Origin of the sequence: Variovorax saccharolyticus (genome assembly GCF_030316765.1) — a bacterium.
Lineage (GTDB): Bacteria > Pseudomonadota > Gammaproteobacteria > Burkholderiales > Burkholderiaceae_C > Variovorax > Variovorax saccharolyticus.
In genome coordinates this window covers 1-56425 of sequence record NZ_JASZYT010000007.1, presented here as the reverse complement: position 1 = coordinate 56425, position 56425 = coordinate 1, and the positions used below count along the sequence as shown (strand labels likewise).

Below are 56425 nucleotides of genomic sequence, written 5' to 3'. Positions count from 1 at the left end.
AGCGGATGGATCGCCGAGGAGATCGCCCCGGGTCCGTCGATCGACGGCGACGAAGCCCTGGCCGGCTACGTGCGCGATACCGCCTGGGGGCACCACGCCTCGTGCTCGTGCGCGATCGGCGCGCCGGACCAGGGCGGCGTGCTCGACAGCGCCTTCGCGGTGCACGGCGTCAAGCGGCTGCGCGTGGTGGACGCTTCGGTGTTCCCGCAGATCCCGGGCTTCTTCGTCGCCGCGGCGATCTACATGATCGCGGAGAAAGCGGCCGATGCGTTGCTCGACGAGGCGCGGCGCACACCTCTTTCGGCAAGTTGACGCAGCCCTCCGAAGAGCTGAGACTTTGTGAACGACGGGGCTTCCCCGGAGGAGAGAGACCATGGCCTATGACGTGCAGCAGCTGCTCGACATGTCGCAGCAGCAACTCGACGACCTGTTCCGCGCCAGCCCGCCCGGAGAGATCCCCCACGGCGAGGCCGAGGGCACCGCGATCATCGCGCCCGGAACGCACTACACCGAGTCGATCGCGAAGATCATCAACTTCTTCGGCTGGCAGGGGAAGGTGTTCGATGCCGAGAAGGGCGTGCTGAAGAACAAGGTCAGCATCCTCGGCGTGCAGGCCATCGTCGCCAAGGTCTACCAGGGCGAGAGCTGGCTCGACCACAAGCCCTGCATCGTGCTCGACTACTCCGACACCTCCTTCGTCGCGCAATGGATCCGCGACGAGATCCGGCTCATCGGACCCGGCTTCTACCTTGGCAAGGTCTATTGGGGCAAGGAACGGCTGATCGACTTCTGCCTCAAGTTCTGATGCGGTGACTCCCCAATCGCACTTCATGGTGATCGCGGCGGTTGCCGACGGCCGCGAGGCCAGCCTGCGCAAGCTGCTGGACACCATGAACCTGCAACCCGGCATGGCCGATCCCGACAACGCGCTGGTTCCGTTCGGCCGCTTCGAACGCTTGCATTTCGCCCGCCTGGCGCTGCTGCCCGACACCACGCTCGGAGACCTCGAGGCCTTCGACCTGCCGCGGCCCCGCGTGCCGCCGCTGTACCTCGTCTTCCTCGGCGAATGCGACGGGCCGGGCGCCATCCAGCTGGCCGAGTTCGCGCAGACCGCGGGCGACGGTCTGCGGCGCATCTTCTCGCACTGCGAGGGCTTCGATGCCGACCTCGATCTGCGCGCCTGGCTGAAGTCGCATTCGGTGCCCGCCACCGCGGGCTACGTCAACCGCATCGGCCGCACCGTGCGCCAGGTGCGCGAGGACAGTGCGCTGCAGCGCGCGCTGGCCTCGCAGGTGCCGCGCGACATCGCGGCCGAAGCCGAAGACCCGCAGGCGCTGCGGCGCCTCCTGCTGGCCTTCGTGCAGGCCGAGCAGCTCGAGGGCCGGCTGCTGCTGAGTTCGCCCGAGCGCACGCCCTCGGGCTGGATGCTGCGCAACTTCCTGCATGCGATCGCGCCGCTGATCGCGCTGCTGGTGCTGGTGCTGCTCGTGCTGCGCTGGCCGCTCCTGCTGCCCTTGCTGCTGCTGGCCGCCGCCTACCTGGTCTGGACACTGCGCCGCCACGAGAAGAGCGACCCGGAGTTCTGTCCGCGGCCGGACCGCCCGGCGCTGCTCGAGATGCAGCGGCTCGAGGACCACGACCTCACCAACAGCTTCACGGCGCTGGGTGCGGTCAAGCCGGGGCTGTTCAGGCGCTGGCTCACGCAGCTCATCCTCTATGCGATCGACTACGCCTGCCGCCATGTCTTCGGCCGCGGCCACCTGGCGCGGGTGCAGACCATCCATTTCGCGCGCTGGGTGTTCATCGACGGCAAGGCGCGCGTGCTGTTCGCGAGCAACTACGACGGCAGCCACGAGAGCTACATGGACGACTTCATCAACAAGGCCGCCTGGGGCCTGAACCTGGCCTTCAGCAACGGCTTCGGCTGGCCGCGCACCGACTGGTTGCTGAAGGGCGGGGCGCGGCACGAGCTGCGCTTCAAGTACTACCAGCGCCGGCACCAGCTTCCGACCCAGGTCTGGTACAGGGCCTACCCCGGCCTCACGCTGACCGACCTCGAGCGCAACCGGCGCATTCGCGAGGGCTTCGACATGCACCAGATGAGCGACGCCCAGGCGCTGGCCTGGCTGAGGCTGCTATGAGCGCGGTCGAGTACGACGATATCCAGGGCCTGGTGCGCTTCGGCTACAAGCGCCTGACCCAGGCCTGCTTCCTCCTGCTGCGCGTGACCGATCCCGCCGCCGCGCGCGGCTGGCTGGCGCAGGCGCCGGTCAGCAGCGCGACGACGCAGCAGCCGCCGCCGGCCACGGCGCTGCAGGTCGCCTTCACCAGCAGCGGGCTGCAGGCGCTGGGCCTGCGCCCGGACGTCGTCGAGTTCTTTTCGCACGAGTTCATCGTCGGCATGGCGAGCGATGCCAGCCGGGCGCGGCGGCTCGGCGACCTCGGGCCGAACGATCCGGCTGCCTGGCAATGGGGCGGCACGCCGGAGCAGCTGCCGCACGTGCTGCTGATGCTCTATGCGGTGCCCGGCGGGCTCGAGGACTGGCAGCGCACCGTGCTCGCGCAGTGCGAGCTGGGTTTCGAGCTGATGGCCTGTCTGGACACCTCCGACATGGACGGCACCGAGCCCTTCGGCTTCGCCGACGGCATCTCGGAGCCGACGGTCGACTGGCAGCGCCAGCGCGCGGTGCGCGACGAGGAGCGCGGCGACTACAGCAATGTCTCGTGCCTGGGCGAATACCTCCTCGGCTATCCGAACGAGTACGGCGCCTACACCGACCGGCCCCTGCTCGACACCGACCGCGATCCCGGCGCGGTGCTGCCGCGCGCCGAGGACGCGCCCGACAAGGTCGACCTGGGACGCAATGGCAGCTACCTGGTGCTGCGCCAGCTGCAGCAGGACGTCGCCGGTTTCTGGCGCTTCATCGATGCCCAGGTCGACGGCGATCCCGCATTGCGCAAGCAGCTGGCCGAGACGCTGGTGGGTCGGACGATGGAAGGCGAGGCACTGGTCGGCGACACCGGCGAGCGCATCCCCGGCGAGGACGATCCGCGCAACAGCTTCACCTATGCGAGCGATCGCGAGGGCCTGCGCTGCCCGATCGGGGCCCACATCCGGCGCAGCAATCCGCGCAACGCCGACCTGCCGCCGGGGCGCCCGGGCCTGGTCTCTTGGGCCCGGCGGACGCTGGGCTTCGATGCCGAGGCGCTGGCGGTGGACAAGGTCTCGTCGACCCGTTTCCACCGGCTGCTGCGGCGTGGCCGCGAGTACGGACCCGGCATGTCGATCGAGCAGGCGCTGTCGTTCGCACCCGGCGGCGATGCCACCGGCCTGCATTTCATCTGCCTGGGCGCCAACATCGCGCGCCAGTTCGAGTTCGTGCAATCGGCCTGGCTCGCGGGCCTGCGCTTCGACGGCATGGCCGACGAGAGCGATCCGCTGACGGCCACCCACCTGCCGCGCGACGACGGCACGCCGACCGACGGCTTCTCGATCCCGCTCGAGTCGGGCCCCGACCGCCGCGTCTGCGGCCTGCCGCAGTTCGTCACGGTGCGCGGCGGCGCGTACTTCTTCCTGCCCGGCCTGCGGGCCCTGCGCTACCTGTCGAAGGTGCAGCCATGAACTCGAATGCCAGCCGTCCGACGCCGCGGGCCAACACCGGCTCCGCCTGGCGCAACTTCGTGAGCGATTCGGGCATGGCGCTGATCCGGCTGGAACGCCGCTTCGATCCCCTGCTGCGTCCGGCCTTCGATGCCTTCCTGCGCGATCCGCTGGCGCGCCTCACGACCGCGCTGATCAACAGCCGCCGCAGCGACGAAGGCCTCGCGATCGCCGAAGAGCGGCCCTTGCCCGACGAGGAGAGCTTCACCGACTCGATCGTCAAGAGCTTCACGCGCCAGATGACCGACCTCTGGAAGCCCGGCGGCTTCGAGCGCGGCGGCAACACCAAGACGCAAGGACTCGTGCGTGGCGAGTTCACGGTGCACGAGAACATTCCCGCGCACATGAAGCGCGGCATCTACGCGACGCCGCAGACCTTCCGCTGCTGGGTCCGCTTCTCGGGGCCCGGGCCCTACGTCACGCCGGACATCGACGACGTCGGCTTCATGAGCATCAGCATCAAGCTCCTGGGCGTGCCGGGGCCTAAGCTGATGGAGGAGGAGCAGCACACGCTGGACATGTTCGCCGTGTCGACGCCGACCTTCGTCACGCCCGACACCAAGTGCAACGCGGCGCTGCAGCGCGAGAGCGTGAAGAACGCGCAGATCTTCTACTTCGTGAACCTGCACGATCCGCATGTGCTCGACCTGGTGATGCAGTCGCTCTTCATCAAGACCCAGAGCAGCCCCTTCGAGGCGCCGTACTTCAGCTGCGTGCCGTACCTGATGGGGGAGGGCCAGGCGATGCAGTATTCGGTCTGGCCGAAGTCGAACAAGCGCACGCCGATCCCGCGGCTGCCGCTGCGTCCGCCCGACGAGTACCTGCGCCAGGCGATGGTGTCGGCGCTGGCCAACGACGACGTCGAGCTCGACTTCCGGGTGCAGATGCAGACCGACCCGCACCTGATGCCGATCGAGAACGCCGGCGTGCTGTGGCCGGAGAAGCTGTCGCCGCGGGTGAGCGTGGCGACGCTGCGGCTGCCGCGGCAGCGCTTCGATTCGCCGTCGCAGATGGAGTTCGCCAAGCGGCTTTCCTTCAACCCGTGGCATACGATCGCCGAACATCGCCCGCTCGGCAACCAGAGCCGCGCGCGCAGGCGGATGTACTGGGAGCTCGCGAAGCTGCGGCACACGATGAACGCGGTGCCGCATTACGAGCCGACGGGGGATGAGGTGTTCGAGTAGGCGGGGAGTGCTTGCATCCAATGATCGTCCATGCCTTCGGCCCCGCCTGGAACACCATCGACCTCAGTCCCTTCGTCGTCAAGCTCCTGACCTGGCTGCGGATGGCGCAGCTGCCGTGCACCACGCAGGTCGCCAACGTGCGGAAGATGAGCAACGCCAAGCTGCCGGCCATGACGCTGGACGATGGCCAGCTCGTCAACGACTCGCAGCAGATCATCGACCTGCTGCGCGAGTTGCACCAGGACCCTCTGGACGAGCAGCGCTGGAGCCCCGCCGAGCAGGCGGTCGCCTGCGCCTGGCGGTCGCTGTTCGAGACCGATCTCTATTTCGCTGCCTACTACCAACGCTGGGTGCCCGAGCCGAACTTCGCGATCCTGAGGCCGGTCATGGCCGACTACATGGGCGCGCTGGGGGTGCCCGCGTTCGCGCGCGCCTTGGCAGTGAAGGCGGTGCGGCGCAGCGTGCTGGCCTTCACACCCTGCTGCTGCCGCCGTTCGAGTCGCCGCAGAAACAGGTGGTCGCCGACCGGGCAAACCTGGTGCGCAACCACCAGCGGATGCTGCGGCAGTATTGGCCGGAGCGCGATATGGCGTCGGCCTGACCCGGGCAGCGCGAGCGATGCCGCCGCAGGAGCGTAGAGGCGGGCGACCGGGCAATCAGGCAGCAAGGGCATCCGCCCTCGAAATGGCCTCAGGAGCTCCGATCAACCGCCCCACGAGTTCATCGACGGCACGCTCCGCCTGGTCGATCGACTGCGCCAACCGTTCGTCACCGAACTCGTCGTACTCCACCGCTGCCTCGTGGACCTCGGTGATGCCGATGTAGCCCAGCGCGGTTCGCACGCTGGCCTCCGTGTGGTTCATGTGCGCCATGCGCTGCCCCTTGTCGTAGCCGAAGTCGCCGCGCGAACCGAGCAGCACTACGCGCTTGCCCGCATCGCCTAGCAACGGCCAGTACGGCACGTCGCCGCGCGAGCGGTCGAAGCCGAAAGTGCGGCCGACGCGCACGATGTTGTCGATGTAGGCCTTGAATTGCGCCGGCGCGCTGAAGTTGTACATCGGCAGTCCAACCACGATCAGGTCGGAGGCGATCAGTTGGTCCACCAGCCGGTCGCTTTCGGCGAGCACCTCGTGCATCCAGGGCTGGCGGGCTTTCGGCGGGGTGAATGCGGCGTGGATCCACCGGCCGGTCACGTTCGCGGGGGGCGACTGGCCGACGTCGAGGTAGTCGACCGGGTCGTGCGGCCTCGAAGCGCGCCAGCGTTCGATGAAGCGTGCGGAAAGCCGGCGCGTATGCGAACCGTATGGATCGATTCCCGAACGTCCCGGGCGGGCGCTGGCGTCGATGTGAAGAATGTTTGTCATGGCGTACCTTCGTTGCAGATAATGGATGAATCAATCTCTCGTATCAGACCGAGAGGACTGGCATGATTGGATTGTCTAAAGTAGGTGAGGCAATGACGAACGATGATTCTTCTTTGATGGATGATGTGATTTCATCTATCGAAGGCGGCAGAAGACCCCGCCGCCTGCCGCCGCTCTCATCGCTGCGCGCCTTCGAGGCAGCGGCGGCGCATCAGAGCTTTCAACGCGCCGCGCGCGAGTTGTCCGTCACGCCGACCGCGATCAGTCATCAGGTGCGTGGACTCGAGGACTCACTCGGTCAGCCGCTGTTTCGTCGGCTCACCCGCCAGCTTGCGCTGACGCCGGCCGGCGAGCGCCTGTTCGCGGCAGTGCGAGAAGGGCTGGACGTGATGGAGGCGGGCGTTCGCGTGGTTCGTGCGCGGAGCGCACGCGAGACCGTCACCCTGACGACCCATGCCGCCTTCGCGGCCCGGTGGGTGTTGCCTCGCATGGCGAGCTTCCGCGCCGCGTGCCCCGGCGTCGAACTGCGTCTGCATGCCAGCGATGCAGTGGTCGATCTCACGCGGGATGAGGTCGACCTCGCGATCCGCTCGGGCACGGGGCAGTGGGCCGGCCTGAGCACGGAACCACTGATCGCAGAGCGGTACGCACCCGTGTGCAGCCCGCTTCTCGGCCTAAGCCGTGTGCGGGATCTCGCGAAGCACCCGCTGATCCATTTCGACTGGCAGCCGAGCGCGAACGCACCCGCGTCATGGGCGCGCTGGTTCGACGAGGCGGGCATTGCTTCACCGGCACGGCGCGGCAAGGGCAGTGAGGGCAAGGATCTTTCCTTCTCGGACGAATCACACGCCATGCTCGCCGCGCTGGCGGGCCATGGCATCGCGCTGCTCAGCCTGACGCTGGCCGCCGACGAATTGAGCAGCGGCGCCTTGCTGCAACCCTTCGGGCCTTCGCTGTCGACGGGTGGCTATTTCCTGGCGGCGGCGAAGGGCCGCGAGCGGGAACCCGCGATCCAGGCCGTCTGGCGCTGGGCGGCCGCCGAAGCGAGCCGGCAGGGGAACTGATCGGAAGCGGTGCCAGCACCGTCGCGGACGGCGGTGCCTTTGCGCCGACGAGCAATTAATGCTCCTCCGGGAGTCAATCTGCATTTACGCAATAACGCCGCGGCTGAACCTCCTTGAAAAAGTATTGAGCCTAATCGCGCAGGCTGAAATCAAATAGATCGAAGAGCCTGAAAACGAGTTGAGGGCGCCAATTTCCGGGAATTTTCAACGACCCAGATATGGGTCGGTGATGCATTTTTTCCTCGTCAGATTTTCATTTTGACTGAGACAATTCTCATATACGCCGCAAAGACGCTTCAATATCATTGATTCCAAGTCCTTGTACTGCGCATCCACTGGGTTCATGCATTCGGAGTCGAGGGCAATCGAAAGCCCTTGTCGCCCAGACGGTCTGCGCGAATGGCATCAATTTGAACTTGAAGGATCTGTCTGATGAACAAGTCGTATACCAGTATTTGGAATGAAGCCCTTGGAGCATGGGTGGCCGCCAGTGAGGCCGTCTCGGCACGAGGCAAGGCTTCGAAGGGCGCAGTGGTGCGTGCGCAGGCGCAAGAGGGCGCGCGTGGTGCGGCGCGCTCAGGCTTCGGCCGTTCGGTGCTGGCGGCGGCGGCAATGGCCTTGGCCGGCTTGGCCAGTTTCAGCATGCCACAGAGCGCCTTTGCGAGTTTTGTTGTCAACGACGTTGCTTTTGGCAGTGTCGATCCGGGTGGTTGCCAATATATGGATGGAACCTCTTCCAATCCTACGTGGTCTGCGTGTAGCAATTTTTCTGGCTACAACAACATCAGCCAAACGAACAATGTGGTAATTGCCAATAACAACATGTCCGTTGGCGGCTACCAATACATCAACGGCATCACGACGGGTGTCCGAACCACCAACGGCAATGGCGTTGGCCTCAACATCACGGCTGCTGGCGCGGGCATCCGGCTCAATAACGGCCAGATCACGGGTCTTGCCACAGGCTCGGTCGGCTCCGCCAGTACCGATGCCGGCGTGAAGGACGGCACGCTGGCGGCCGACAGCACCGAAGCGGTGAACGGCTCGCAGCTGTTGCGACCAACCAGAACGTGGCCGGCAACACGGCCGACATTGCGACCAACACGACCAACATCGCCGGCAACACGAACGCCATCGCCAATCTGGACAATGCGACCAGCATGGACGCCGTCAACGGCTCGCAGCTCTACGGCGTGGGCGATTCGGTCGCCAAGGCCCTGGGCGGCGGCTCGGCGGTCGGTGCAGACGGCAAGCTCTCCGCGCCCAGCTACAGCGTGGGCGGCTCGACGGTCAACAACGTGGGTGACGCAGTCACCAACCTGGACGGCCGCGTGACGGTGAACAAGAGCGCGATCGATGACAACAAGAGCGCGATCGACGGCATCACGGACGACCTGGCCAACGGTACGGTGGGTCTGGTGCAGCAGGATGCGACCAGCCGCGATATCACGGTGGCCAAGGACACCGACGGAGCGAAGGTGGACTTCACGGGCACGGCCGGCGCACGCGTGCTGGAAGGCGTGGCCGACGGTGCGATCGACGCAACGAGCCAGCAGGCGGTGAACGGCTCGCAGCTGCACGGCGTGAGCAGCTCGGTGGCCAACGCCCTGGGCGGCGGCTCGACGGTCGGCGCGGACGGCAAGGTCTCGGCACCCAGCTACAGCGTGGGTGGCTCGACGGTCAACAACGTGGGTGACGCAGTCACCAACCTCGACGGCCGCGTGACGCAGAATTCGACCGAAATCGACAACCTGAGCAACAACCTGAACAGCGGCTCGATCGGCTTGGTCAAGCAGGATCTGACGACCAGGAACATCACGGTGGCTGCCGACAAGGACGGCACCGTCGTTGACTTCACCGGTACCGCAGGTGCTCGTACGCTGGGCGGCGTGGCCGCCGGTGCGGTCAATGCGACCAGCCTCGATGCCATCAACGGCAGCCAACTGCACGGTGTGAGCCGCTCGGTCGCCGGGGCTCTGGGCGGTGGCTCCACGGTCAACGCCGACGGGACGGTCTCCGCGCCGAGCTACACGGTCGGCGGCGCCACGGTCGACAACGTGGGCGACGCAGTGACCAACCTCGATGGCCGCGTGGCGCAGAACACGACTGAGATCGACAACCTGACCAACAACCTGGACAGCGGCTCGGTTGGTCTGGTCAAGCAAGATGCGGCGACCAGGAACATCACGGTCGCTGCAGGCAAGGACGGCACGGTGGTCGACTTCACCGGCACCGCCGGTGCCCGCACGCTCACAGGCGTGGCCGCCGGCGCGGTCAACGCGACCAGCCTCGATGCCATCAACGGCAGCCAGCTGTACGACGTGAGCAACTCGGTGGCCGGCGCCCTGGGTGGCGGCTCGACGGTCAACGCCGACGGCACGGTCTCGGCCCCGAGCTACTCCGTGAACAACACGACGTACAACAACGTCGGCGACGCGCTCAACGGCCTCGCGGGCAAGATCGGCGCCATCGGCGATGCCAAGCAGAACGTGATCGAGAAGACCACGGTCCAGGCGAACTCGCACCTGGCAACCAGCGGCGACGATGGCCGCGCGGCTGCGGCCAGCGGCGACAACGCCGTGGCCCTTGGCGCCGGCGCGCCCGCATCGGCCAGCAACAGCGTCGCCTTGGGGGCGGGGTCGGTCAGCGATCGCGAAGACACCGTCTCCGTCGGATCGGCTGGCAACGAGCGCGCCATCGCCAATGTCGCCGACGGCGTCATGACGCATGACGCCGTCAACAAGGGACAGCTCGACAACGTGGCCGACAACGCGAAGGCCTACACCGACCAGCGTGTGAACCAGGTCCAGCAAGCGGTGGATGGCGTCGCGCGCAATGCCTACGGCGGTGTCGCCGCAGCCACCGCGTTGACGATGATTCCCAACGTCGATCCGGGCAAGAAGTTCGCGATGGGCATGGGCGTGGGCAGCTTCAAGAACTATGCCGCCATGGCCGTTGCCGCCAGCGCGCGCCTGAACGAACGCGTCACGATCAAGGCAGGCGTGGGCATCAGCGCAGCCGGCACCACCGTCGGCGCCGGTGCGTCGTTCAATTGGTAAGCCCGCGCCAGAGAATGGAGAGGCGGCCGTCACGGCCGCTTCGCCCGGCATCAATCCGCTGGAAATCCGACCCCGACTTCGCCGCTACGCCAAGTCGGGTACTTGTCCATCACCCGCGTGAAGACCGTGGCACCCAGGCGCTGCGCGAGCCATGCGCGCAGGCGCGGCCAAGGCTGGGCATCGAACCATGCGGTATCGACCTGCGCGAACTGGCGCACGAAGGGCGCGATCGCGATATCCGACAGCGCCGCGTGATCCCCGTGCAGGCAGCACGATGATCGAAGACGAGCCTCGAGCTCCTCGAGGAAGACGGCGCCTCGCGCGCGATGCGCCGAGGCATCGCCGCCGGGCTGCCGATCGGGGTACTTGTAGCCGTCAAGGTGGCGCTTGAAGCCGCCGTCGCATTCCGCGATCAGTGCGAGCATGTCGTTCAGCGTCCCCCGAGCGGGTCGCAACCAGCCTTCGGGGTCGTTGCGCTCCAGGGCCCACAGCATGATGTCCAGGCTCTGGTCGATCACGCGGCCTTCGGTGTCGACCAGCACCGGCACCGTGCCTTTAGCCGAAGCGGCCAGCAGCTCGGCCGGCTTGTCGCGCAGCACGACCTCGCGCAATTCGCAGCGCTGGCCGCTGACGGCGATCGCCATCCGCGCCCGCATCGCGTAGGGGCAGCGCCGGAACGAGTACAGCACCGGCAGCGCGGCCGCGCTCAGATCAGTTTGCGGATCGCTTTCTTGCGCCATACGAAGCGGTAGTAGCAGGCCTGCAGCGTCAGCATGGCGCTGAAAGCCACCGGGTAGGCGACCCAGATGCCATTGAGCCCGAATCGATGGCTCAGCCACCAGGCGACCGGCACCTCGATCAGCGCGATGCAGAACACCGAGATGGCGGTCGGCACCAGCACCGAGCCGCTGGCCCGCATGATGCCCGACAGCGCGGCGCCCATGCCGAAGATCACGGTGCTCCACAGCATGATGTGAAGCAGCGTCTGCGCGACCTCGATCACCGGCTCGCTGGTGATGAAGAAGCCCATCAGCGGCCGCGAGAACAGGTAGCCCAGCAACACCAGCGAGCCGGTCAGTACCAGGTTCATCAGCAGCGCGGTGCGGGTGATCGCCCCCAGGCGCTGGACCTGGCCGGCGCCGATGGCCTGGGCGCCGAGGATCGAGGCCGTGATCGCGATCGAGATCGCCGGGAACTGCACGTAGGCCACCACCTGGTTGACCGCGCCATAGGCCGCGGTGGCATCCGAGCCGTAGGCGTTGACGAAGGACAGCAGCGCGATCTCTGCGAGCGAGACCACGATCATCTGCACGCCGGTCGGCACGCCGACCTTGAGCACCGCCTTGAGCAGCGCCGGGCGAATGCGCAGATGGCGCATGAAATCGGCGTCGGGCGCCAGCGGGCTCTTCTTGCGCCGCAGATGGAAGGCCAGCCAGCCGGTCGCGATCACGAACGAGATCACCGTGGCCCAGGCGCCGCTGGCCACGCCCATCTGCGGCAGGCCGAACCAGCCCTTGATCAGCGCCGGCGTGATCACCAGGCCGATCGCGGTCGAGATCATCAGCGTGTAGAGCGGCGTCACGGTGTCGCCGACGCCGCGCAGCATCGCGGTCGACAGCAGGAACACGAACAGCCCGGGCATCGCGATCAGGATGATGCGCGCGTAGCGTGTGGCATCGGGCAGGATGTCGGCCGGAGTGCCGAGCAGCTTCAGCATCGGCTCGGTGAAGACGCCGCCGAAGATCGCGACGCCGAGGCCGAACAGGATGCCCACCGTGAGCGTGGTGCCGGCCACGGCGCGCGCCTTGTCGGGCTCGCGGGCGCCCCAGGCCTGGCCGATCAGCACCGAGGCGCCGGCGCCCAGGCCGATCGTGAAGGCGATGAAGAAGAACATCACCGGGAAGAAGCCCGACACCGCCGCCAGCGCCCGCACGCCCAGCATCTGCCCCAGGTAGACGTTGTTGATCGTTCCCGACAGCGACTGCAGGATGTTGCTGAGCAGCATCGGCGCGAGGAACAGCAGGAACACCTTCCAGAGCGGCTTCGAGGCCATGGCGGCCAGGCGCGGGTTGACGGGCGGCGCCTTCTGCAGCGGCGCCGGGTCGGCGAGCAGGGCCGGATCTCGGCTGCTCATTGCATAACCTCCATGCTTCGCATTGCGGTGCGAGCCCCCTTCGGAGCGGCCGGGTGGGGGCTCATGCTTCGCTCCACGCCGAGGCGGAGAGCCGCCGAAGCTGCGCGACCACGTCCTCGGGCCAGTCGGCGATCAGGTTGCCGAAGCGAGCTTCTTCGCCCGCGAACAGGGCACGGGCGGCTTCTTCAAACGCGGGCAGGTCACCGGCGATCGCGGTCATGAAACGGTAGGCGGCTTCGCGTGCGGCCCGCTGGGCGTCGCGGTCGGCGTGCACGTGTCGGGCCTCGTCGACCAGCTTGCGCAGGGCCACGGAAGCGCCGCCGGGCTGGCGGTTGAGCCAATCCCAGTGGCGCGGCAGCAGCGTGACTTCGCGTGCGACCACGCCGAGCTTGGGACGGCCGACGCCGCGGGCCACCGGGTCGTCGCAGTGCCCGGAGGCCGACGCTGCTTGCGCGCCTGCACGCAGGTCGAGGTCGAGGCGCTCGCCGGTGAGGTCGTCGAATACCAAGGGGGGCGCGCCGTCGGCGCTGGACTCGATCTCGCGCAGCCGCGCGATCACTTCGGGGCGCGGGCCGGAGGCGATGCGGCGGAAGCCGGCGAACACGGTCACGGTGGATTCGGGGGTGGATGAAGGCATGGGGCGCGAATAATACCCGGGCGAAAAAGAATTCGCAATCTACCCGGGCAAAATTTGCCTGCGAAATGTCAGGAGGTGCGCCGTGCCGCCCGCCACCAGCGTCGAACGCCGTTCTTCAAGCGCCGGGCCGCGCGCCAGGGTGCGGACAGGCGCACGCGCTCGAAGACAGCGTCCTTCCAGGTTTTCCAGCGCGGGTAGAAGCGTGCGAACCACGGCAGCTGCATCAGCGCCGGCTCGACCAATTGAAACAGCCGGGCCAGGATGGCCGTGCCCACGAGCTTGGCTGCGAGCAGCAGCAGCAGGGCGCTCATCGCGTGGCCTTCGCCCAACAGGAAGAGTCCGAAAAGCTTGACCGGCAGCAGCATCAGCGCCGGCAGAAAGAAGGCCAGCACCGCGCCCCAGGGCGGCAGCGTGCGCACCGCCGCTTCGATGCGCGCCCAGACCGGCAGCCGCGCCAGCCGCGCCGCGCCGCGCGACAGGGGTTCCCAGCCCCATTCCTCGAACAGCAGCACCGGGACCAGGAGGGCCACGCCGAGCCTGCCCAGGAGTTGCTTCAAGATACGCATGGGTCGCCATTGTCCGCCCGGGGCCTATGGCAAACTTCCGCGGTTCATTCGCCCCGCGCCCCGCGCGCCGTCGTCCACGGGACTTTCCTCCTCATCCATGCAGAAAATCATTCGCCAGCTCGCGGCCGAGATCAAGGTCGGCGAGCACCAGGTGAAGGCTGCCGTCGATCTGCTCGACGGCGGCGCCACCGTGCCCTTCATCGCCCGCTACCGCAAGGAAGCCACCGACGGCCTCGACGACACCCAGTTGCGTGAACTCGAAGCCCGCCTGTCCTACCTGCGTGAGCTGGAAGACCGTCGCGCAGCGGTGCTGAAAAGCATCGACGAACAAGGCAAGCTGACACCCGAGCTGCGCGCCGCGATCGACGCCGCGCCGACCAAGCAGGAGCTCGAAGACCTGTACCTGCCGTTCAAGCAGAAGCGCCGCACCAAGGGCCAGATCGCGCGCGAATTCGGCATCGAGCCGCTGGCCGACAAGCTGCTGGCCGATCCGACGCTCGACCCCGCGATCGAGGCCAAGGCCTTCCTGCAACCCGCCACCACGCTGGACGACGGCAAGCCGGGCCCCGACTTCTCGACTGTGCCGGCGGTGCTCGACGGCGTGCGCGACATCCTCTCCGAGCGCTGGGCCGAGGACGCGCCGCTGGTGCAACGGCTGCGCGAATGGCTCTGGGCCGAAGGCCTGCTCAAGTCCAGCCTGATGGCGGGCAAGGACGAGAACAACGCCGACGTCGCCAAGTTCCGCGATTACTTCGACTACGACGAGCCGATCGGCCGCGTGCCCTCGCACCGCGCACTGGCGGTCTTCCGCGGCCGCGCGCTGGAAATCCTCGACGCCAAGCTGGTGTTGCCGGTCGAGCCCGAACCGGGCAAGCCCTCGATCGCCGAAGGCAAGATCGCCCTCCACCTGGGCTGGAGCCATGCCGGCCGCGCGGCCGACGACCTGCTGCGCAAGTGCGTGGCCTGGACCTGGCGCGTGAAGCTCGCGCTGTCGACCGAGCGCGACCTGTTCACCCGGCTTCGCGAGGATGCCGAGAAGGTCGCGATCAAGGTCTTCGCCGACAACCTGCGCGACCTGCTGCTGGCGGCGCCGGCCGGCCCGCGTGTCGTGATGGGCCTGGACCCGGGCATTCGCACCGGCGTCAAGGTGGCGGTGGTCGACGCGACCGGCAAGCTGGTCGAGACCGCGACCGTGTTCCCGCACGAGCCACGCAAGGACTGGGAAGGCTCGCTGCACACGCTCGGCAAGCTCTGCGCCAAGCACGGCGTGAACCTGATCGCGATCGGCAACGGCACCGCCAGCCGCGAGACCGACAAGCTGGCCGCCGACCTGATCAAGCTGCTGGCCAAGATGACGGCCCAGGCCGGCGCGCCGGCGGTGAATGTCGACAAGGTGGTGGTCAGCGAGGCCGGCGCCTCGGTCTATTCGGCGAGCGAATTCGCCTCGCAGGAGATGCCCGATGTCGACGTCAGCCTGCGCGGCGCCGCCAGCATCGCGCGGCGGCTGCAGGACCCGCTGGCCGAACTCGTCAAGATCGACCCCAAGTCGATCGGCGTCGGCCAGTACCAGCATGACGTCAACCAGAGCGAACTCGCGCGCACCTTGCACGCGGTGGTCGAGGACTGCGTGAACTCGGTCGGCGTCGACCTCAACACGGCCAGCGTGCCGCTGCTGTCGCGGGTCTCCGGCCTGTCGGGCAGCGTCGCCAAGGCGGTGGTGCGCTGGCGCGAGGCCAACGGCGCCTTCGCCAGCCGCCAGCAGCTGCTGGACGTGAGCGGCTTCGGCGCCAAGACCTTCGAGCAGAGCGCGGGTTTCCTGCGCATCCGCGGCGGCAGCAACCCGCTCGACATGACCGGCGTGCATCCGGAGACCTATCCGGTGGTCGAGCAGATGATCGAGAAGACCGGCAAGCCGGTGGCCGAGATCATGGGCCGCGCCGACATGCTCAAGACCCTCAAGCCCGAGCTGTTCGCGAACGAGAAGTTCGGCGTCATCACGGTCAAGGACATCCTCGGCGAACTCGAGAAGCCGGGCCGCGATCCGCGCCCGGACTTCAAGGTGGCGCGCTTCAACGACGGCGTGGACGACATCAAGGACCTGGTCGAGGGCATGGTGCTCGAGGGCACGGTGAGCAACGTGGCGCAGTTCGGCGCCTTCGTCGACCTCGGCGTGCACCAGGACGGCCTGGTGCACGTGAGCCAGCTCTCGCACAAGTTCGTCAACGATGCGCGCGAGGTCGTGAAGACCGGCGACATCGTGAAGGTCAAGGTGATGGAGGTCGACGTGGCGCGCAAGCGCATCGGCTTGTCGATGAAGCTCGACGCCGCGCCGGCGCGGCGCGACGGCCCGCGCGACAACCGCTTCGAAGGGGCAGGGCGGGGCCAGCAGGGCCCGCGCCGCGACAACTCGCCGCAGCCGGCCGGGCAGATGGCCTCGGCCTTCGCGAAGCTGCAGGGGCTGCGCAAGTAGGTGGCGGCCGCGGGCGCACGATTCTTGCCAGTGAGCATCGCATGAAGGCGCTTCGCATCTACGCCGGCCCGGCGGCCCGCGAGCACATCGCCGCGAATGGCCTGAGCCCGCAGGACGTGCGCACGGTCCCTGGCGCGGCCGGCGGCCCCAAGGGGCTGGTGCTGGGCCCGCTCGACCGTTTCCTGTTTGCCGACTGGCTGCCGCAAGGCACGCAGCCGATCGACCTGGTCGGCGCCTCGATCGGCGCCTGGCGGCTGGCCAATGCCTGCCTGGGCGACACCAGGACCGCCTTCGAGCAGTTCGAGCAGGGCTATATCCACCAGCATTTCGAAGTGCCGGCTGGCCAGAAGCGGCTGAGTGCGAAGCAGGTCAGCCGGCAGTTCGGCGAAGGGCTGCGCAGCTTCTATGGGGGCCGCACGTCTGAAGTGCTCGGCCATGCGCGCTACCGGCTGCACGTGATCACCTCGCGCGGGCGCCACATCCTCGGTCGCGAAGGCCCGGCGCGCACGCCGGTGGGCTACCTGGGTGCCTTCATCACCAACAGCGTGCACCGCAGAAGCCTTGGCGCGTGGCTGGAGCGCGTGGTGTTCTCGACCCCGGGCGCGGCGCTGCCTTTCGGCACGCGGGATTTCCGCACCCGGCAGGTGGACCTGATCGAGGCCAATTTCGAGCTTGCGCTGCAGGCCTCGTGCTCGATTCCCTTCATGCTCGAGGCGGTGCACGACATTCCCGGCGCGCCCGCGGGTGCCTACTGGGACGGCGGCATCACCGACTACCACCTGCACCTGGACTACGGCCAGGCCGAAGGCCTGGTGCTGTATCCGCATTTCCAGCGGGCGGTGGTGCCGGGCTGGCTGGACAAGGGGCTCAAGTGGCGCCACAAGCCGACCGGCTTTCTGGACCGCATGGTGGTGCTGGCACCGGACCCGGCGTGGGTGCGCTCGCTGCCCAACGGAAAGCTGCCGGATCGCAACGACTTCATCCGCTATGGCAACGACCTGGCCGGACGCATCAAGGCCTGGAGCGCCGCGGCCGCGGCGTCGCGGCAGTTGGCGGACGAGTTCGCGCAATGGCTGGAGGCGGGCTGCAGCGTGCAAGAGGTGCAGCCGCTGTAGCGTGAACACGCCCTGGGCACGACGGCGCTACAGTCGACGCCCGCACCGCCTTCTTCGAAGCCCTCCATGAACGCATTCCGAATCATCGGCCTTCTCCTGATCTTCGCCGGCATCCTGTCGCTCGCGCTGGGCCGCGTGAGCTTCACCAAGTCGACCCACCAGATCAAGATCGGACCGGTCGAGCTGGCGGTCAAGGAGAAGCAGGACATCGAGCTGCCGGTCTGGGCCGGCATCGGCGCGATCGTGGTGGGCGGCGTGCTGGTGGTGATGGGTGGGCGCAAGCGCTGAAGCCCGGTCGGGCTCAGCCGAAATCCTGCTCGCGCAATTCGATCGCGCGCCCATGCGGCGTGCGGTCGGCGGCCCGGTCCCAGGCCTGCTGGTAGCGTTCGAGTTCCGCTGCCGAACTCGCGCCCTTGGCCGCGACCAGGGTCTCCAGTGCTGCCAGCCAGTGGCGGTAGTAGGTGTCGCCGAGATCGGCATCGCCGGCGGCCTGGGCGGCGCCGATCTGCCGGGCCAGCGCGTCGGCCCATTCGGGCCAGCTGAACAGGCCGCGCTGATGCAGCGACACCGCCAGCGCGAAGGCATGCGCCTCCCAGGGCTCGCGGAACACCGGCCCGGCGCCATCGTCGCTGGTCATGCCGGGCAGCGGTTGCTGGGTTTCGTTCATGCGGCAGGCTCCAGGTAGCTCTCCCAGGCGTCGACCGACACGCTGAGACCGGGCGCGGCCTCGGCGCCCCACAACGCCGCGCCATCGAAGACCACCGTGTAGAGCCATTGCGGCTGCTCGCCCAGCCCTTGGGCATGGGCATCGGCGAAGACGTGCATGCCGTGCAGATGCTCGATGCGGCCGACCTTGCCCTGCACGTAGCCGGGCAGGCGCGAGTGGTGATCGACCGCGCCGGCGCGGGCGCGAACGCGTTGGCCGGGCGCGAAGCGTGCCGCCGCGGTGGCGGGACGTTCCGTGGCCGAACCGCGGGCCAGCGCGGCCGGCACCTCGGCCGCCTGCAGCACGCGCTTGACCGGTTGCGGCGTATGCAGCATGCGGCCGGCGGCCAGCTCGTCGGGCAGCAGTTGCAGGCGTTCGACCATCAGCGCCTCGAGCGCCGCCAGCCAGATCTGGTAGTAGCTCAGCCGGGCGTAGCCGGGCAGGGTCTCGCGGGCGCTGCGGCTGGCGTCGATGTTCCAGGAGCCGGTGCCGCCCATCGCCAGGGTCAGGGCCAGCACACGCGCCTCCCAGGGCGCATGGAAAGGCTCGCCCTCGGGCTCGGGGACGATGGCGCCCGGCAGGTCGCGGCCGCCGAGGTCGGCATGAGAGACGTAGCTCATGGCGCCGCCTCCGGCCTGCGGGCCAGTCCGGTGCCGATCATCGAATCCCGGGTCACGAGATCGGCCAGGGCTTCCTCGCTCCAGTCCTCGGTGCCGCAGGGGCGCTGGGGAATCACGAGATAGCGCAGCTCGGCCGTGGAGTCCCAGACCCTGATCGCGGTCGATGCGGGCAGCTGCACGCCGAACTCGGCCAGCACGCCGCGCGGATCCTTCACGGCGCGCGAACGATAGGGCGCGGACTTGTACCAGGTCGGCGGCAGGCCCAGCACCGGCCAGGGATAGCAGCTGCACAAGGTGCAGACGACCATGTGGTGCTGGGTGTCGGTATTGGCGACCGCGACCATGTGCTCGCCCTGGCGCCCGCTGTAGCCGAGCGAGGCGATCGCCGCCGTGGCGTCCTCCAGCAGCCAGTCGCGGAAGGCCGGGTCGACCCAGGCTCGGGCGACGACGCGTGCGCCGTTGCGAGGGCCGATGCGGGTCTGGTAGGTATCGATCAGGACGTCCAGGGCCGCCGGATCGATGTAGCCCTTCTGCGTGAGCACGGTCTCGAGTGCGCGCACCCGCAGGTCCATCTCGCCGAGTTCGCTGTGGTCGTCGGCATGGTCGTGGTCGTGCTCGTGTGCCATGCGCGCATGCTAGCGCGGCTCAGGGCTGGTAGCAGTCCTTGTGCTGGTCGCGTATCAGGTGCTTCTGCAGTTTTCCGGTGCCGGTGCGCGGGAACTCGGCCACGAAGACGATCGCCTTCGGCGCCTTGAAGCCCGCCAGCCGCGCGCCGCAATGCGCCATCAGCGTGGCTTCGTCGAGCTCCGAGCCGGGCCTGCGCACGACGACGCCGGTGATCGCCTCGCCCCAGTGCGGGTGCGGCAGGCCGACCACCGCGGCCTCGGCCACCTCGGGATGCGCCATGAGGCAGCGCTCGACCTCGACCGAAGCCACGTTCTCGCCGCCGGTCTTGATGACGTCCTTGAAGCGATCCTCGAACCAGATCGCGCCGTCCTCGTCGATGCGGGCCACGTCGCCGCTGTGGAACCAGCCGTGGCGCAGGCAGGCAAGGCTTTCGTCGGGCATGTTCAGGTAGCCGTTCATGACCTGCGGCCCGCGGTAGACCAGCTCGCCGCTCTGGCCGCGCGGCAGCAGCCGGCCATGCTCGTCCATGACGGCGACGCGCGTCATCGCGGTGGCCGTGCCCCAGGTGGCCGACTTGCTCCACTGGTGCTCGGGCCGCTGCATGCAGGTCGCGGGCGTGAACTCGGTCTGGCCCGAGGCGAGCACCACGTCGGCGTTCGGGAACATCGCGTGGATGTCCGCCAGCCGCTCGTGCGGCATCGGCGCCATCGCATACATGGCGCGCCGCATGGTCGGAAAGCTGCGCCTGCGCAGCGCGGGATCGGCGAGGAGGAGGCCGTACATCATCGGCAGCAGGACCATCAGGTGGACGCCTTCGGACTCGATCAGCGTCGCCGCCTGCCGCGGCTCGAAGCCCTGGGTCAGCACCAGCGTGCCGCCGAGGATCATCAGCGGCAGCACCGTGCCGTTGAGCATGGCGCAATGGAACAGCGGCAAGGCGACCAGCGCCGTGTAGCCCGGTCCGCCGTGCAGCGGCAACGCGCCGCTCAGACCCGCCATCGTCACCGCGAGATGGCTGGTCAGCACGCCCTTGGGCGTCGAGGTGGTGCCGCTGGTGTAGAGGATCTGAACGGCGTCGCGGTCGCCGATCTCGACCTCGAGCGGCTCGGGGCTGGCGCTGGCGATCAGGGCATCGAACTCGTCGCCCGTGTGGAAGCGATGCGCGAGCGAGGGAATCGCTTCGGCCAGCACGCTCCGGGCCGTGTCGCTCAGCGCCGCCTCGACGATCAGCACGCGGGCCCCGGCATCGCGCAGGCACCAGGCGATCTCGGCGGGCCGCAGCCCGAGGTTGACCGGCGCGCAGACCAGTCCGGCGCGGGCACAGGCGAAGTAGCTCAGCAGCAGTTCGGTGCTGTTGCGCGCCATCACCGCCACCACGTCCTGGCGCGCGAGTCCGAGGCCGAGCAGGGCGTGGCCGAGTCGGTCGACCTGGCGATCGAAGTCCGCATAGCGCAGCCGGCGCGGACCGTCGACGATGGCCACCCGGTCAGGATGGAGGTCGGCACTGCGGGCGAGCACGTCGCCCACGCAGACCCGTTCGATGAGGTTGCGCTCGAGCGCGCTCGGCGAGGCCGTCTCCTGTTCAAGCATGGCTTGTCTCCCTGTCTTTTGTGCCGCGACCATAGGGAGGCCGCATCGCTCCGTCTTGCGTGAATTGGCTGCCACCCGGGCTGGCGGGCAAACCCTGAGCCTCGGTCCGCCTGCCGCCTTTGAGAATGGTTCGAACATCCTGGAGAGCCTATTTCATGCCGCAAGCCCGCCTGTCTCGTCGCGTCTTCAACCTCTCGGCCGCCGCCGCGGCGGTCACGGTCGCGGCCCCATCGCTGGGCCAGACGGCCTGGCCGAGCAAGCCGATTCGCATCGTCGTGCCCTACACGCCGGGCGGCTTCACCGACCAGATGGCGCGGCTGATCCAGCCCGGCCTGCAGAGCCGGCTCGGCCAGACCGTCGTCATCGACAACAAGCCCGGCGCCAACAGCCTGATCGGCGTCGACGCGGTGGCCAAGGCGGCACCCGACGGCAGCACCTTCGGCGTCGTGATCGCGGCCTATGCCGCCAACACCACGCTCTATCCCAAGCTGCCCTACGACCCGCGCCGCGACTTGGTCGGGGTGTCGCTGATGGGCGTCTCGCCGTTGCTCGCCGCGGTCAACAACGACGCGCCTTTCAAGACCGCGAAGGAACTGATCGATTGCGCGCGCGCGAACCCGGGCAAGGTGAGCTTCGGCTCGTCGGGCAACGGCTCGGCGGCGCACCTCACGAGCGAACTGTGGAAGTCGCTCACCAAGACCTACATGATCCACATCCCGTACCGCGGCGCGGTGCCGGCGCTGACCGACCTGATGGGCGGGCAGATCCAGCTCTTCTTCGATGCGCCGACGGGGCTCATCAACCAGGGCAAGGCCGGCAAGGTGCGGCTGATCGGGGTCGCCAGCGAGCGCCGTCTGCCGGTGCTGCCCGAGGTGCCGACCTTCATCGAGCAGGGCTTCCCGGGATTCACCGGCAGCACCTGGGCCGGCATGCTGGCCCCCGCCGGCACGCCGCGCGAGATCGTCAAGCGCATGTCGGAGGAGGTGGCACGGATCATCAAGAGCGACGAGACCCGGGCCAAGCTCGAGGCCATGGGCACCTTCCCGGCCGGCAGCACGCCGGAGGAGTTCGATGCCTTCATTGCGGCCGAGACGGCCAAGTGGGCGCAGGTGATCAAGACTGCGGGCGTGAAGCCCGATTGACCACGGCACCGACCGACGCCAGTGCGGCATCGCGAGCCTCCATCGACGCTTGCGTGCCGGTCAGATAGGCCGTCACCAGGATCGGCGCGCGCCGCGGCGGGCGCAGGATGGCGATGTCGCAGGTGCTGCCGCGGGGACCGGTGCCGGTCTTGTCGCCGACCAGCCAGTCCGCCGGGACGCCGGCGCGCAGGCGCTTGTCGCCGGTCAGGCAGCCGTCGAGCCAGGACTGAATCTGCGCGCGCGAGGCGGGCAGTAGCGCATCACCCAAGAGGATCTTCTGCATGGTGCCCAGCATCGCGGCCGGCGTGGTGGTGTCGCGCGGGTCGCCGGGCAGCGATTCGTTGAGTCCGGGCTCGTTGCGGTCGAGCCGCGTCTGCGTGTCGCCGAGGCCGCGCAGATAGCGCGTCAGGCCGGCCGGGCCGCCGAAGCTCGCGAGCATCAGGTTTGCGGCCGGGTTGTCGCTCAGGGTGACTGCCGCCTCGCAGAGCTCGGCCATGGTCAGGCCGGGCTCGCCGACATGCTTTCCGGTCACGGGCGCGTGCGGAATCAGGTCGCGCCGGGTGACGACGATGCGCCGCTCCAGCCGCTCCTTTCCCTGGTCGACGCGGTTCAGGACAGCCGCGGCGGCCAGGAATTTGAAGGTGCTGCACATCGGAAAGCGTTCGTCCGGGCGATGGCCGACACGCAGTCCGCTGCCGGTGTCGAGGATGCACACCCCCAGCCGGCCGCCGCTGGCCGTCTCGATCTCGGCCAGCTGCCGTTGCAACTCGGTCTTGCCGTCGGACCGCGCCAGGGCCGACGAACTGGCCAGCGCGGCGAGCAGGGCGGCCGAAAAATGTCGGCGATCCATCATCAAAGTCTCCTTGAATGCGGCGTACTTTGCGCGATCGCGGGCGACAGGACAAACGATGGTATTTTCTGCTTCGCAAAAGAAAATCTATCGTCGAATTCATGGCCCGACCCCACCTGCCGCTCAATGCCCTGCGCGCCTTCGAATGCGCCGCCCGCCACCTGAGCTTCACCCTGGCGGCGGCTGAACTCAGCGTCACGCAGGCGGCGGTCAGCCAGCAGGTGCGCGGGCTCGAGGCCCGGCTGGGCGTCGCCCTGTTCCGGCGCCTGCCGCGCGGCCTCGCGCTCACCGACGAAGGCCTGGCGCTGCTGCCGGTGCTGGTCGACGCCTTCGGCCGCATCGAATCGGTGATCCAGCAGTTCGACAACGGCCATTTCTTCGAGGTGCTGAGCGTGGGCGTGGTCGGCACCTTCGCGGTCGGCTGGCTGATGCCGCGGCTGCGCCTGTTCCGTGACAGCTGTCCTTTCATCGACCTGCGCCTGATGACCCACAACAACGTGGTCGACCTGGCGGCCGAGGGGCTGGACTTCGCGATCCGCTTCGGCGACGGCAACTGGCCGGGACTGCAGGTCGAGGCGCTGGTCGAGGCGCCGCTCACGGTTCTGTGCGCGCCCTTGGTGGCGGCCCGCGTACGCCGCCCGCAGGACCTGGCGCACGAGACGCTGCTGCGCTCCTACCGGGTGGAAGACTGGCCAGGCTGGTTCGCGGCGGCGGGGCTGGACTGCCCCGCCATCCGGGGGCCGGTATTCGACTCCTCGCGGCTGATGGTCGAAGCGGCCTTGCAGGGCGCCGGGGTCGCGCTGGCGCCAGCCTCGATGTTCGAGCGTGAGCTGCAGGAAGGGCGGCTGCTGCGGCCCCTGTCCATCGAGGTGGCGACCGGCAGCTACTGGCTCACCCGGCTGCGCTCGCGGCCGGTGAGTCCGGCCATGGGGCTGTTCCGCGATTGGCTGCTCGCACAGGCGACTGCCGCGGCCTTGCCGGCGGGCTGATGACGCCTACATCGATGCTTCGAGCATCTGCCGGTAGTCGTCACGGCTCGCGAGCCTCGGGTTGGTCTTGTGGCAGTGGTCGGCCATCGCGCCGTCGATCACGGCCTCGAACACGGCCGGCGTGACACCGACCTCGGCCAGGCCCTTGGGCAGGCCCAGCCGCGCGCTCATGTCGCGGATCGCGTCGCCCAGGTCACCGGCCGAGTCGAGATGCATGGCCTGCGCCATGCGCTGCAGGCGCTGCTCTTTCTGCACCGATTCGGCACCGGCGTTGAAGTGGATCACGGCCGGCAGGAAGAGGGCGTTGAGGGTGCCGTGATGCAGTCGCGGATCGATGCCGCCCAGGCTGTGGCTCAGCGAGTGCACGCAGCCCAGCCCCTTCTGGAAGGCCATCGCGCCCTGCATCGAGGCGCTCATGAGGTTGAGCCGGGCCTCGCGGTCGCTGCCGTCGCGGGTGGCGCGCTCGATGTGGGCCCAGGCGCGCTCCAGGCCATCGAGGCCGATGCCGTCGGCCGGCGGGTTGAAGGCCGCCGACATGAAGGTCTCCATGCAATGCGCGATCGCGTCCATGCCGGTGGCGGCCGTGAGCCGTGGCGGCAGGCCGAGCGTGAGCTCGGGGTCGCAGATGGCCGCCTTGGGCATCAGGAACCAGCTGTGGAAGCCGAGCTTGCGATGGTCGTCGACGATCACGATCGCGCCGCGCGCGACCTCGCTGCCGGTGCCGCTGGTGGTCGGCACGGCGATCAGCGGCGCCACGCGCTCGGTGATCTTCGGCGAGCCGCCCTCGATGGTGGCGTAGGTCTTGAGCGGGCCCTCGTGGGTGGCGGCGATCGCGACCCCCTTGGCGCAGTCGATGGCGGAGCCGCCGCCGACTGCGATCAGGCCGTCGCAGCGCGCCTCGCGGTACTGGGCCGCGGCCAGCCGCACCGCGGCTTCGGTCGGATTCGAGGGGGTCTGGTCGAACACTGCGACCGGCAGGTCGCCGAGCGCGTCGAGCGCCTTCTGCAGGATGCCGGCGGCGCGTACGCCGGCGTCGGTGACGACCAGGGGCCGTGCAATGCCGATGCGCTCGCATTCGCTGCGCAGCAGCCGGATGGCGCCGAAGTCGAACTGGATCTGGGTCAGGTACTGGATGAGGGCCATGGGAGGACGCCGGTGCGGCGGACGGTACGATGCGGACCTTCGAATCTAACAAGCACCGACGCCCTTGGACACGAAAAAAACCCTTGCGCTTGTCACGCGCGGCACACTCCGGCCATGGCAGCGCTGACCCCCAAGATGGCTGGCGTGGTCGAGCGCATGGCCCGCGCCGGGCGCCCGCCGCTGCACCTGCTGACGCCGGACGAGGCCAAGGCCGCCTACGAGAAAGGCGCCGGCGTGCTCGAAGTCCCGAAGCCGCAGCTGGCGCGGGTCGAGGATTTCAGCGTGACGGCGCGCGACGGCCATGCGCTGCCGGTACGGCTGTACGCGCCTTCTCACGATGTGCTGCCCTGGCTGCTGTTCTTCCACGGCGGCGGTTTCACGGTCGGCAGCATCGGGACCCACGACACGCTGTGCCGCGTGCTGAGCGAGCGCAGCGGCTGCGCCGTGCTCTCGGTCGATTACCGGCTGGCGCCGGCGCACAAGTTCCCGACCGCCACCAACGATGCTTGGGACGCGCTGGCGTCCATCGCGGGAAACGCCGCGCATTGGGGGCTGGACGGCGGCCGCATCGCTGTCGGCGGTGACAGCGCCGGCGGCACGCTGGCGGCGGTCTGCGCGATCCTCGCGCGCGACGCGGGGCTGCCGCTGGCGCTGCAGTTGCTGATCTATCCGGGCATGGCGGCCCACCAGGACACCGACTCGCACCGGCGCTATGCCGAGGGCCCGCTGCTCGGCGAGGCGCTGATCAGCTTCTTCTTCGGCCTCTACGTGAACTCGAGCAGCGAACGCGACGACTGGCGCTTCGCGCCGCTCAACGCGGAGGACGTCGAAGGCGTCGCGCCGGCCTGGATCGGGCTGGCGGAGATCGATCCCGTGGTCGACGAGGGCATCGCCTACGCCGACAAGCTGCGTGCCGCCGGGGTCGCGGTCGACCTTGAAATCTATCGCGGCGTGATCCATGAATTCGTCAAGATGGGCCGCGCCATTCCCGAGGCGCTGCAGGCCCATGCCGATGCCGCGCTGGCCCTCCGACAAGCCTTGCAACCCTGACCGAGCCATGACCGAACTCCATCGCAAATCCGACTTCCGCTTCTTCCACCGCCTGCGCGTGCGCTGGGCCGAAGTGGACATGCAGAAGATCGTCTTCAACGCCCACTACCTGATGTACTTCGACACCGCGATCGCCGACTACTGGCGTGCGATGGCGCTGCCCTACGAGGAGGCGATGCTGTCGCTCGAAGGCGATCTCTACGTTCGCAAGGCGACCATCGAGTTCAATGCCTCGGCGCGGGTCGACGACGTGCTCGACGTCGGCATGAAGTGCCTGCGCGTGGGCAACTCGTCGATCATCTTCCATGGCGGACTGTTCCGCGGCGACGATCTGCTGGTGAGTTGCGAGCTGGTCTATGTGTTCGCCGACCCGGCCACGCAGACCTCGAAGCCGGTGCCGCCGCTGCTGCGCGAGATCCTCGCCGGCTACGAGGCCGGCGAGCCGATGCGCGAGGTCGCCACGGGCGACTGGCTGCAGTGGGGCGACGGCGCTGGCAAGGTGCGGCGCGAGGTGTTCATCGAGGAGCAGCGCATCCCCAAGGAGCTCGAATGGGACGAGCACGATGCGACCGCGGTGCACGCGGTGGCGCGCAACCGGCTCGGCCAGGTGATCGCCACCGGCCGGCTGGTGGCCGAGGCGCCGGGGCTGGGGCGCATCGGGCGGATGGCGGTGCATCGCGCGCTGCGCGGCGGCGGCCATGGCGAGGCGGTGCTGCGGGCGCTGGAGGCCGCGGCCGCGGTGCGCGGCGACACCGAGGTGATGCTGCATGCGCAGCGCAATGCCGAATCCTTCTACCGGCGGCTGGGCTATCTGCCGCACGGCAAGCCTTTCGACGAAGCCGGCATCGGCCACATCGAGATGCGCCGCAAGCTCTGAGCCGGCGCCGGGATTACCCGATGGCCGCCGCTGCGCGGCACGCCCAAGATGTGCGCCTCGCATCATCTTTGGAGACACGTCGATGGCCAATTTCGTTCTGGTTCATGGCGCCTGGCATGGCGGCTGGTGCTACCGGGAGACCGCGGCGGCGCTGCGGGCGGCAGGGCACACGGTGTTCACGCCCACGCACACCGGGGTCGGCGAGCGCTTTCATCAGTCGGCCGAGAACATCACGCTGGAGACGCACATCCGCGATGTCTGCGGCTGCATCGAATGGGAAGAACTGCACGACGTGATCCTGGTCGGCCATTCGTATGGCGGCATGGTGATCACGGGCGTGGCCGACCGCCTGAGCGATCGCATCCGCTCGCTGGTGTACCTCGATGCCTTCGTTCCGGCGCATGGCGATTCACTGATCGGGCTGCTGTCGAAGGCGCTGGTGCCGGAGGTGGCGGCGCAGTTCATCGGCGCCTTTCGCGGCACGGCGCTGCAGGACCACAGCGGGCTGATGCAGCCCATCCCGGCCGAGATGTTCAACATCGCCCAGGCCAACCGGGAGCGCGTCGACCGCCTGTGCCGGCCGCAGGCGCTGGCCACCTTCGACATGCCGTTGCTGCTGACCGGCGCGGGAGACAAGGTCGCGAGCCGGCTCTACATCCTGGCCGATGGCTGGGATCCGAGCCCGTTCCGCTACTTCGCCGCGGAGGCCGAGAAGGCGGCCGGCTGGCGGGTGGTGAAGATGGCGTGCAGTCATGACGTGATGGTTGATATGCCCAAGGAACTTGCTGCGGAGTTGGTGAAGCTGGCTGCTTGACTGGCGGCTGGGGCTGGATTGGGTGGCGGCCTGGTTGCGGCTGGGGCGGCGGCGGCGGGCGGTATGCCCTGGGCCGGCCGACGTCACCGGCCGCTTCGCGGCTGCCCTGCGCTGCTCGCGGTACGCGGGGTCCGCGCAAACTCGCTCCGCTGCGCTCCACTCAAACACGCGCGGCCCTTTTTCCGCGCACCGCTGCGCTGCTCGGCGGTGCCTCAACGGCTGGCCCAGGGCATACCGCCCGCCACCGCTGAGACGTCGGGGTTGCATCGGCGTTGGAGACGCCGGGTCCGCTCAACGGAAGAGCGGCGCCCCCGAAGACAGCACCCCGCACCGCCAAATGTTAGTCTTGCCGCCCCATGAACCTGAGGACCAAGATCGTCGCGCTCGCCGTGGCGCCGCTGCTGGTCGCGCTGATGCTGGTGGCTTTCGCGGTGCGTCACCAGGAGCGCGACCTGGCGCAGCGCGAGCGGGCGCTGATCGAGAAGACCTACATGACGCAGCGGCGCAGCGAGTTGCGCAGCTACGTCGATCTCGCGGTCAGCACCGTGCGGCCGCTGTACGACGCCGGGCTCGATGACGAGGCCACGCGCGCCGAGGCCCTGCGCCGCCTGGCCGCGCTCGACTACGGCAACGACGGCTATTTCTTCGTCTACGACCTGCAGGGCCGCTCGCTGATGCACTCGCGCCAGCCCGAACTGGTCGGCCAGTCGCTCTGGGAACTGCGCGATTCGCAGGGCCGCACCACCATCCAGGACCTGATCGCGCGGGCCCGCGAGGGCGGCGGCTATGTCGAGTACCAGTGGCAGAAGCCATCGAGCGCACAGCTGGCGCCCAAGCTCGGCTATGTCACGGCGCTGCCGCGCTGGAACTGGATGCTCGGCACCGGCCTTTACCTCGACGACATCGAGTCCGCGATGCAGGCGCTCGACCGCCAGATGAACACCAACGTCACGACCACGATGCTGTGGATCGCCGGCATCGCCGCGCTGTGCCTGGCCGTGGTCAGTGCGACCGGGCTGCTGCTGAACCTCAGCGAGCACCGTGTCTCCGAGGCCCGGCTGCGGCTGCTGGCGCGCCAGGTCGTGCAATCGCAGGAGGACGAGCGCGCCCACCTGGCGCGCGAGTTGCACGACGGCACCAGCCAGACGCTGGTGTCGGCCAAGCTGCTGATCGAATCCGCGGTCGATGCCCTCGAACGCGCCCGCGAGCAGGTGCCGCCGTCGCTCGGCAAGGCGCTCCAGAGGCTCAACGAGTCGCTGGTGGAAGTGCGCCGCATCTCGCACCGCCTGCGCCCGGCGCTGCTCGACACCCTGGGCCTGCCGGCAGCGCTCGAGCGGCTGGGCGCGGAGTTCGGCGAAGAGGGCGGCGTGGCCGCGTCGGTGACGCTGCAGGGCACGCCGCGCGAACTGCCGCAGGACGTCAAGACGGCGCTGTTCCGCGTCGCGCAAGAGGCACTCACCAATGTGCGAAAGCACGCCAAGGCACGCCAGGTTCGCATCGTGCTGGCCTTCGAGCGCGTCGGCGTGCAACTCGAGGTCGGCGACGACGGCAGCGGCTTCGACCAGGCCGCGCTGGAGCTTGATCCGAAGCGCGGCATCGGCTTGCGAAACATGCGCGAGCGGGTGGCGGCCATCGGCGGCAGGCTCGAGGTGCGTTCCGATGGCGACGGCACCTCGATCGTGGCCGAGGTGCCCCTGGCGAAAGCGAAGGAAGAGCGCGCATGACGGCACCCGCGGCAATACGGCTGTTCCTGGTCGACGACCACCCGCTGGTGCGCGACGGCCTCCGGGCCCGGCTCGGTCCGCTGCCCGGCCTCGAGATCGTCGGCGAGGCGGGCAGCGCCGACGAGGCACTGACACTGATCGCCGGGGTCCGGCCGGATCTGGTGCTGGCCGACGTCGGCATGAAGGGCATGAGCGGCATCGAACTGGCATCGCACTTGCATGCACGGCAGCCGGAGGTGAGGGTGCTGATGCTCAGCATGTACGACAACCCCGAGTACGTTCAGCAGGCGCTCCAGGCCGGCGCTCGCGGCTATGTGCTGAAGGATGCGCCGGCGGCCGAGATCGTCGCCGCGATTGAGGCGGTGGCGGCCGGCGGAACCTTCCTGAGTTCGGCGGTGTCGCATCGGCTGTTCCACAACCAGCAGCCGCGGCCCCTGCTGACACCGCGCGAGAGCGAGATCCTCTCGGCGCTGGGCCGCGGCGATTCGAGCAAGCAGATCGCGCGCGACCTCGGCCTGAGCGTGCGCACGGTCGAGGCGCACCGGCAGAGCATCAAGCGGCGGCTCGGGCTCGAAGGGCAGTCGGCGCTGATCAAGTACGCGGTCGAGCACGCCCGCGAATTCAAGAACAGCTGAGATCGGAATTCAGGGTTATCCCTTAGGTGATGCCACGCGGGCGACTCGCGCGGTGCAACCGATGCCGACGCGGCGCAGGCTCGCGAAACTCCCGGGGTTCATTTCCCGGAGACAATCCAATGCACAGCATCCGTCGCCACCTGGTGTGGCTCGTCGTGGCGGTGGTCGGCGCCTTCGCGCTGGGCACCGTGGCCCTGTCGCGCGGCGAAGCCATCAACGCTCTCTGGATCGTGGTCGCAGCCATCTGCACCTACCTGATCGCGTACCGCTACTACAGCCTGTTCATCGCCACCCGCGTGCTCGGGCTCGACGCCAACCGCAAGACGCCCGCGCACCGGCACAACGACGGCCTGGACTACGTGCCGACCGACAAGAACGTGCTCTTCGGCCACCACTTCGCGGCCATCGCCGGTGCCGGCCCGCTGGTCGGCCCGGTGCTGGCGGCGCAGATGGGCTACCTGCCCGGCCTGCTGTGGATCCTGGCCGGCGTGGTGTTCGCAGGCGCGGTGCAGGACTTCATCGTGCTGTTCATCTCGACCCGCCGCGACGGCCGCTCGCTGGGCGACCTGATCAAGCAGGAGATGGGCACGGTGCCCGGCATGATCGCGCTGTTCGGCACCTTCATGATCATGATCATCATCCTCGCGGTGCTGGCGCTGATCGTGGTCAAGGCGCTGGCCGAGTCGCCCTGGGGCACCTTCACGGTCGCGGCGACGATTCCGGTGGCGCTGTTCATGGGCGTCTACCTGCGCTACATCCGCCCGGGCCGCATCGGCGAAGTGTCGGTGATCGGTTTCGTGCTGCTGATGGCGGCGATCTTCGGCGGCCAAGCCGTGAGCATGAGCCCGACCTGGGGCCCGATGTTCACCTTCGACGGCAAGGCCCTGACCTGGATGCTGATCGGCTACGGCTTCGTCGCCGCCAGCCTGCCGGTGTGGCTGCTGCTGGCGCCGCGCGACTACCTGTCGACCTTCCTCAAGATCGGCACCATCATCGCGCTGGCGATCGGCATCGTGTTCGTCGCGCCGACCCTGCAGATGCCGGCCGTGACCCAGTTCGCGCAAGGCAACGGCCCGGTCTGGTCGGGCAACCTGTTCCCGTTCCTGTTCATCACGATCGCCTGCGGCGCGGTGTCGGGCTTCCATGCGCTGATCTCCTCGGGCACGACGCCGAAGATGCTGGACAACGAGAAGCATGCGCGCTTCATCGGCTACGGCGGCATGCTGGCCGAATCCTTCGTCGCCGTGATGGCGCTGGTGGCCGCGGCCTGCATCGACCCGGGCGTGTACTTCGCGATGAACAGCCCGGCCGCGCTGGTCGGCAGCACGCCCGAAGCGGTGGCGCAGACCATCTCGGGCTGGGGCTTCGCCGTGACGCCCGAGATGCTGGTGCAGACCGCCAAGGACGTCGGCGAAAGCACCATCCTCGGCCGCGCCGGCGGCGCCCCGACCCTGGCGGTCGGCATGGCGCACATCCTGCACCAGGTGATCGGCGGCCAGGCCATGATGGCCTTCTGGTACCACTTCGCGATCCTGTTCGAGGCGCTCTTCATCCTGACCGCGGTCGACGCGGGCACGCGGGCCGGCCGCTTCATGCTGCAGGACCTGCTGGGCAGCTTCGTTCCGGCGCTCAAGCGCACCGATTCGCTGCCGGCGAACCTGACGGCGACCTTCCTCTGCGTCGCGGCCTGGGGCTACTTCCTGTACCAGGGCGTGGTCGATCCGCTGGGCGGCATCAACACGCTGTGGCCGCTGTTCGGCATCTCCAACCAGATGCTGGCTGCGGTGGCGCTGCTGCTCGGCGTGGTGGTCCTGTTCCGCATGAAGCGCGAGCGCTATGCCTGGGTGGCGGCGGCGCCGGCGGCCTGGCTGCTGGTCTGCACGCTGACCGCGGGCTGGCAGAAGATCTTCTCGGCCGATCCGAAGGTGGGCTTCCTGTCGCATGCCGCGAAGTACGCCGACGGACTGGCGCAGGGCGTGCTGATCGCCCCGGCGAAGACGCCCGAGGCCATGGCACGGATCGTCTTCAACGACCGCCTCGACGCCGGGTTGTGCGCGCTGTTCATCTTCGTGGTGCTGAGCGTGCTGGTCTACAGCGTGCGGGCCTGCCTGGCGGCGCGCCGCGCCAACCATCCGACCGCCCGCGAGACGCCGTTCGAGCCGATGGCGGTCGCATGAGAACCAGCGGCGCCAGCCTGGCCGAGACCGGGCGCTACCTGCGGCGCTCGCTCACGCAGTCGTTGCGCCTGATGGTCGGACTGCCCGACTACGACGCCTACCTGAGCCACATGGCGCACACCCACCCGGGACAGGAGGCGATGAGCTACGAAGCGTTTTTCAGGGAGCGGCTGGAGGCGCGGTATGGGGGTGGGAAGGGGCGGTGCTGCTGAGGGGCAGGCCTCATTGATCCCACCAGTTCGGCTGCCGGTCGATGAAGAGCGTGCATTCCGGGACATGCACCGAACCGCCCGTCCAGGCTTGGCGCGGAGTCCTTCTGAATCCGTTCGACACCAGCACGGGTTGGCCGGGTTGAGGTTTTCGCCAGCGTCTTGAACGCCTGTCGTAGCCACCGCTCGAGTGGACTTGCCCGTTCTTGCGCCAACTGCTTTCCTCCACGCGCAGGGCAAACGGCGCGTAGTGAACGGGGCGCAGTGTCTGCCCGCCAGACCAGCAATAGACGCGGCCGAAATAGGCGGCGTGACACCAGCGCTCCCAGGCGGCCGGACTGTATCTCGACAGGCCCAGGTCGCCGTTCGGGATGCCGATCCAGAGGACCGCGATGCCGAGCCGGTGGTAGTGCTCCGTCCGGTCCGTGATCTCACGGACCGCCAGCGCACTGCGCTGGATTTCGATCGCCACAGGCACGCCCGAGATGATCGCGAAGACATCGCCGACGCAGTTGCCGAAGCGCTTCTCGAGTTCCACGTCCTGCGCGTTGGGCTCGGTCCGAAGGGCGTCGAAGAGGCTCAGCTTGGTCAGCAGATGGTCTTCGGATTCGCCGGCGCCGAGCCGGCATGCGACACGGGCCTTGTGTGCGAAGTGATGGATGCGGATGAGGCCCTTGTGAAGCACGACTTCACGGTTGCACGCCGGACACATGAACGGCGAGTCGGCCTTCGCGCTGGACCGCGCCAGGACTTTTCCGTTGTCCGAGGTGCGCAGGGCAGTGAGCATGATTCTGGGCGGGTTCGCCTATTTCGGTAGAGGCGGACGCTCCATTCGCACCCAGCGCTGCACCGATGGGCGTTGCCATTGCCCTCCCGCATAACGGACGAGATCCGCAGGCACGTCGTCGCCGTTCAGGATCAACCGGTTCAACATGACAGCGAGATCGATATCCGCAATCGACCATTCGTCGAAGAGGTTGGGATGTCCGTGTCGAAGCAGTTCCTGGGCGCCTGCGAACAGCTTTTGCGACGCTGTTTGCGCAGCCAGGGAAAGAGGCTCCGGCACAGGCCGGTAGAAGATGAGTTCGGTCGGTCTTTCCATGCGGAGCGACATCAGATCGCTTCGCAACCAAGCCTGAACCTGTCGCGCTCGCCCGCGAGCCCTCGGCTCGGCAGGATAGATGGGCGGGCGGGGATATGCCTCGTCCAGGTATTCGGTGATGGCGGAAGACTCGGAAAGCGCGAAATCCCCGTCCACCAAAGTCGGCACCCGCTGCGTGAGGGAGGTCCTCGAAAATGCCGTGCTGCGATTCGCGCCAGCCGCGAGATCGAGGGGCTCGATCTCGAACGGAAGCTGCTTCTCGGTCAATGCCACGAAGACGGACTGGCATAGGGCGATGCGAACTGCGAGTCGACGTACAAGATCATGGGAGTACCCTGGGTCATTTGAAGTACAGGTCGCCATTGGCGCATCGGCCTTGATGGACGGCTCGACCACTCCGTGAGGAACCCGCAGACGGCGATGCTAGGGGACCGGGAATGATGGAACTATCGGAAAGGTCCGAATTCGTCGCAATCCGCAGCGCAGTTCTGCCTGCAATGCACCGAACGAACTCAGGCGTGCACCTGCTGCTCGGATTCCACCGAAAGCCGCATGCCCACTGTCTTGAGCACCGCCAGCAAGGTCTTCAAGGTGGGATTGCCCCTAGGCGACAGCGTGCGATAAAGGGTCTCGCGGCTGATGCCGGCCTCGGCGGCGACCGCGCCCAGGCCACCGTAGGCTTCCACGACGGTTCGCAGGGCCAGCAGCCCGGCCGCGCGGTCCTCGGGGTCTTCCAGCGACTGCATTGCTGCCTTCATGTACGCGACCGCCAGTTCGCGATCGCCGCGCAGCTCCGCGACTTCTTTGTCGTGATGCGACACCACGCCCTTGAGTTTGCTCATGATTGCCTTCGTTTCCATTCGCTCCACATCGCCCTGGCCCGGTCAATGTCCGCGCTCTGGCTGCCCTTGTCCCCGCCGGAAAGCAAGAGGACTATTCGCCGTCCGTGACGTCCGCAGTACACGCGATATCCAGGCCCCACATGCACCCGGAGTTCGAGAACGCCGCCGCCCACCGGTTCCAGATCGCCGAAATATGCCGGCCTCGACCTGACGCAGCCGCACCCGGATGCGCGCCTGCGCCACCTTGTCTCGCAGCCCGTCGAGCCACTCGGTAAACGGTTCGCGCCCGTCGTCGCGCTGATACCGGAAGAGCTCGATCATGAATCGATAGTAGCTTAAAAGCTACATCCATGCACTCTCCAACCGTTCGCCACGCCGCTTGGTCCCGATACCCAAGGCCTCGCGTCACTACAACGGCACAGCCCCCGAGCGCCTCATCCCCACGAGCGCGTCAGCAATTCATCCATGGCGTCGGCGATCTGCTGGCCATGCTCGGCCAGGGAAGCGACGCAGGGGCCCAGTTCGTCGATGGCCACCGAGACGGTGTCGAGCGGATGCAGTACCAGATCAGAACCATCGAGCACGAAGATGGGGTTCATGCGGTTGCCGGCGACTTGCGCTCCCGCTGGCAGCGCGCTGCGCAGGACCAGCGGAATCACGACGCGACGGCGATAGCGGTCGAACTGGGCCGATTGAACCACCACCACGAAGGGAATGCTGGCGCTCTGCCTGCCCTTGTTGCGATGGACGTCGAACTGCGGCACGTCTTCGGCTACAGCGTGGAATGTTCGTCGGCGAAAGATCCCAGATCTCCCTCCACCGCGTTCCATGCCTCCGCGCAGGCAACGGCCCACTCCCGATGGCCTCGGCCTTCGCCAAGGGCGACACGCGCGCGTTGAAGCGCTTCCATGTCCTGAGGAGAAATGAGATACGCGGCAGGGCGCCCGTGGCGCGTGATGACGATCGGCTCGCGCTGGGCCTTGTCGAGCAGTTGCCCGAACCGGTTCTGAGCTTCCACCGACGATACCTTCATCATGATGTTCTTCAGAAGTAGCCAACTTGAACAGTCTATGCGAAACGCGTTCCTGGCGATGGCATGAAATGCCGGCGCGCTCGGCGCGCCGATCAAGCCACCGCGCACTTCCTGACCGTTTCCCAGGTCCTCGTCGTCACCCCATTCCCGAAGGTCTTCTCGATCAGCGACATGAAGACAGGGCCGCGGGGGCTCGGAACATAGGCGGTGAAGACCTCCAGGCCTTCCATGGCGAGGATGTGCGCGCCATCGAGCTCGATGGGAAGCGAGAGCTTCGCTTCGGGCGCCGTGCGAAGGAAGGTCACGACGCGCTTGGCGCCGGCCGGCACCTCGTGCGCCGCGCAGGGATCCGCCGCGAGCATCTGGCGCAGGGCCTCGGCGGAACGCACGAGGGTCGGGAAACTCCGCCCGAGCTGCTGCTGCATCGCCGCCTCGGCCCGGCGCTCGAGCGTGGCCCGCGCCATGGCGCGCGAATCGAACACCACGTTGCCGCTCGACAGCACGGTCCTGACCTCGGTGAACCCCGCGTTCTCGAAGCAGCGCTTGAGCTCGGGCATCCTGGCGTTCATCGGACTGACGCCCCGAAGGAAGGCGACGTAGCGCGGCACGTCGTCAGATGTCTTCGAGTAGCGGGTAGGGCAGCGGCTCGACGGTCAGCGCGGGCCCGTCGGCGGCCCGGGCATGCAGCCCGCCGGCGTCGATGGCCGCGATCTGGATCGAGATCAGCGCCGCCCAGCCACCCCCGGGCGCCGGCGCGGCCTGTGCCACGGTGCCCACCGGCTGCTCGGGATCGTTGGCGGCGAAGACTTCCTCGCCGGCCGCGATCTCGTCGCTGGCCTGCACGAGGTAGGTGCGGCGCTTGAGCGTGCCCCGGAACTGGCTGCGCGCGACGATCTCCTGGCCCGGGTAGCAGCCCTTCTTGAAGTTCACGCCGCCCACCGACTCGTAGTTGATCATCTGCGGCACGAAGGCCTCGACCACCGGCGTGGTCAAGGTCACGATGCCGCTGCGCACCTCGCTCCATTGCCAGGTCGCCAGGTCGATCGCCGCGCCCTCGGGTGCGGGGCTGCCGGCCGCAGCGATCCACAGTGCGCGCGGCACGCCGTCCGAGGGGTAGAGCGTGACCGCATGCGCCTCGCCGACCGCGCGGGCCAAGCCCGGTAATGCCCCGGCGTCGAGCCCATTGGCGGTCAGGGCGGTACCGGCCAGCCCGTAGAGGGCGAACTCGGCGCTGGCATCGCTGAGCCTGGCCTTGGCGCGCAAGACGTACATCGAGAGCCGCTTGAGCGTCGCCGCCAGGATGTCGCGGCTGCACACGAGCAGGACGCGTTCGGGTTCGGGGCGAATGCCGATGAAGCTCGCGATCACCCGGCCCTTGGCGGTGCACAGGGCGGCCAGGCGGGCCTCGGAGGCGCCGAGCAGGGCGAAATCCTGCGTCAGCTGGCCATGCAGGAAGCTGGCGGCATCGGGGCCTTCGACGCGGATCACGCCGAGGTGGGAGAGGGCGGTGACGCCATTCGGAACGACAGAGGTCATCGCTGAATTATCATGGCCGGCCAAGTTCCGTTCGGCCCGCAGGGCTTAGCCATTCTTGCTACCGTCTTTCCTCCCTTCCCGGAACCCGTGCGCCGCTTCTTCCTCACCCTTTTCCTGCTGGCCGCCCTGATTGTGCTGGGCGCCGGCGCCGCGGGCCTCTGGTGGGTCAACCAGCCCCTCAAGCTGCCCGCTCCGAGCGTCGACCTGTCGGTCGAGCCCGGCACCACGCCGCGCGGCATCGCCCAGGCGGTGGCCGATGCCGGCGTCGACGTGCCGCCGCAGCTGCTCTACCTGTGGTTCCGCTTCTCGGGGCAGGACCGCCAGATGCGCGCCGGCAGCTACGAGCTCGACCGCGGCATCACGCCGCGGCTGCTGCTCAGCATCCTGGTGCGCGGCGAGGAGGCCACGCGCAGCCTGGTGCTGGTCGAAGGCTGGAACTTCCGCCAGGTCCGTGCCGCGCTGGCCAAGGCCGAACAGCTCAAGCCCGAAACCGTTGGGCGCAGCGACGAGGAACTGATGGCGCTGCTGGGACGGCCGGGCGTGCATCCCGAGGGCCGCTTCTTCCCCGACACCTACACCTATTCCAAGGGCTCGACCGACATCGCGCTGCTGCAGCGGGCGATGCGCGCCATGGACAGGAAGCTGGACGCCGCCTGGTCCGCCCGGGCCGCCGATCTGCCGCTCAAGACGCCCGACGAAGCCTTGATCCTCGCCAGCATTGTCGAAAAGGAGACAGGCAAGGCGCAGGACCGGGCCGAGATCGCCGCGGTCTTCACCAACCGGCTTCGACTCGGCATGCCGCTTCAAACCGATCCGACCGTGATCTACGGCCTCGGCACGCGCTTCGACGGCAACCTGCGCAAGCGCGACCTGCAGGCCGACACGCCCTGGAACACCTACACCCGCAACGGCCTGCCGCCGACCCCGATCGCGATGCCCGGCAAGGCCGCGCTGCTGGCGGCGGTGCAGCCGGCGCAGAGCAAGTCGCTCTATTTCGTTTCCCGAGGCGACGGGACGAGCCAGTTCAGCACTTCGCTGGACGACCACAACCGGGCCGTGAACCGCTACCAGCGCGGCGGCGGCACCGACCCCAACCAGCGGAGCGGGCAATGAGCAAGGGCAGGATGATCGTCTGCGATGGCGGCAACGGCGCCGGCAAGAGCACCGTCCTTGCCGCCATCGAGCAGCACCTTCGCCGGCAAGGTCGCGATCCCGTGATGACGCGCGAACCCGGTGGCACGCCGATCGGCGAGAAGGTGCGCGGCATCCTGCTGAGCCCCGAGACCCCGGAGATGTTCGGCATCACCGAGCTGCTGCTGTTCGCGGCGGCCCGGGCCCAGCACGTCAGGGAGAAGATCAGGCCGGCGCTGGAGGCGGGGAAGGTCGTGGTCTCCGACCGCTTCGACTCCGCAACCATCAGTTTCCAGCACTACGCGCAGGGCTTGCCGCTCGAACTGGTGACGCAGATCAACGCCTTCGCGACCGAAGGCTTCAAGCCCGACCTGACCATCGTGCTGGACCTCGACCCGGCCCTGGGACTGGAGCGGGTCGGCTCGCGCGGCGGCCCGCTCGACCGCATCGAGCTGCAGGAGCTGGACTTCCTGAAGCGCGCCCGCGAGGGCTACCTGGCGCAGGCGAATGCGGACCCGGAAGGCTTCGTCGTCATCGACGCCGCCCAGCCTCTGGAGCAGGTGATCGAGTCGGCCATCGCCGAAGTGGACCGGGTGCTTTCCGGCTAGCGAAAGAACGCGGGCACGATGTCGACGAACAGGATCTTGATGATCGTCATGCCCGGAAAGATCATCGCGTAGCCGATGTCCGGCCGGTCGGTCGGTGCGAGCTTGTTCGAGTAGGCCAGGATCGCCGGGTTGCCGCAGGCCCCCGCGACGATGCCGGCGACCTCGTCATAGGGCATCCGGTAGACGAACAGGCCGAGGATCAGGATCGGCAGCACCAGCGCCACCAGCACCAGCGCGCCCAGGCCCAGCATCAGCAGCCCGTTCTGCGAAACGGTGGCCGCGAACTTCGGCCCCGATGACATGCCGACCTGCGCGAGGAAGAGCGTCAGCCCCAGGTTGCGCAGCACCAGGTTGGCCGACAGCGGGATGGTCCAGTTCATCCCGCCGGTGCGCCGCTGCTGGCCGAGGATCAGCGCCACGACCAGCACGCCCGACAGGCCGATCGAGAGCTTGCCGATGCCCGGTATCGGAAGCTGGATGGCGCCGATCAGGAAGCCGAGCGCCATGCCCAGGCCGATCGAGATGTAGCTGAACTCCGCCGTGCCCTTGATCGAGTCGCCGAAGAACTTGCGCAGCGACGCGAAGTCGTTGCGGTGGGCCAGCATGCCGACGCGGTCGCCGAACTCGAGCACGAGGTCGGGGCGCGGCACGATGTTCGCGTCGCCGCGCTGCACCTGGGCCACGACGACCGCCTTGTCGCCCGGAAATTGCAGGTCGCCGATGGTGCGCCCGACCACCGCCGCGCGCGAGGCGAACACGCGCACGTAGTCCAGGTCCGAGCGGTCCTTGAAGACGCGGCCGGGAGCCGCTTCGCCGAGGAACTTGCGGGCCAGCTCGATCGCCTCCTTGCTGGTGGCGACCACCAGCACCACATCGTCCTCGGCGACCACATGGCCGGGCGATGGCGGCTGGTTGTGATGCGCCCTGCGCAGCGCCACGATCTGCACCCCGGCGGGCAGCCCGCCGATCACCTCGCCCAGCGTCCGGCCGTAGTGATCCTGGTTGCGCAGCACGACCTCCAGCAGTTCCAGGCCGGCGACGGTCGAGGCCTCGATCTTCGGCTTGAGGACCATGAAGGCGATGTAGAGAAACAGGATCGGCCCGGCGACGCCGAACGGGTAGGAGACCGAGTAGCCCACCGCCGGGTCGTCGTTGCCGAGCGTCGCGATGGCGGCCTGCAAGGTCGGCGTGCTGGTGCCCGAACCGGCGAACAGCCCCATCGCATGGCCGATGCTGAGACCGGATGTCTTCATCAGGAGCAGGCTCACCGCGCCCGCCGCCAGCACCCCCACGAGCGCGATGAAGTTGGCTTTCTGCCCGGCAGGACTGGTCAGGCCGAGGAAGAACTGCTTGCCGTACTGCACGCCCACCGCATAGAGGAACAGCGCGAGGCCGAGGGTTCCGACCATGCCGGCCGGCACCGACTTGGGCGCGAACCAGCCCACCGCCAGCGCCACGAACAGCACGGCGCCGACGCCGAGCGAGAAGCCCTTGATGTTGATCTCGCCGACGATGTAGCCGATCGCGATCGTGAGGAAGAGCGCCATCAGCGGCTGCTGTTCCAGAAGCGTCTTGATGAATTCCACTGTCGTCTCCTTTTCTCTTCTTCTGGTCAGACGGCACGCAGGCAGCGCCCTAGTAGACGGTCAAGCCGCGGCTGCGGAACTGTCCGCGCACGCGCTCGGTCAGCGCCGCGTCCGGCGGTTCCACGTTTTCCAGTGGATAGGTGAGGCCCAGCTTGTGCCACTTCTCGCGCCCCATCTGGTGAAAGCGCAGGATCTCCACGCGTTCCAGCGACTTCAGTTCGGCGCAGACGTCGGCCACCTTCTCGACGTTGTCGTAGTCGTCGCTCAGCCCCTGCACGAGCACGAAGCGGACCCACATAGGCCGGCCCAGCGCGGAGAGGCGCCGCGCGTAGTCCAGCGTGGGCTGCAGCGGCTGGTTGGTGATCTTCTTGTAGGTGTCGGGGTCGCCGGACTTGATGTCGAGCAGGTGGAGGTCGATGTCCATCAGCTCGGCGTCGGTCATGCGGTCGCCCAGGCGGCCTGAAGTGTCGATGCAGGTATGGAGCCCGAGCTCCTTGCAGTGGCGGAAGATCCGGGTGACGAAGGGCTTCTGCACCATCGGCTCTCCGCCCGAGAGGGTGACGCCCCCCTTGCTGATCTTGAGCACCTTGGCGTACTTGGCGATCTGCGCCATGGCGCGCGAGACGGTGATCGGGTGGCCGTTGTGCAGGTGCCAGGTATCCGGGTTGTGGCAGAACTGGCAGCGCAGCAGGCAGCCGGTCAGGAAGGCCACGAAGCGCAGGCCGGGCCCGTCCACCGTGCTGCCGACTTCGTACGAATGGACATAGCCGACGAGGTCCTTCTCCTCCTTGCCTTCCTGTTTCACCTCCGCCTCGTCGGCCGGATAGATCGCGTAGTAGTCACGCGCGGCCCGGCTCTCGGCCACCCCTTCGCGCGCGAGAAGCAGCTCGTAGCGGCTGCCGGTGCGTGGTTCGCTCACGGTGCGCGTCCCTACATGGCGCCGTGGAAGGTGCGGTTGATCACGTCGAGCTGCTGCTCCTTCGTGAGCTTGACGAAGTTCACCGCGTAGCCCGACACCCGGATCGTCAGTTGCGGGTAGTTCTCCGGATGCTTCATCGCGTCCTGCAGCGTCTCGCGGTTCAGCACGTTGATGTTCACGTGGAAGCCGCCGCTGGAGAAATAGGCGTCCAGCGCGTCGACGCCGCGCGAGATGCGGTCTGCCTCTTCGCCAAGCGCCGAGGGCACCACCGAGAGCGTGAGCGAGATGCCGTCCTCGGCGTCGTCGTAGGGAATCTTCGCCACCGACAGCAGCGCCGCTAGGGCACCGTGTTCGTCCCGGCCGTTGGATGGGTTGGCGCCGGGTGCGAAGGGTTCGCCCTTCTTGCGGCCGTCCGGCGTGTTGCCGGTCGACTTGCCGTACACCACGTTGGACGTGATGGTCAGCACCGACTGGGTGTGGACGGAGTCGCGGTAGCTCGGGTAGCGCCGGATCTTGTTCATCATCATCGACACCAGCAGCTTGGCCAGGTCGTCGACGCGGTCGTCGTTGTTGCCGAAGCAGGGGAAGTCGCCCTCGGTCTTGAAGTCCACGATGAGGCCGCGCTCGTCGCGCACCGGGCGCACCTTGGCGTACTTGATCGCCGACAGGCTGTCGGCCGCGTGCGAGAGCCCGGCGATGCCGCAGGCCAGCGTGCGCAGCACGTCGCGGTCGTGCAGCGCCATCTCGATCGCCTCGTAGCAGTACTTGTCATGCATGAAATGGATGACGTTGAGCGCGTTCACGTAGGTCTTGGCGAGCCAGTCCATCATCGGGTCCAGGCGCTTCATCACCTCGTCGTAGTCGAGCAGGTCGCCGGTCACGGGCGCGAGATTGGGCCCGATCTGCTCGCCGTTCACCTCGTCGCGGCCGCCGTTGAGCGCATAGAGCATGGTCTTGGGCAGATTCACGCGGGCGCCGAAGAACTGCATCTGCTTGCCCAGGCGCATGGCCGAGACGCAGCAGGCGATGGCGCAGTCGTCGCCCCACTTGGGCCGCATCAGGTCGTCGGACTCGTACTGGATCGAACTGGTGTCGATCGACGACTTGATCGCGAAGCGCTTGAAGCCGTCGGGCAGCCGCGGTGACCAGAACACGGTCAGGTTGGGCTCCGGCGCCGGCCCCAGGTTGTACAGCGTGTGCAGCATGCGGAAGGCCGACTTGGTGACCAGCGTGCGGCCGTCCTCGCCCATGCCGCCCAGCGTCTCGGTGACCCACACCGGGTCGCCCGAGAACAGCTGGTTGTATTCGGGCGCGCGCAGGAAGCGCACGATGCGCCACTTGATCACGAGGTCGTCGATCAGCTCCTGCGCCTGCGATTCGGTCAGCGTGCCTTCGCGCAGGTCGCGCTCGAAGTAGATGTCCCAGAAGGTCGAGAGCCGCCCGGCCGACATGGCCGCGCCGTTCTGCTGCTTGATGGCGCCGAGGTAGGCGAAGTAGGTCCACTGCACCGCTTCGCGCGCATTCGATGCCGGCCCCGAGATGTCGTAGCCGTAGCTCGCGGCCATCTCCTTGAGTTCCTTGAGCGACCGGATCTGCTCGGAGAGCTCCTCGCGCAGGCGGATCACTTCCTCGGTCGAATGCCGGTCGTCCAGCTCGGCCTTCTCGCGCTGCTTGTCGGCCAGCAGGAAGTCCAGTCCGTAGAGGGCCACGCGCCGGTAGTCGCCGATGATCCGGCCGCGTCCGTAGGCGTCCGGCAGGCCGGTGACGACGCCCGAAGACCGCGCCTTGCGGATGTCCGGCGTGTAGGCGTCGAACACGCCGTCGTTGTGGGTCTTGCGGTACTTGGTGAAGATCTCGCCGACCCTTTCGTCCGGTACCTTGCCGTAGGATTCGAGGCTCGCCGCCACCACCCTCCAGCCGCCGTTGGGCATGATCGCGCGCTTGAGCGGCGCGTCGGTCTGCAGGCCGACGATGAGTTCGTTGTCGCGGTCGATGTAGCCCGGCTCGTGCGCCAGGATGCTGGAGGGCACCTGGGACACGTCCAGGATGCCCTTTTCGCGCTCCTGCGCCAGCAGGGGCTGCAGCGTCTTCCACATGCCGCGCGTGCGCTCGGTGGCCGGCGCCAGGAAGCTGCCGTCGCCCTCGTAGGGCGTGTAGTTCTGCTGGATGAATTCGCGCACGTTGACGCGGCTTCGCCAGGCGCCGGGCGCGAAGCCCCGCCATGCGATATCCCACCGCTCGCTCGCGAAGTCCGGATTGACCGCCATGTCTGTCTCCTTGCGCTGTGGATGACCTTGCCGCAGGACTGCCTCGCCGAGGCGGAGCTGCCCGAACGACCCAAGGCAGTCTGCATCCGCCCGGCACCGGGGCGATTGACATTCCTCAATCGAGGGGCGAACTTCGTCCGCTTTCCTTGATCGGGCCGAAGCTAGAATTCCGCGAGCCGCAGATCGCATGCGTGCTCATGGAGGAAGCTTTCGTGGCGCGTGGTTCCGGCGAAGTCGACGATGACTTGTTGCTCAAGGTCTCGCCCCCGCGGGTCCCGCGCAACCTGGTCTCGCGCGCGAGGCTGTTGTCGACCGAAGCCTCGATCCGCGATCTCCGCGCGATCCTGGTCCAGGCGCCGGCGGGCTTCGGCAAGACCTCCCTGCTGGCCCAGTGGCGACTCGAGCACCTGTCGCACGGCGCTGTGGTCGCCTGGCTGTCGGCGCAGCCGCAGGACGAGCCCCAGCGCCTCGCGCAAAGCCTCGCGCTGGCGGTGCGGCGCGGCGCCGGGCGATCGACCTTCGGCCACACGCTGCTCGAAGCCGTCGGCCCCGGCGGTCTCGAAGGCATCACGGTGTGGCTCGCCGAGCTGGCGCAGTCGGCGCTGGATGTGGTGCTGATCGTCGACGAGGCCGAACGCCTGCCGGCGGCATCGCGCGAGGCGCTTGCCTACCTGCTGCGCAACGCGCCGCCGAACCTGCGGGTGATCGTGGCGGCGCGGCCCGATGTGCACCTGGACATCGACGATCTCGTCGCCTACGGCCAGTGCGTGGTGATCGGCCCGTCCTCGCTGCGGTTCCGGCTCGACGAGACCATGCAGCTGGTGCGCAGCCGGCTGGGCGCCCGCGTGGACAACGACACGGCCGCGCGGCTGCACGAGATGACGGAAGGCTGGCCGCTGGGGCTCCAGCTGGCGCTCACGCTGATCGCCCGGGGCGTCGACGCGCGTGCGGATGTCGCCGGCATCGACATGCTGGGCGCCGAGCTGCATGACCACCTCGTCAAGTTGCTGCTGGCCCGCCTCGACCCCGGCGACAGCGAGTTCCTGGTCCGCATCGCGATCCTCGACCACCTGCATCCGGCCCTGTGCAGCGCGGTCACGGAAAACCCGGGCGCGAGCGAGCGGCTGGCGCGGCTCGGGCGCGACACGCCGGTCTTCGCCGCCTCCGAGCGCGGCGACTGGCTGCGCATGCACACCCTGGCGCGCGAGGTGCTGCGCAAGCTCTTCCTGGACTTGCCTCCCGTGCAACAGGGGCTGGCCCACTCGCGAGCGGCGCAATGGCTGGCCGAGCACGGATTGCTCGAAGACGCGGCCCGGCATGCCCTGACCGCGGGCGAGCATCAGAAGGCCTACGAACTGGCCGAACGCAGCCTCTACGAGTCCATCATGCGGCACGGCCGGCAGGGTGCGGTGCTCGATTGGCTCGCGGAGCTGCCTGCCGACGAACTGGACCGCAGGCCACGGCTGCTGCTTGCCGCCGCCTGGACGCTGGCGGTCAGCGAGCGGCACGAGGAAGCCGGGCGGCTGGTGGCGCGCATCCTCGCCCAGCCCGAAGTGCGCGACGAATTGCGCTGCGAGTGCGCGCTGATCCTCGGTGGCGCGGCGGTCTTCGCGGACGATCCGGACCGCTTCGCGGCGCTGCACGATCCCTGGTCGGGCGCGGTGCCGCTGCACGACCCCATGCTGCTGCAGGTGCATGCCAACCGCACCGCCTACCGCGCGTTGCTCGAAGGCGAGCCGGCGCTGGCACGCCTGCGCGAGCAACAGGCGCCGCGCGGCGATTTCGGTCGCGGCGCGGGTTACACCCGGCGCTGGGGCGAGCTGATCGTCGGCCTCAGCTACCTCTGGGAAGGCCAGGTCCGGCTGGCCGACGGCCTGCTGCGCCCGGCCGTGGCCAGCGCCGACGCCGAACTGGGGCGGCGCAACCGCTTCAGCTGCATGCTGGCGGCCCTGCAGGCGGCCGCGGCCTGGGAGTGCGATCGCCCGCACGATGCGGCCACCGTGCTGGCCGATCGCCTGGACATCCTGGAGCACAGCGGACTGCCCGAATCCCTGCTGCTGGCCTACCGCACCCTGGCGCGGATGGCCGCGGCCGAGGGCGCCGAACACCGCGCGCTCGAATTGCTCGAAGCCCTCGATGCGGTCGGCGCGGCCCGGCGGCTGCCGCGCTTGCGCATCGCCAGCCTGACCGAGCAGGTCCGCCTGCATGCCGGGCGCTACCGCTCGCAAAGCTGTCGCGAGCTCTGCGAGCGGATCGATGCGCTGTGGCGCGACGACCGCTTGCCGCAGGGGCCGTTGTGGCGCCAGGGCGTGGCGCTGTTGCGGGAGGTGGCGCAGGGCTATGCGGCGATCGCGGCGAAAGACTGGCGCTACGCGCTCGAACCGCTGGCGCGAGCCGACGAGCTGGCGCGGGGGCTCAAGCAGGGTCGCCTGCGCATCGAACTCCTGGGCCTGCACGCCTTCGCCCTCGACCGCTGCGGCGAGGATTCGCAGACCCGCCTGCGCGAAGCGGTGGACCTGGCCGACACCTACGGACTGCGGCGGGTCTTCGCGGACGCCCATCCCGATCTCGGGGACTGGGTGGATCGGGTCGCGGCCGGCGGGCCCCGGCGCTCGGCGCCGGTGACTGCGCCGGCGTCGCCCGCTCCCAGGCCGGCGGAGGCGCCGGAGCTGCCGCGGCCGGCCACGGCCTACGGCATGGTGCTCACGCCCAAGGAGCGCGAGGTAATGGATTTGCTGGCGCGCAACCTGTCGAACAAGGAGATCGGGCGTGCCATGCAGGTGGGCGAGACCACCGTCAAGTGGCACGTGAAGAATCTCTTCGCCAAGCTCGACGCCGGCACCCGCAAGCAGGCCGTCGTCCGGGCCCGCATCCTCGGGCTGATCAAGCCCGCGGCCTGACTCGCCTGCGCGGCGCCGTGGCGCCCGCCGGTCCCTGGGAAAGGAGGGGTGCCCCTCCCGCAAGGAGGGGGCGCCGAAGGGCGCATTTTCCTATTCTCGGTGCCTGCGGAGCCCACGAACCAGGGCCCGCTCCCATGCAACGAGCCCGGCCGACGGCCGGGACGCACCACGGAGACAACAAGGCCATGATTCCAGAGACCCTTTCGAAGCCGCCGCAGGCCGCGCCCGCCGTCGTGTCGGCCGCCGCGCTGAAGACATCCATCCAGGTCGAGCCGCTGACCTGCACGATCGGCGCCGAACTGCGCAACGTGCACCTCGGCGCAGCCTCGCGCGACGCCGCGCTGATGACCGAGCTGCGCGGCCTGCTGCTCAAGCACAAGGTGCTGTTCTTCCGCGACCAGGACATCACGCGCGCCGAGCACGTGGCGTTCGCCCGCTGCTTCGGCGAGCTGGAGGACCACCCGGTGGCAGGCAGCGATCCCGAGAACCCGGGCCTGGTCCGCATCTACAAGGACCTCGACAGCAAGAAGGAGCACTACGAGAACGCCTGGCATTGCGACGCCACCTGGCGCGAGCAGCCGCCGTTCGGCTGCGTGCTGCGCTGCGTCGAGACGCCCGCCGTCGGCGGCGACACGATCTGGTCGAACATGGCCGCGGCCTACCAGAACCTGCCCGAGACGATCAAGGCGCAGATCGTCCACCTGCGGGCCAGCCACAGCATCGGCTCGACCTTCGGCGCCGCCATGCCCATCGAGCAGCGCCGCAAGCTCCAGGCGCAGTACCCCGATGCCGAGCACCCCGTGGTGCGCACGCATCCCGAGACCGGCGAGAAGATCCTTTTCGTCAACGCCTTCACGACGCACTTCGTGAACTTCCACACGCCGGACAACGTGCGCTACGGCCAGGACTTCGCACCCGGCGCCAGCCAGCTGCTGAACTACCTGGTCAGCCAGGCCGCCATTCCGGAGTTCCAGGTGCGCTTCCGCTGGCAGAAGAACAGCGTCGCCTTCTGGGACAACCGCTGCACCCAGCACTACGCGGTGCAGGACTACTGGCCCGCGGTGCGAAAGATGGAGCGCGCCGGCATCGTCGGCGAAGCGACCTTCTGAGCAGAGACCCATCCCTTTCTTGACCCTTCTTCCCACCAGGTCCTCACCATGAACTTTCTCGACGGCTCCCTCTATCCCGAGAACCAGCAGCCCCTGATCATCACCGCCGCGCCCTATGCGCCGTCGTGGGTGCCCTCCGACTTCCCCGAGGACATCCCGGTGACGATGGATCAGCAGATCCAGAAGGCGGTCGACTGCTACAACGCCGGCGCTACCGTGCTGCACCTGCATGTGCGCGAACTCGACGGCAAGGGCAGCAAGCGCCTGTCCAAGTTCAACGAGCTGATCGCCGGCGTGCGCCACGCGGTGCCCGAGATGGTCATCCAGGTCGGCGGCTCGATCAGCTTCGCACCGGAGTCCGAGGGCGCGGCCGCGAAGTGGCTGAGCGATGACACGCGCCACATGCTGGCCGAGCTCGACCCCAAGCCCGACCAGGTCACGGTGACCATCAACACCTCGCAGATGAACGTGGTCGAGCACTGGGAGTACGAGGACTACAAGGGCACCTCGATGGAAGACCCGGCGGTCTTCAATGCCTACAAGGAGATGACGGTGCCGGCCCAGCCCGGCTGGGCCGAGGAGCACATCCGGCGCCTCAACGATGCCGGCATCCAGAGCGCCTTCCAGTGCTACAACATCAACAGCTTCGAGTCGGTCGAGCGGCTGATGCGCCGCGGCGTCTACAAGGGCCCGCTGGTGATGAACTGGGTGGCGATCAGCGGCGGCATGGATGCGCCGAACATCTACAACCTGTCGAACTTCGTGCGCGCCACGCCGGACGGCGCCGTGCTGACGGTGGAAAGCTCGATGCGCAACGTGCTGCCGGTCAACATGATGGGCATCGCGATGGGCCTGCACGTTCGCTGCGGCACCGAGGACAACCTCTGGAACCAGGCCCGCACCCGGAAGATGAGCACGGTCGAGCAGATCGAGCAGCTGGTGCGGATCTCGCGCGAGTTCGGCCGCGAGGTGGCCACCGCCCGGCAGGCGCGCGAGATCTGCAAGATCGGCGTCTTCTACGACACCGTCGAGGAGTCGCTGCTGGCCAACGGCTTCGCGCCCAATCGCAACGGGGCGCACCAGGGCTTCCTGCGCAAGGCGGCCTGAGACCGACATGCGCTTCGCCTCGGCTCCCACCGTCCTGATCGTGCCCGGCCTGCGCGACCGCGTGGACGCGCACTGGCAGACGCTGCTGGACGCCCGGCTGCGGGCCCGCGGCCGCAAGGTGCGCACGGTGCCGCCGATGGGCCGCAGCGATCTCGACTGCGCCGCGCGCGTGGAGGCCATCGAACGCGAGGCGCAGTCCATCGACGGCCCGCTGGTCCTGGTCGCCCACAGCGGGGGCTGCGTGATGGTCGCCCACTGGGCACGCCGGACCCGGCGTGCCGTCCACGGCGCGTTGATGGCCACGCCGCCGGACTTCGAGCAGGCGCTGCCCGAGGGCTATCCCACGCTGGCCGACCTGAGCGCCGGCGGCTGGTTGCCCGTGCCGCGCGAGCCGCTGCCGTTTCCGAGCATCGTGGCGGCGAGCCGCAACGATCCGCTCGCTGCCTTCGACGCGGTCGCGCGACTGGCGCAGGGCTGGGACAGCCGTCTGGTCGACCTGGGAGAGGTCGGCCACCTCAACCCGGCCTCCGGCTTCGGCGAGTGGCGCCGGGCCGAACAGTTCGTTGACGAGCTCGCCGCTTCGGAAACGACCACCGGCTGATCGCCGGTCATCCCCCAATTCAAGGAGACAAATCATGGCAAAAGCCATTCGCCTGCACGAGACCGGTGGCCCGGAAGTGCTCAAGCTGGAAAGCGTCGACATCGGCGAGCCGGGACCGGGGCAGGCGCGCGTGCGCCACACCTACGTCGCCGTCAACTTCATCGACATCTACTTCCGCACCGGCCGCTATCCCTTGCCCAAGCCCAACGGGCTGGGCTCCGATGCGGTGGGCGTGGTCGAGGCCGTCGGCGCCGGCGTGACCGAGGTCAAGGTCGGCGACCGCGTGGGCTATCTGATCGGACCGCAGGGCGCCTATTCGGAAGTCCGCCTGATGCCTGCCGACGTGCTGATTCCGCTGCCGGACGGCGTATCGGACAGCACCGCATCGACCCTGATGATGAAGGGCATGACGGTGCAGTACCTGTTCCGCCAGGTGTTCCCGCTGCAGGGCGGCGAGACCATCCTGTACCACGCGGCCGCCGGTGGCGTGGGCCTGATCGCCTGCCAGTGGGCGCGCGCCATGGGCGTGACGATGATCGGCACCGTGAGCACCGACGAGAAGGCCGAGGCCGCGCGCGCGAACGGCTGCGCCCACACCATCGTGACCTCGCGCGAGAACATCGCCGAGCGCGTGCGCGAGATCACCGACGGCAAGGGCGTGCCGGTGGTCTACGACTCGGTCGGCAAGGACACGCTGGAGGCCTCGCTCGACAGCCTGCGCCCGCGCGGCGTGCTCGTCAGCAACGGCACCAGTTCGGGTCCGGTCGTGATCGACACGATGGCGCTCGCCGCCAAGGGCTCGCTGTGGGTCACGCGGCCCGCGATGATGCACTACATCATGCCGCGCGCCCACATGCTCGACATGACCCGGGAGCTGTTCGGCCATGTGCTGGAGGGCCACATCGTCAGCGAGCCGAAGCAGGTCTTCGAGCTTGCCGATGCCGCCGAGGCGCACATCGCGATCGAGTCGCGCCGGACCATCGGCGCCACGGTGCTGGCGATCCGGCCATGAACACCGCTGCGCTTCGGGAAGCGGCGCCGGGCCGCGACGACGGCTATCTGTTCAGCCGGGGCCAGGCCTGGTTCGCCTTCGCGATGACCATCGGCCTGATGATGGTCGACTACATCGACCGGCAGGTCATCGTGTCGCTGTTCCCGTACCTGAAGGCCGAATGGAACCTGTCGGACAAGCAGCTCGGCGGGCTGGTGTCGGCGGTGTCGGTGACGGTCGCGCTGGGCGCGATTCCGGTGGCCCTGCTCGCCGACCGCGGCAGCCGCGTCCGCAGCGTGGTCGTGATGGCCCTGGTCTGGAGCCTGGCGTCGATCTCCTGCATGTTCAGCCGCGGCTACGGCCAGCTGCTGGCGGCGCGCTCGCTGGTCGGCCTCGGGGAGGCGGGCTACGGCTCGGTGGGCGCTGCGCTGATCGCGAGCCATTTCCCGGCTCGGCTGCGCGGTGCCTTGCTGGCGGGCTTCTTCGCCTCCGCCTCGGTCGGCTCGGTGCTGGGCGTGCTGCTCGGCGGCGTGATCGCGGCGCGCTTCGGCTGGCAGGCGGCTTTCGGCATCGTCGGCGTGCCGGGCCTGGTCCTCGCGTTGCTGTACCTCAAGGTCCGCGACTACCCGACCGTGAAGCTCACGCCGAGGCTGGACCGGGCCACCCGATCCACGCGCAGCGCCGCCGGCGCCATCGTCCAGGCGCTGATCCGCACGCGGACCCTGCTGTGGCTGTGCATTGCCGGCGCGGCCCAGCTGGTCGTGGTGTCGGCGATCTGGTCCTGGCTGCCGAGTTTCCTGAACCGCGTCCACGGCGTCGTGCCGGAAAAGGCGGCCATGAGCGCGGCGCTGGTGGTGTTCTGCGGCGCGCTGGGCAGCGTGGTCTGGGGTGCGGTAGCCGATCGCGCCGGCCTGCGCCGGCCGCGCGCCCGGCTTTATGTCGTGGCGCTGCTGTGCGTGGCATCCATGCTGGTGCTGATGCTGGGCTTCGGCGGTGCGCGCCTCGGGCTCGCCATCGACGCCCAGGCCCAGTTCGCGCTGCTGGCGGCAGGCGGCTTCCTGATGACCTGCACGGTCGGCCCGCTGCCGGCCGCGGTCATCGACGTGGTCCACCCCGGCATCCGCGCCACCGGCGCATCCGTGATCTCGCTGTTCCAGAACCTCTTCGGCCTGGCTGCCGGACCGCTGGTCGCAGGCTTCCTGTCGGATGCCTGGACGCTCGAATTCGCGCTGACGGCGGTGCCCGCCTTCAGCCTGCTGGCTGCCGGCGCGCTGCTGGTGGCCGCACGGACCTACGAGGCGGACCTCCAGCGGGCCTGCCAGGCCGCGCAAGCCACCGAACTCCCGGCCGAAGCGCCGATGCCGGCCGCCGTGCAGCCGGCGCGCAAAGCCATGGCCTGAACCGGGCCGATCCCCCACCCACCGAAACCGAGAGAATCTCCATGAACGGATTGATGATGGAGCAGCCGTTGCTGATTTCGACGCTGCTCACCCATGCCGAACGCCACCACGGCGAACAGGAAATCGTGTCGCGCCGCGTCGAGGGCGACATCCATCGAAGCACCTATCGCGAACTGGCCGAGCGCTCGCGCCGGCTGGCCAACGCACTGGCGGCGCGCGGCATCGCGTTCGGCGATCGCGTCGCCACGCTGGCCTGGAACGGCTATCGCCACATGGAGCTGTACTACGCGGTCTCCGGATCGGGCGCCGTGCTGCACACCCTCAACCCCCGGCTGCACCCCGACCAGGTGGTGTGGATCGCTGACCATGCGCAAGACCAGGTCCTGTTCTTCGACCTGAGCTTCCTGCCGCTGGTCGAGGCGATCGCCTCGCGCGTGTCGACGGTCAAGGCCTTCGTGGCGATGACCGACCGGGCGCACATGCCGGTGTCGGCCAAGCTGCCCGGCCTGCTGTGCTACGAGGAACTGGTCGAAGCCCATTCGCCCGATTTCACATGGCCCAGCTTCGACGAGAAATCCGCTTCGTCGCTCTGCTACACCTCGGGCACGACCGGGCATCCGAAGGGAGCGCTCTACAGCCATCGCTCGACACTGCTGCACACCTACGCCGCGGCACTGCCGGATGCGCTGAACTGCTCGGCCAACGACGTGATCCTGCCGGTGGTGCCGATGTTCCACGTCAACGCCTGGGGGCTGCCGTACGCCGCCTGCATGGTCGGCGCCAAGCTGGTCTTCCCCGGACCCTGGCTCGACGGCAAGTCGCTGCACGATCTGTTCGAAGCCGAAGGCGTGACCATGTCGGCCGGCGTGCCCACGGTGTGGCAGGGCCTGCTGGCCCACGTGGAGGGCAACGGCCTCGCGTTCAGCACCATGCGCCGCACGGTCATCGGCGGCTCGGCCTGTCCGCCGGCGATGATGCGCGCCTTCCAGGAGCGCTACGACGTCCAGGTGCTGCACGCCTGGGGCATGACCGAGATGAGCCCGGTGGGCACGGTCTGCACGCTCAAGCCCGCGCACCGTGCGCTGGACGCCGAGGCGCGCATGGCGATCCAGGCCAAGCAGGGGCGGTCGGTGTTCGGCGTCGACATGAAGATCGTCGGCGAGGACGGCAAGGCGCTGCCGCACGACGGCAAGGCCGCCGGCGAGCTGATGGTGCGCGGCCCGTGGATCATCTCGAACTACTTCAAGGGGGAAGGCGAGGGCCCGCTGGTCGACGGCTGGTTCCCCACCGGCGACGTGTCGACCATCGACGCCGACGGCTTCATGCAGATCACCGACCGCAGCAAGGACGTGATCAAGTCCGGCGGCGAATGGATCGGCTCGATCGACCTGGAAAACATCGCGATGGCCCATCCGGCCGTGGCCCTGGCCGCCTGCATCGCCGCCCGCCATCCGAAATGGGACGAACGCCCGCTGCTGGTCGTGACCACCAAGCCCGGCGAGCAGCTGTCGCGCGACGAACTGCTCGGTTTCTACGACGGCCGCATCGCCAAGTGGTGGACGCCCGACGACGTGGTCTTCGTCGACCAGCTTCCGCTCGGCCCGACCGGCAAGGTGCAGAAGAACAAGCTGCGCGAGGCCTTCCAGGACCACCTGCTGGCGGCCCAGCCATGACAGCGCCGACGAATGAGCGGCGAGACCCTGTTTCTCGCCATACTGGCGTCCGCGCTGCTGCGCCGGGCGCCCTGACCCCCCAAGAATCCGGACACAGGAGACGAAGCATGAGATCGAAGAACACCCTGCGGCAGGCCGCCCGCGCCGCCTCGCTGGCCTGCGTGGCGGCCGCCTGCCTCGCGGCAACCGCGAGCCATGCCCAGGCGCAGGCGCCCAAGTGGCCTGACAAGACCGTGCGCATCATTGCAGCGGGTCCGGCGGGCGGTTCGGCGGACATCGTCGCGCGGCTGCTGGCCGACAACTTGTCGCGGGACTCCGGCCAGCCGGTGGTGGTCGATCCCAGGCCCGGCGCCGGCGGCGTGCTCGCGGTGAACGAACTCTCGCAGGCACCGCACGACGGCTACACGGTGCTGGTCGCCGTGAATTCGCTGGTCAGCGAGATTCCCCATATCGTCAAGCTGCGCGTCGACATGGCGGCGGAGATCAAGCCTGTGGCCGAGCTCGGCCGCGGCGGGCTGGTGCTGGTCGGTGCGCCGTCGGTGCCGGCGAAAAATTTCGGCGAACTGCTCGGATGGGTCAAGAGCCATCCCGGCACGGTCAGCTACGCCTCCTACACGGCCGGCACGCTCTCGCACGTCCTCGGCCTCCAGCTCAACAAGGCCGCCGGCATCGACATGACGCACGTGGGATACAAGGGTTCGACGCCTGCGCTGACCGACGTCATGGGCGGCCACGTGCCGCTGATGTTCGACGCCATGCCGAGTTCGCTGCCGCTGGTCAAGGCCGGCAAGATCAAGGCCTTCGCGGTCAGCACGCCCAAGCGGTCCGCGCTGCTGCCCGAGGTGCCGACCTTCACCGAGCTCGGCTACCCGCAGCTCGAGGCCACGGGGTGGATGGGCCTGTGGATCAAGCCCGATGTGCCTGCCGCGCAGCAGGCCCGGGTTCGCGAAGCCGCGCTCAAGGTGCTGGCCATGCCCTCGGTCCGCGAGCGCCTGCAGGACATCGGCTTCGAGCCCGGCCAGCCGCGCAGTCCCGAAGAGCTGGCCAAGTCGCTCAGCGCCGACTATCAGCGCATGGGTTCGGTGCTGAAGTCGATTGACTTCAAGCCCGAGTAGCCGGGGCGACGGGAAGCCTTTGCCGTCGCCGAAACTCTGCTGGCGTGCAGCCGACTTCCCGCTTGAAGAACTTGCTGAAGTTGGTGGCTTCCTCGAAGCCCAGCTTCTCTGCGATGGCGACGCCGGGCATGTCGGTATGCACCAGCAGACGTTTCGCTTCCAGGTTGACCCGCGCCGCGATGAAGGCCTTGGCTGTCATGCCCATCGCCCCTGTCACTGCGCGTGCCAGGCTCTTCTCGGTGTAGCCGAGCTGGCTGGCGTAGTCGGCCACCTGGTGCCACCGAGAGAAGCGCTCTTCCACCAGCTGCTGGAAACGTTTGAAGCGTTGGGATGCCGTAGAGATCAGCGGGTCTTGCGCTTGTTGCCGGCCTTGCAGAATGCTCAGCCGCGTCAAGAGCGCATGGAGCTGGTGGCGCAGCAGCGCATGCACGTCTTCCAGAGGGGCGTCGATCAGCGTGTCCTCCCGCATCTGCTGGATCGAGTCGGTCACCCTTCGCAGGTCATCGCTGCCGAGGAGCACATGTTCCGGCAGCCTCGCCAGATCGACCGCGAGCTTGGAGTCGCGCATCGTGGCCGAAACGGGCAGCACGAATTCGGGGCGGAACAGAACGTTCAAGCCGTCCCAATCCTCATCACTTCCGTAGTTGTGGGCCTGCCCCGGTCGCAGCACGAGCAGCGACCCCGGCTGGCAGCAGATCGACTTGAAGTCGACCACCTGGGTGCATGCCCCCTGCGTGACGCACACCAAAGTGTGGAACTCGTACCGATGCGTGGTCCGGACCTTGGCCTTGCTGCCTCGATGCCTGAGGTCGGAGACCGTGAAGACTTCCAGATCCAGAGCGTAGCTCGCTCGCGGGCTATAGCCCAGAGGCTGAATGTTGGCACTCGATTTCGAGCTTCCTGCCGCGGAACGAGCCGACCTCGATGTCTTGTACGCTCCCCTCTTTGCCCTCGATGTCTTGAAAGTATCAGCCATTGGCCTGTTTCTATCGTTCAATTTGGCTCACATCGTCCAATAATAACCAAGGACAGGCCAATATTCACAACGCATCGACGCAGGAGCGCACCATGAACAACATCGACATCACCAAGGCCTACATCAAGGCCGTACAAACCGGCGACCAAGCCACGTTGGGCAACATCATTTCGCCCGAAGTGGTCTGGCACCAGCCGGGCAACAACCAGTTTTCTGGCACGCATCGCGGCATCGCAGCGGTCGCAGCGCTGCTTGGCAGGATGATGGAAGTGTCCAAGGGAACGTTCGCGATCACCCGCGCCGACCACTACATGGCCAATGGTGACTGGGTGGCCATCACCTTGGAATTCGCTGGCGAGGCGAATGGCATCGAACTCAGGCAGCCGGGCGTCGACCTCATCCGCATCGAAGGCGGCAAGATCGCTGAAGTCCGGCTGTTCTCCAGCCATCAAGATCAGGAGGATGCGTTCTGGGGACGTTGAGCGACAGCGCCCAAGCCCAGCCCGGCTGGGCTGGGCTGGGCTGGGCTGCAAGCCTGGCGATTGCGTCTAGAGCATCTGCTCGCCGGTGGCGCGGATATCCACGCGCCGGTTCGGCTCGAAGCAGGCGATCAGCGCGGTGCGGTTCCTCGCCTTGCCCTGGGCCCTGCAATCGGCTTCGGTGACCTTCAGCTCATTGAAGCCACGGCCTTCGGCCCGGATGATGTTGGCCGGCACGCCTTGGCTGACCAGGTAGTCGCGCACCGAGTTGGCCCGTGCCACGGACAGGCGCTGGTTGAATTCGGCGCTGCCGATCGGATCGGTGTGCCCGACGATGGAGATCTCCCGCAGCCGGATGCCCGAGGCCCTCAGTTCCTTGAGCGTGTTCTCGATGCGGGTGCGCCCGGCCGGCGTCAGGTCGGACTTGGCAAACGCGAAGGTGCCGTCAGCCTTGAGCTCGAAGTTGCGCACCGCCGGGGGTGGCGGCGGCGGCGGCGGTGGCATCGCCGCGGGCGGGGCCGGCGGCGGGGCTGCCTGTGCCACGCGCGGCGCCGCCCCGAAGGGAATCTGCAGGCCGACCGAGAACAGCCAGTCGTTCATGCTCTGCCGCCCGCCCAGCCGGCTGTTGTTGGCGTTGTCGACA

The 56425-nt window shown here is 68.3% G+C and carries 53 protein-coding genes and 3 pseudogenes (1 of these 56 cut by a window edge); 32 read left to right on the top strand and 24 right to left on the bottom strand.

From position 1 onward, the window contains the following. From QTI45_RS20940 to QTI45_RS20915, 6 genes are all read left to right on the top strand, one after another. Nucleotides 1-312, top strand: the end of a protein-coding gene (locus tag QTI45_RS20940; protein WP_286655766.1) for a GMC family oxidoreductase. 1560 nt of this gene lie to the left of the window's left edge; 312 of the gene's 1872 nt are visible here — the last part of the coding sequence; its start codon lies off the left edge, out of view; its stop codon occupies nt 310-312. A 61-nt stretch (nt 313-373) separates the two neighbouring features. Continuing rightward, a complete protein-coding gene (locus tag QTI45_RS20935; RefSeq protein WP_286655765.1) occupies nt 374-805 on the top strand; it encodes a hypothetical protein in 432 nt (143 codons plus the stop codon). 4 nt (nt 806-809) lie between these two features. After that, a complete protein-coding gene (locus QTI45_RS20930; RefSeq protein WP_286655764.1) occupies nt 810-2141 on the top strand; it encodes a hypothetical protein in 1332 nt (443 codons plus the stop codon). Further along, nucleotides 2138-3622, top strand: coding sequence for a Dyp-type peroxidase (locus tag QTI45_RS20925; RefSeq protein WP_286655763.1), 1485 nt, complete (start codon nt 2138-2140; stop codon nt 3620-3622). The genes QTI45_RS20930 and QTI45_RS20925 overlap by 4 nt, the downstream gene beginning before the upstream one ends. Further along, nucleotides 3619-4845 carry a catalase family protein gene (locus tag QTI45_RS20920; RefSeq protein ID WP_286655762.1) on the top strand — a complete coding sequence of 409 codons (1227 nt, stop codon included), beginning with the start codon at nt 3619-3621 and terminating at the stop codon, nt 4843-4845. The genes QTI45_RS20925 and QTI45_RS20920 overlap by 4 nt, the downstream gene beginning before the upstream one ends. A 20-nt stretch (nt 4846-4865) precedes the next feature. Continuing rightward, a complete protein-coding gene (locus QTI45_RS20915) occupies nt 4866-5483 on the top strand; it encodes a Tom37 metaxin N-terminal-like domain-containing protein (RefSeq protein ID WP_286655984.1) in 618 nt (205 codons plus the stop codon). 18 nt (nt 5484-5501) lie between these two features. Here the strand turns inward: QTI45_RS20915 and QTI45_RS20910 are convergent, their stop codons facing one another. After that, nucleotides 5502-6209 carry an FMN-dependent NADH-azoreductase gene (locus tag QTI45_RS20910; protein ID WP_286655761.1) on the bottom strand — a complete coding sequence of 236 codons (708 nt, stop codon included), beginning with the start codon at nt 6207-6209 and terminating at the stop codon, nt 5502-5504. A 92-nt stretch (nt 6210-6301) separates the two neighbouring features. On the opposite strand from QTI45_RS20910, the gene QTI45_RS20905 reads away from it, so the two are divergent. The 3 genes and pseudogenes from QTI45_RS20905 to QTI45_RS20895 form a co-directional block, all read left to right on the top strand. Next, the gene (locus QTI45_RS20905) at nt 6302-7273 is read left to right on the top strand and encodes a LysR substrate-binding domain-containing protein (protein WP_353621323.1); all 972 of its coding nucleotides are present in this window, start codon (nt 6302-6304) and stop codon (nt 7271-7273) included. A 432-nt stretch (nt 7274-7705) separates the two neighbouring features. Beyond that, nucleotides 7706-7777: pseudogene (locus tag QTI45_RS35365) on the top strand (ESPR-type extended signal peptide-containing protein); the annotation flags it as partial. Between the two features lie 644 nt (nt 7778-8421). Then, nucleotides 8422-10332: pseudogene (locus QTI45_RS20895) on the top strand (YadA family autotransporter adhesin); the annotation flags it as partial. Between the two features lie 50 nt (nt 10333-10382). Here the strand turns inward: QTI45_RS20895 and QTI45_RS20890 are convergent. The 4 genes from QTI45_RS20890 to QTI45_RS20875 all read right to left on the bottom strand — a co-directional run bounded on the left by QTI45_RS20890 (nt 10383) and on the right by QTI45_RS20875 (nt 13669). Then, nucleotides 10383-11072 (bottom strand): glutathione S-transferase, encoded by a 690-nt coding sequence (locus QTI45_RS20890; protein WP_286655758.1) that lies wholly within the window; start codon nt 11070-11072, stop codon nt 10383-10385. Then, nucleotides 11039-12385, bottom strand: coding sequence for an MATE family efflux transporter (locus tag QTI45_RS20885; protein ID WP_286368299.1), 1347 nt, complete (start codon nt 12383-12385; stop codon nt 11039-11041). Before QTI45_RS20885 ends, QTI45_RS20890 begins: the two co-directional genes overlap by 34 nt. 142 nt (nt 12386-12527) lie before the next feature. After that, nucleotides 12528-13103: a DUF2239 family protein gene (locus tag QTI45_RS20880; protein WP_286655757.1), complete on the bottom strand. Its 576-nt coding sequence runs from the start codon at nt 13101-13103 to the stop codon at nt 12528-12530. 68 nt (nt 13104-13171) lie between these two features. Further along, nucleotides 13172-13669, bottom strand: coding sequence for a hypothetical protein (locus QTI45_RS20875; RefSeq protein WP_286655756.1), 498 nt, complete (start codon nt 13667-13669; stop codon nt 13172-13174). 97 nt (nt 13670-13766) lie between these two features. Between QTI45_RS20875 and QTI45_RS20870 the strand changes: the two genes are divergently transcribed. The 3 genes from QTI45_RS20870 to QTI45_RS20860 all read left to right on the top strand — a co-directional run bounded on the left by QTI45_RS20870 (nt 13767) and on the right by QTI45_RS20860 (nt 17542). Next, nucleotides 13767-16139 carry a Tex family protein gene (locus QTI45_RS20870; RefSeq protein WP_286655755.1) on the top strand — a complete coding sequence of 791 codons (2373 nt, stop codon included), beginning with the start codon at nt 13767-13769 and terminating at the stop codon, nt 16137-16139. A 41-nt stretch (nt 16140-16180) separates the two neighbouring features. Further along, complete coding sequence (locus QTI45_RS20865) at nt 16181-17254, top strand: patatin-like phospholipase domain-containing protein (protein ID WP_286655754.1); 1074 nt, start codon at nt 16181-16183, stop codon at nt 17252-17254. Between the two features lie 66 nt (nt 17255-17320). Beyond that, on the top strand, nt 17321-17542 hold the full coding sequence (locus QTI45_RS20860; protein WP_286367869.1) for a hypothetical protein: 222 nt from the start codon (nt 17321-17323) through the stop codon (nt 17540-17542). 13 nt (nt 17543-17555) lie between these two features. Here QTI45_RS20860 and QTI45_RS20855 read toward each other — a convergent pair whose 3' ends face one another. The 4 genes from QTI45_RS20855 to QTI45_RS20840 are packed head-to-tail and all read right to left on the bottom strand — an operon-like array spanning nt 17556 to nt 20797. Continuing rightward, on the bottom strand, nt 17556-17921 hold the full coding sequence (locus tag QTI45_RS20855) for a nitrile hydratase accessory protein (RefSeq protein ID WP_286655753.1): 366 nt from the start codon (nt 17919-17921) through the stop codon (nt 17556-17558). Further along, entirely contained in the window at nt 17918-18580 is a 663-nt protein-coding gene (gene nthB, locus QTI45_RS20850) for a nitrile hydratase subunit beta (protein ID WP_286655752.1), read from the bottom strand. The genes QTI45_RS20855 and nthB overlap by 4 nt, the downstream gene beginning before the upstream one ends. Then, on the bottom strand, nt 18577-19206 hold the full coding sequence (gene nthA, locus QTI45_RS20845; RefSeq protein ID WP_286655751.1) for a nitrile hydratase subunit alpha: 630 nt from the start codon (nt 19204-19206) through the stop codon (nt 18577-18579). Before nthA ends, nthB begins: the two co-directional genes overlap by 4 nt. Before the next feature lie 19 nt (nt 19207-19225). Then, nucleotides 19226-20797: a class I adenylate-forming enzyme family protein gene (locus tag QTI45_RS20840; protein WP_286655750.1), complete on the bottom strand. Its 1572-nt coding sequence runs from the start codon at nt 20795-20797 to the stop codon at nt 19226-19228. 155 nt (nt 20798-20952) lie between these two features. On the opposite strand from QTI45_RS20840, the gene QTI45_RS20835 reads away from it, so the two are divergent. Further along, a complete protein-coding gene (locus QTI45_RS20835; RefSeq protein WP_286655749.1) occupies nt 20953-21939 on the top strand; it encodes a tripartite tricarboxylate transporter substrate binding protein in 987 nt (328 codons plus the stop codon). On the opposite strand, the gene bla is transcribed toward QTI45_RS20835, so the two are convergent. After that, on the bottom strand, nt 21911-22792 hold the full coding sequence (bla, locus tag QTI45_RS20830) for a class A beta-lactamase (protein WP_286655748.1): 882 nt from the start codon (nt 22790-22792) through the stop codon (nt 21911-21913). The two genes, QTI45_RS20835 and bla, sit on opposite strands and share 29 nt — an antisense overlap. A gap of 98 nt (nt 22793-22890) precedes the next feature. Between bla and QTI45_RS20825 the strand changes: the two genes are divergently transcribed. Then, nucleotides 22891-23778 carry a LysR family transcriptional regulator gene (locus tag QTI45_RS20825; RefSeq protein ID WP_286655747.1) on the top strand — a complete coding sequence of 296 codons (888 nt, stop codon included), beginning with the start codon at nt 22891-22893 and terminating at the stop codon, nt 23776-23778. A 6-nt stretch (nt 23779-23784) separates the two neighbouring features. On the opposite strand, the gene gbd is transcribed toward QTI45_RS20825, so the two are convergent. Next, nucleotides 23785-24921 (bottom strand): 4-hydroxybutyrate dehydrogenase, encoded by a 1137-nt coding sequence (gbd, locus tag QTI45_RS20820; protein ID WP_286655746.1) that lies wholly within the window; start codon nt 24919-24921, stop codon nt 23785-23787. 114 nt (nt 24922-25035) lie between these two features. Between gbd and QTI45_RS20815 the strand changes: the two genes are divergently transcribed. From QTI45_RS20815 to QTI45_RS20785, 7 genes are all read left to right on the top strand, one after another. Further along, nucleotides 25036-25971: an alpha/beta hydrolase gene (locus tag QTI45_RS20815; RefSeq protein WP_286655745.1), complete on the top strand. Its 936-nt coding sequence runs from the start codon at nt 25036-25038 to the stop codon at nt 25969-25971. A 7-nt stretch (nt 25972-25978) separates the two neighbouring features. Further along, on the top strand, nt 25979-26848 hold the full coding sequence (locus tag QTI45_RS20810) for a YbgC/FadM family acyl-CoA thioesterase (RefSeq protein ID WP_286655744.1): 870 nt from the start codon (nt 25979-25981) through the stop codon (nt 26846-26848). Between the two features lie 82 nt (nt 26849-26930). Further along, nucleotides 26931-27662, top strand: a complete 732-nt coding sequence (locus tag QTI45_RS20805) for an alpha/beta fold hydrolase (RefSeq protein ID WP_286367860.1) — start codon at nt 26931-26933, stop codon at nt 27660-27662. Nucleotides 27663-28018: 356 nt separating this feature from the next. After that, nucleotides 28019-29386, top strand: a complete 1368-nt coding sequence (locus QTI45_RS20800) for a cache domain-containing protein (protein ID WP_286655743.1) — start codon at nt 28019-28021, stop codon at nt 29384-29386. Continuing rightward, nucleotides 29383-30021 (top strand): response regulator transcription factor, encoded by a 639-nt coding sequence (locus QTI45_RS20795; RefSeq protein ID WP_286655742.1) that lies wholly within the window; start codon nt 29383-29385, stop codon nt 30019-30021. The genes QTI45_RS20800 and QTI45_RS20795 overlap by 4 nt, the downstream gene beginning before the upstream one ends. Nucleotides 30022-30140: 119 nt before the next feature. Beyond that, nucleotides 30141-32198 (top strand): carbon starvation CstA family protein, encoded by a 2058-nt coding sequence (locus QTI45_RS20790; RefSeq protein WP_286367857.1) that lies wholly within the window; start codon nt 30141-30143, stop codon nt 32196-32198. Next, a complete protein-coding gene (locus tag QTI45_RS20785) occupies nt 32195-32410 on the top strand; it encodes a YbdD/YjiX family protein (protein ID WP_286655741.1) in 216 nt (71 codons plus the stop codon). Before QTI45_RS20790 ends, QTI45_RS20785 begins: the two co-directional genes overlap by 4 nt. A gap of 10 nt (nt 32411-32420) precedes the next feature. Here the strand turns inward: QTI45_RS20785 and QTI45_RS20780 are convergent, their stop codons facing one another. The 8 genes and pseudogenes from QTI45_RS20780 to ygfZ all read right to left on the bottom strand — a co-directional run bounded on the left by QTI45_RS20780 (nt 32421) and on the right by ygfZ (nt 36920). Continuing rightward, on the bottom strand, nt 32421-33194 hold the full coding sequence (locus QTI45_RS20780) for a competence protein CoiA (protein ID WP_286655740.1): 774 nt from the start codon (nt 33192-33194) through the stop codon (nt 32421-32423). Between the two features lie 18 nt (nt 33195-33212). Further along, the gene (yfcF, locus tag QTI45_RS20775; RefSeq protein WP_353621322.1) at nt 33213-33782 is read right to left on the bottom strand and encodes a glutathione transferase; all 570 of its coding nucleotides are present in this window, start codon (nt 33780-33782) and stop codon (nt 33213-33215) included. Between the two features lie 239 nt (nt 33783-34021). Continuing rightward, the gene (locus tag QTI45_RS20770; protein WP_286367854.1) at nt 34022-34351 is read right to left on the bottom strand and encodes a helix-turn-helix domain-containing transcriptional regulator; all 330 of its coding nucleotides are present in this window, start codon (nt 34349-34351) and stop codon (nt 34022-34024) included. Further along, a pseudogene (locus QTI45_RS20765) lies at nt 34348-34672 on the bottom strand (type II toxin-antitoxin system RelE/ParE family toxin). Before QTI45_RS20765 ends, QTI45_RS20770 begins: the two are co-directional and overlap by 4 nt. 113 nt (nt 34673-34785) lie before the next feature. Then, the gene (locus QTI45_RS20760) at nt 34786-35115 is read right to left on the bottom strand and encodes a CcdB family protein (protein ID WP_286655739.1); all 330 of its coding nucleotides are present in this window, start codon (nt 35113-35115) and stop codon (nt 34786-34788) included. Between the two features lie 8 nt (nt 35116-35123). Continuing rightward, the gene (locus QTI45_RS20755; protein ID WP_286655738.1) at nt 35124-35387 is read right to left on the bottom strand and encodes a type II toxin-antitoxin system Phd/YefM family antitoxin; all 264 of its coding nucleotides are present in this window, start codon (nt 35385-35387) and stop codon (nt 35124-35126) included. A gap of 89 nt (nt 35388-35476) precedes the next feature. Then, complete coding sequence (locus QTI45_RS20750; RefSeq protein WP_286655737.1) at nt 35477-35992, bottom strand: DUF1697 domain-containing protein; 516 nt, start codon at nt 35990-35992, stop codon at nt 35477-35479. 4 nt (nt 35993-35996) lie between these two features. Beyond that, a complete protein-coding gene (gene ygfZ / locus QTI45_RS20745; protein ID WP_286655736.1) occupies nt 35997-36920 on the bottom strand; it encodes a CAF17-like 4Fe-4S cluster assembly/insertion protein YgfZ in 924 nt (307 codons plus the stop codon). An 87-nt stretch (nt 36921-37007) separates the two neighbouring features. On the opposite strand from ygfZ, the gene mltG reads away from it, so the two are divergent. Continuing rightward, complete coding sequence (gene mltG / locus QTI45_RS20740; RefSeq protein ID WP_286655982.1) at nt 37008-38033, top strand: endolytic transglycosylase MltG; 1026 nt, start codon at nt 37008-37010, stop codon at nt 38031-38033. Beyond that, nucleotides 38030-38659: a dTMP kinase gene (gene tmk, locus QTI45_RS20735; RefSeq protein ID WP_286655735.1), complete on the top strand. Its 630-nt coding sequence runs from the start codon at nt 38030-38032 to the stop codon at nt 38657-38659. Before mltG ends, tmk begins: the two co-directional genes overlap by 4 nt. Here the strand turns inward: tmk and QTI45_RS20730 are convergent. Genes QTI45_RS20730 through pflB form a run of 3 tightly spaced genes read right to left on the bottom strand, consistent with a single transcriptional unit; the run spans nt 38656 to nt 43431 of the window. After that, nucleotides 38656-40245 carry an aspartate:alanine exchanger family transporter gene (locus tag QTI45_RS20730; RefSeq protein ID WP_286655734.1) on the bottom strand — a complete coding sequence of 530 codons (1590 nt, stop codon included), beginning with the start codon at nt 40243-40245 and terminating at the stop codon, nt 38656-38658. The genes tmk and QTI45_RS20730 overlap by 4 nt on opposite strands. A gap of 49 nt (nt 40246-40294) precedes the next feature. Beyond that, nucleotides 40295-41164 carry a pyruvate formate-lyase-activating protein gene (gene pflA / locus QTI45_RS20725; protein ID WP_286655733.1) on the bottom strand — a complete coding sequence of 290 codons (870 nt, stop codon included), beginning with the start codon at nt 41162-41164 and terminating at the stop codon, nt 40295-40297. An 11-nt stretch (nt 41165-41175) separates the two neighbouring features. Continuing rightward, nucleotides 41176-43431 (bottom strand): formate C-acetyltransferase, encoded by a 2256-nt coding sequence (pflB, locus tag QTI45_RS20720; RefSeq protein WP_286655732.1) that lies wholly within the window; start codon nt 43429-43431, stop codon nt 41176-41178. Nucleotides 43432-43643: 212 nt separating this feature from the next. On the opposite strand from pflB, the gene QTI45_RS20715 reads away from it, so the two are divergent. The 8 genes from QTI45_RS20715 to QTI45_RS20680 all read left to right on the top strand — a co-directional run bounded on the left by QTI45_RS20715 (nt 43644) and on the right by QTI45_RS20680 (nt 54327). Further along, on the top strand, nt 43644-46331 hold the full coding sequence (locus QTI45_RS20715) for a winged helix-turn-helix domain-containing protein (RefSeq protein WP_353621321.1): 2688 nt from the start codon (nt 43644-43646) through the stop codon (nt 46329-46331). 260 nt (nt 46332-46591) lie between these two features. Beyond that, nucleotides 46592-47440, top strand: a complete 849-nt coding sequence (locus QTI45_RS20710; protein WP_286655981.1) for a TauD/TfdA dioxygenase family protein — start codon at nt 46592-46594, stop codon at nt 47438-47440. A 48-nt stretch (nt 47441-47488) separates the two neighbouring features. Continuing rightward, nucleotides 47489-48547 carry a beta-keto acid cleavage family enzyme gene (locus tag QTI45_RS20705; protein ID WP_286367844.1) on the top strand — a complete coding sequence of 353 codons (1059 nt, stop codon included), beginning with the start codon at nt 47489-47491 and terminating at the stop codon, nt 48545-48547. Between the two features lie 7 nt (nt 48548-48554). Next, complete coding sequence (locus tag QTI45_RS20700; protein WP_286655730.1) at nt 48555-49148, top strand: RBBP9/YdeN family alpha/beta hydrolase; 594 nt, start codon at nt 48555-48557, stop codon at nt 49146-49148. Nucleotides 49149-49182: 34 nt separating this feature from the next. Then, entirely contained in the window at nt 49183-50160 is a 978-nt protein-coding gene (locus QTI45_RS20695) for a quinone oxidoreductase family protein (RefSeq protein ID WP_286655729.1), read from the top strand. Beyond that, entirely contained in the window at nt 50157-51539 is a 1383-nt protein-coding gene (locus QTI45_RS20690) for an MFS transporter (protein WP_286655728.1), read from the top strand. The genes QTI45_RS20695 and QTI45_RS20690 overlap by 4 nt, the downstream gene beginning before the upstream one ends. Nucleotides 51540-51580: 41 nt before the next feature. Next, entirely contained in the window at nt 51581-53212 is a 1632-nt protein-coding gene (locus QTI45_RS20685) for a 3-(methylthio)propionyl-CoA ligase (protein ID WP_286655727.1), read from the top strand. A gap of 107 nt (nt 53213-53319) precedes the next feature. Further along, nucleotides 53320-54327 (top strand): Bug family tripartite tricarboxylate transporter substrate binding protein, encoded by a 1008-nt coding sequence (locus QTI45_RS20680; protein WP_286655726.1) that lies wholly within the window; start codon nt 53320-53322, stop codon nt 54325-54327. Here QTI45_RS20680 and QTI45_RS20675 read toward each other — a convergent pair. After that, entirely contained in the window at nt 54314-55303 is a 990-nt protein-coding gene (locus QTI45_RS20675; RefSeq protein ID WP_286655725.1) for a helix-turn-helix domain-containing protein, read from the bottom strand. The genes QTI45_RS20680 and QTI45_RS20675 overlap by 14 nt on opposite strands. A gap of 92 nt (nt 55304-55395) precedes the next feature. Here QTI45_RS20675 and QTI45_RS20670 point away from each other — a divergent pair, with 92 nt between their 5' ends. Continuing rightward, the gene (locus tag QTI45_RS20670; RefSeq protein ID WP_286655724.1) at nt 55396-55785 is read left to right on the top strand and encodes a nuclear transport factor 2 family protein; all 390 of its coding nucleotides are present in this window, start codon (nt 55396-55398) and stop codon (nt 55783-55785) included. A 66-nt stretch (nt 55786-55851) separates the two neighbouring features. Here QTI45_RS20670 and QTI45_RS20665 read toward each other — a convergent pair. Continuing rightward, nucleotides 55852-56425, bottom strand: a 574-nt coding sequence (locus QTI45_RS20665) for an OmpA family protein (RefSeq protein WP_286655723.1), incomplete at its 5' end; no start/stop codon positions are given.

Bases quoted from the DNA above. Each gene is read 5' to 3' on its own strand.
- QTI45_RS20865 (WP_286655754.1), top strand. From the start codon at position 16,181: ATGAAGGCGCTTCGCATCTACGCCGGCCCGGCGGCCCGCGAGCACATC.
- QTI45_RS20670 (WP_286655724.1), top strand. From the start codon at position 55,396: ATGAACAACATCGACATCACCAAGGCCTACATCAAGGCCGTACAAACC.
- nthA (WP_286655751.1), bottom strand. From the start codon at position 19,206: ATGGCACACGAGCACGACCACGACCATGCCGACGACCACAGCGAACTC.
- nthB (WP_286655752.1), bottom strand. From the start codon at position 18,580: ATGAGCTACGTCTCTCATGCCGACCTCGGCGGCCGCGACCTGCCGGGC.
- pflB (WP_286655732.1), bottom strand. From the start codon at position 43,431: ATGGCGGTCAATCCGGACTTCGCGAGCGAGCGGTGGGATATCGCATGG.
- QTI45_RS20805 (WP_286367860.1), top strand. From the start codon at position 26,931: ATGGCCAATTTCGTTCTGGTTCATGGCGCCTGGCATGGCGGCTGGTGC.
- bla (WP_286655748.1), bottom strand. From the start codon at position 22,792: ATGATGGATCGCCGACATTTTTCGGCCGCCCTGCTCGCCGCGCTGGCC.
- QTI45_RS20810 (WP_286655744.1), top strand. From the start codon at position 25,979: ATGACCGAACTCCATCGCAAATCCGACTTCCGCTTCTTCCACCGCCTG.
- QTI45_RS20795 (WP_286655742.1), top strand. From the start codon at position 29,383: ATGACGGCACCCGCGGCAATACGGCTGTTCCTGGTCGACGACCACCCG.
- QTI45_RS20690 (WP_286655728.1), top strand. From the start codon at position 50,157: ATGAACACCGCTGCGCTTCGGGAAGCGGCGCCGGGCCGCGACGACGGC.
- QTI45_RS20705 (WP_286367844.1), top strand. From the start codon at position 47,489: ATGAACTTTCTCGACGGCTCCCTCTATCCCGAGAACCAGCAGCCCCTG.
- gbd (WP_286655746.1), bottom strand. From the start codon at position 24,921: ATGGCCCTCATCCAGTACCTGACCCAGATCCAGTTCGACTTCGGCGCC.
- QTI45_RS20840 (WP_286655750.1), bottom strand. From the start codon at position 20,797: ATGCTTGAACAGGAGACGGCCTCGCCGAGCGCGCTCGAGCGCAACCTC.
- QTI45_RS20915 (WP_286655984.1), top strand. From the start codon at position 4,866: ATGATCGTCCATGCCTTCGGCCCCGCCTGGAACACCATCGACCTCAGT.
- QTI45_RS20790 (WP_286367857.1), top strand. From the start codon at position 30,141: ATGCACAGCATCCGTCGCCACCTGGTGTGGCTCGTCGTGGCGGTGGTC.
- ygfZ (WP_286655736.1), bottom strand. From the start codon at position 36,920: ATGACCTCTGTCGTTCCGAATGGCGTCACCGCCCTCTCCCACCTCGGC.
- QTI45_RS20825 (WP_286655747.1), top strand. From the start codon at position 22,891: ATGGCCCGACCCCACCTGCCGCTCAATGCCCTGCGCGCCTTCGAATGC.
- QTI45_RS20855 (WP_286655753.1), bottom strand. From the start codon at position 17,921: ATGAACGAAACCCAGCAACCGCTGCCCGGCATGACCAGCGACGATGGC.
- QTI45_RS20815 (WP_286655745.1), top strand. From the start codon at position 25,036: ATGGCAGCGCTGACCCCCAAGATGGCTGGCGTGGTCGAGCGCATGGCC.
- QTI45_RS20920 (WP_286655762.1), top strand. From the start codon at position 3,619: ATGAACTCGAATGCCAGCCGTCCGACGCCGCGGGCCAACACCGGCTCC.
- tmk (WP_286655735.1), top strand. From the start codon at position 38,030: ATGAGCAAGGGCAGGATGATCGTCTGCGATGGCGGCAACGGCGCCGGC.
- QTI45_RS20885 (WP_286368299.1), bottom strand. From the start codon at position 12,385: ATGGCCTCGAAGCCGCTCTGGAAGGTGTTCCTGCTGTTCCTCGCGCCG.
- QTI45_RS20905 (WP_353621323.1), top strand. From the start codon at position 6,302: ATGACGAACGATGATTCTTCTTTGATGGATGATGTGATTTCATCTATC.
- QTI45_RS20770 (WP_286367854.1), bottom strand. From the start codon at position 34,351: ATGAGCAAACTCAAGGGCGTGGTGTCGCATCACGACAAAGAAGTCGCG.
- QTI45_RS20785 (WP_286655741.1), top strand. From the start codon at position 32,195: ATGAGAACCAGCGGCGCCAGCCTGGCCGAGACCGGGCGCTACCTGCGG.
- QTI45_RS20890 (WP_286655758.1), bottom strand. From the start codon at position 11,072: ATGGCGCAAGAAAGCGATCCGCAAACTGATCTGAGCGCGGCCGCGCTG.
- QTI45_RS20680 (WP_286655726.1), top strand. From the start codon at position 53,320: ATGAGATCGAAGAACACCCTGCGGCAGGCCGCCCGCGCCGCCTCGCTG.
- QTI45_RS20700 (WP_286655730.1), top strand. From the start codon at position 48,555: ATGCGCTTCGCCTCGGCTCCCACCGTCCTGATCGTGCCCGGCCTGCGC.
- QTI45_RS20870 (WP_286655755.1), top strand. From the start codon at position 13,767: ATGCAGAAAATCATTCGCCAGCTCGCGGCCGAGATCAAGGTCGGCGAG.
- QTI45_RS20780 (WP_286655740.1), bottom strand. From the start codon at position 33,194: ATGCTCACTGCCCTGCGCACCTCGGACAACGGAAAAGTCCTGGCGCGG.
- QTI45_RS20935 (WP_286655765.1), top strand. From the start codon at position 374: ATGGCCTATGACGTGCAGCAGCTGCTCGACATGTCGCAGCAGCAACTC.
- QTI45_RS20800 (WP_286655743.1), top strand. From the start codon at position 28,019: ATGAACCTGAGGACCAAGATCGTCGCGCTCGCCGTGGCGCCGCTGCTG.
- QTI45_RS20695 (WP_286655729.1), top strand. From the start codon at position 49,183: ATGGCAAAAGCCATTCGCCTGCACGAGACCGGTGGCCCGGAAGTGCTC.
- QTI45_RS20755 (WP_286655738.1), bottom strand. From the start codon at position 35,387: ATGATGAAGGTATCGTCGGTGGAAGCTCAGAACCGGTTCGGGCAACTG.
- QTI45_RS20835 (WP_286655749.1), top strand. From the start codon at position 20,953: ATGCCGCAAGCCCGCCTGTCTCGTCGCGTCTTCAACCTCTCGGCCGCC.
- QTI45_RS20675 (WP_286655725.1), bottom strand. From the start codon at position 55,303: ATGGCTGATACTTTCAAGACATCGAGGGCAAAGAGGGGAGCGTACAAG.
- QTI45_RS20685 (WP_286655727.1), top strand. From the start codon at position 51,581: ATGAACGGATTGATGATGGAGCAGCCGTTGCTGATTTCGACGCTGCTC.
- QTI45_RS20925 (WP_286655763.1), top strand. From the start codon at position 2,138: ATGAGCGCGGTCGAGTACGACGATATCCAGGGCCTGGTGCGCTTCGGC.
- QTI45_RS20875 (WP_286655756.1), bottom strand. From the start codon at position 13,669: ATGCGTATCTTGAAGCAACTCCTGGGCAGGCTCGGCGTGGCCCTCCTG.
- QTI45_RS20880 (WP_286655757.1), bottom strand. From the start codon at position 13,103: ATGCCTTCATCCACCCCCGAATCCACCGTGACCGTGTTCGCCGGCTTC.
- QTI45_RS20910 (WP_286655761.1), bottom strand. From the start codon at position 6,209: ATGACAAACATTCTTCACATCGACGCCAGCGCCCGCCCGGGACGTTCG.
- QTI45_RS20860 (WP_286367869.1), top strand. From the start codon at position 17,321: ATGAACGCATTCCGAATCATCGGCCTTCTCCTGATCTTCGCCGGCATC.